General features: G+C 75.4%; 61 protein-coding genes and 3 pseudogenes (1 of these 64 cut by a window edge). 38 read left to right on the top strand and 26 right to left on the bottom strand.

Translation table 11 applies throughout. The annotated features are described in order from the left end of the window. On the top strand, positions 1-267 hold the 3' end of the coding sequence (locus tag QSK03_RS11680) for a zinc-binding dehydrogenase (protein WP_285651893.1). 789 nt of this gene lie to the left of the window's left edge; the window shows 267 of its 1,056 coding nt (coding positions 790-1,056); the start codon falls outside the window, past its left edge; it ends in the stop codon at positions 265-267. A 93-nt stretch (positions 268-360) separates the two neighbouring features. On the opposite strand, the gene QSK03_RS11675 is transcribed toward QSK03_RS11680, so the two are convergent. After that, positions 361-1,461, bottom strand: coding sequence for an epoxide hydrolase family protein (locus QSK03_RS11675; RefSeq protein WP_352231999.1), 1,101 nt, complete (start codon positions 1,459-1,461; stop codon positions 361-363). 210 nt (positions 1,462-1,671) lie between these two features. On the opposite strand from QSK03_RS11675, the gene QSK03_RS11670 reads away from it, so the two are divergent. The 6 genes from QSK03_RS11670 (at position 1,672) to QSK03_RS11645 (ending at position 6,963) form a co-directional block, all read left to right on the top strand. Beyond that, the gene (locus tag QSK03_RS11670; protein ID WP_285651890.1) at positions 1,672-1,923 is read left to right on the top strand and encodes a hypothetical protein; all 252 of its coding nucleotides are present in this window, start codon (positions 1,672-1,674) and stop codon (positions 1,921-1,923) included. A gap of 87 nt (positions 1,924-2,010) precedes the next feature. Next, complete coding sequence (gene mdlC, locus QSK03_RS11665) at positions 2,011-3,657, top strand: benzoylformate decarboxylase (RefSeq protein WP_285651888.1); 1,647 nt, start codon at positions 2,011-2,013, stop codon at positions 3,655-3,657. A gap of 142 nt (positions 3,658-3,799) precedes the next feature. Beyond that, the gene (locus tag QSK03_RS11660) at positions 3,800-4,822 is read left to right on the top strand and encodes an ABC transporter ATP-binding protein (RefSeq protein WP_285651886.1); all 1,023 of its coding nucleotides are present in this window, start codon (positions 3,800-3,802) and stop codon (positions 4,820-4,822) included. Beyond that, entirely contained in the window at positions 4,819-5,646 is an 828-nt protein-coding gene (locus tag QSK03_RS11655; protein ID WP_285651883.1) for an ABC transporter permease, read from the top strand. Before QSK03_RS11660 ends, QSK03_RS11655 begins: the two co-directional genes overlap by 4 nt. Before the next feature lie 10 nt (positions 5,647-5,656). Further along, positions 5,657-6,232, top strand: a complete 576-nt coding sequence (locus tag QSK03_RS11650; RefSeq protein WP_285651880.1) for a dimethylsulfonioproprionate lyase family protein — start codon at positions 5,657-5,659, stop codon at positions 6,230-6,232. Between the two features lie 26 nt (positions 6,233-6,258). Then, positions 6,259-6,963: a DUF2267 domain-containing protein gene (locus QSK03_RS11645; protein WP_285651878.1), complete on the top strand. Its 705-nt coding sequence runs from the start codon at positions 6,259-6,261 to the stop codon at positions 6,961-6,963. Here the strand turns inward: QSK03_RS11645 and QSK03_RS11640 are convergent. Both QSK03_RS11640 and wrbA read right to left on the bottom strand, forming a co-directional pair. Continuing rightward, entirely contained in the window at positions 6,960-7,565 is a 606-nt protein-coding gene (locus QSK03_RS11640; RefSeq protein ID WP_285651876.1) for a maleylpyruvate isomerase N-terminal domain-containing protein, read from the bottom strand. The two genes, QSK03_RS11645 and QSK03_RS11640, sit on opposite strands and share 4 nt — an antisense overlap. A 47-nt stretch (positions 7,566-7,612) precedes the next feature. Then, complete coding sequence (wrbA, locus tag QSK03_RS11635) at positions 7,613-8,230, bottom strand: NAD(P)H:quinone oxidoreductase (protein WP_285651874.1); 618 nt, start codon at positions 8,228-8,230, stop codon at positions 7,613-7,615. 126 nt (positions 8,231-8,356) lie between these two features. Here wrbA and QSK03_RS11630 point away from each other — a divergent pair, with 126 nt between their 5' ends. Next, entirely contained in the window at positions 8,357-9,685 is a 1,329-nt protein-coding gene (locus QSK03_RS11630) for a PucR family transcriptional regulator (protein WP_285651871.1), read from the top strand. Beyond that, positions 9,682-11,643, top strand: coding sequence for a homocysteine S-methyltransferase family protein (locus tag QSK03_RS11625; protein ID WP_285651870.1), 1,962 nt, complete (start codon positions 9,682-9,684; stop codon positions 11,641-11,643). Before QSK03_RS11630 ends, QSK03_RS11625 begins: the two co-directional genes overlap by 4 nt. 7 nt (positions 11,644-11,650) lie before the next feature. Here QSK03_RS11625 and QSK03_RS11620 read toward each other — a convergent pair whose 3' ends face one another. Continuing rightward, positions 11,651-11,848 (bottom strand): hypothetical protein, encoded by a 198-nt coding sequence (locus QSK03_RS11620; protein WP_285651868.1) that lies wholly within the window; start codon positions 11,846-11,848, stop codon positions 11,651-11,653. A gap of 172 nt (positions 11,849-12,020) precedes the next feature. Beyond that, positions 12,021-12,758, bottom strand: a complete 738-nt coding sequence (locus QSK03_RS11615) for a tyrosine-protein phosphatase (protein WP_285651865.1) — start codon at positions 12,756-12,758, stop codon at positions 12,021-12,023. A gap of 169 nt (positions 12,759-12,927) precedes the next feature. On the opposite strand from QSK03_RS11615, the gene QSK03_RS11610 reads away from it, so the two are divergent. The 3 genes from QSK03_RS11610 (at position 12,928) to QSK03_RS11600 (ending at position 15,149) form a co-directional block, all read left to right on the top strand. Continuing rightward, positions 12,928-13,455 (top strand): GNAT family N-acetyltransferase, encoded by a 528-nt coding sequence (locus QSK03_RS11610; RefSeq protein ID WP_285651862.1) that lies wholly within the window; start codon positions 12,928-12,930, stop codon positions 13,453-13,455. A gap of 107 nt (positions 13,456-13,562) precedes the next feature. After that, complete coding sequence (locus QSK03_RS11605; RefSeq protein WP_285651861.1) at positions 13,563-14,384, top strand: GNAT family N-acetyltransferase; 822 nt, start codon at positions 13,563-13,565, stop codon at positions 14,382-14,384. A 33-nt stretch (positions 14,385-14,417) separates the two neighbouring features. Next, positions 14,418-15,149, top strand: a complete 732-nt coding sequence (locus QSK03_RS11600) for a Clp protease N-terminal domain-containing protein (RefSeq protein ID WP_285651858.1) — start codon at positions 14,418-14,420, stop codon at positions 15,147-15,149. Here QSK03_RS11600 and QSK03_RS11595 read toward each other — a convergent pair. The 5 genes from QSK03_RS11595 to QSK03_RS11575 are packed head-to-tail and all read right to left on the bottom strand — an operon-like array spanning position 15,137 to position 18,127. Beyond that, a complete protein-coding gene (locus tag QSK03_RS11595; RefSeq protein ID WP_285651855.1) occupies positions 15,137-15,568 on the bottom strand; it encodes a TIGR03618 family F420-dependent PPOX class oxidoreductase in 432 nt (143 codons plus the stop codon). The two genes, QSK03_RS11600 and QSK03_RS11595, sit on opposite strands and share 13 nt — an antisense overlap. Before the next feature lie 21 nt (positions 15,569-15,589). Next, positions 15,590-16,324 (bottom strand): energy-coupling factor ABC transporter ATP-binding protein, encoded by a 735-nt coding sequence (locus QSK03_RS11590; RefSeq protein ID WP_285651852.1) that lies wholly within the window; start codon positions 16,322-16,324, stop codon positions 15,590-15,592. Continuing rightward, positions 16,321-17,085, bottom strand: coding sequence for a cobalt ECF transporter T component CbiQ (gene cbiQ, locus QSK03_RS11585; RefSeq protein WP_285651849.1), 765 nt, complete (start codon positions 17,083-17,085; stop codon positions 16,321-16,323). The genes QSK03_RS11590 and cbiQ overlap by 4 nt, the downstream gene beginning before the upstream one ends. Positions 17,086-17,087: 2 nt before the next feature. After that, positions 17,088-17,447, bottom strand: a complete 360-nt coding sequence (locus QSK03_RS11580; protein ID WP_285651847.1) for a PDGLE domain-containing protein — start codon at positions 17,445-17,447, stop codon at positions 17,088-17,090. Continuing rightward, complete coding sequence (locus tag QSK03_RS11575; RefSeq protein WP_285652432.1) at positions 17,444-18,127, bottom strand: energy-coupling factor ABC transporter permease; 684 nt, start codon at positions 18,125-18,127, stop codon at positions 17,444-17,446. The genes QSK03_RS11580 and QSK03_RS11575 overlap by 4 nt, the downstream gene beginning before the upstream one ends. Positions 18,128-18,358: 231 nt before the next feature. Between QSK03_RS11575 and QSK03_RS11570 the strand changes: the two genes are divergently transcribed. Beyond that, positions 18,359-19,714, top strand: coding sequence for an FAD-dependent oxidoreductase (locus tag QSK03_RS11570; protein WP_285651845.1), 1,356 nt, complete (start codon positions 18,359-18,361; stop codon positions 19,712-19,714). On the opposite strand, the gene QSK03_RS11565 is transcribed toward QSK03_RS11570, so the two are convergent. Further along, positions 19,645-20,040: a VOC family protein gene (locus tag QSK03_RS11565; RefSeq protein ID WP_285651843.1), complete on the bottom strand. Its 396-nt coding sequence runs from the start codon at positions 20,038-20,040 to the stop codon at positions 19,645-19,647. The genes QSK03_RS11570 and QSK03_RS11565 overlap by 70 nt on opposite strands. A gap of 94 nt (positions 20,041-20,134) precedes the next feature. Then, a complete protein-coding gene (locus QSK03_RS11560; RefSeq protein ID WP_285651839.1) occupies positions 20,135-21,511 on the bottom strand; it encodes a cytochrome P450 in 1,377 nt (458 codons plus the stop codon). Between the two features lie 205 nt (positions 21,512-21,716). Here QSK03_RS11560 and QSK03_RS11555 point away from each other — a divergent pair, with 205 nt between their 5' ends. After that, positions 21,717-22,895: an isochorismate synthase gene (locus tag QSK03_RS11555; RefSeq protein ID WP_285651836.1), complete on the top strand. Its 1,179-nt coding sequence runs from the start codon at positions 21,717-21,719 to the stop codon at positions 22,893-22,895. Beyond that, a complete protein-coding gene (locus QSK03_RS11550; RefSeq protein ID WP_285651834.1) occupies positions 22,892-23,599 on the top strand; it encodes an RluA family pseudouridine synthase in 708 nt (235 codons plus the stop codon). Before QSK03_RS11555 ends, QSK03_RS11550 begins: the two co-directional genes overlap by 4 nt. A gap of 52 nt (positions 23,600-23,651) precedes the next feature. On the opposite strand, the gene QSK03_RS11545 is transcribed toward QSK03_RS11550, so the two are convergent. Then, positions 23,652-24,101: an SRPBCC family protein gene (locus QSK03_RS11545; protein ID WP_285651831.1), complete on the bottom strand. Its 450-nt coding sequence runs from the start codon at positions 24,099-24,101 to the stop codon at positions 23,652-23,654. A gap of 56 nt (positions 24,102-24,157) precedes the next feature. Between QSK03_RS11545 and QSK03_RS11540 the strand changes: the two genes are divergently transcribed. Both QSK03_RS11540 and QSK03_RS11535 read left to right on the top strand, forming a co-directional pair. Beyond that, positions 24,158-24,682, top strand: a complete 525-nt coding sequence (locus tag QSK03_RS11540) for an O-acetyl-ADP-ribose deacetylase (RefSeq protein ID WP_285652430.1) — start codon at positions 24,158-24,160, stop codon at positions 24,680-24,682. A gap of 247 nt (positions 24,683-24,929) precedes the next feature. After that, on the top strand, positions 24,930-25,394 hold the full coding sequence (locus QSK03_RS11535) for a L,D-transpeptidase (RefSeq protein WP_285651828.1): 465 nt from the start codon (positions 24,930-24,932) through the stop codon (positions 25,392-25,394). A 109-nt stretch (positions 25,395-25,503) separates the two neighbouring features. Here the strand turns inward: QSK03_RS11535 and QSK03_RS11530 are convergent, their stop codons facing one another. From QSK03_RS11530 to QSK03_RS11515, 5 genes and pseudogenes are all read right to left on the bottom strand, one after another. Then, entirely contained in the window at positions 25,504-26,076 is a 573-nt protein-coding gene (locus tag QSK03_RS11530; RefSeq protein ID WP_285651826.1) for a copper resistance CopC family protein, read from the bottom strand. Next, entirely contained in the window at positions 26,058-26,717 is a 660-nt protein-coding gene (locus QSK03_RS11525) for a hypothetical protein (RefSeq protein ID WP_285651824.1), read from the bottom strand. The genes QSK03_RS11530 and QSK03_RS11525 overlap by 19 nt, the downstream gene beginning before the upstream one ends. A gap of 85 nt (positions 26,718-26,802) precedes the next feature. Next, positions 26,803-27,201 (bottom strand): annotated as a pseudogene (locus QSK03_RS11520) (alpha/beta hydrolase fold domain-containing protein); the annotation flags it as partial. 22 nt (positions 27,202-27,223) lie between these two features. Next, positions 27,224-27,553, bottom strand: a pseudogene (locus tag QSK03_RS33135) (alpha/beta hydrolase); the annotation flags it as partial. A gap of 223 nt (positions 27,554-27,776) precedes the next feature. After that, a complete protein-coding gene (locus tag QSK03_RS11515; RefSeq protein ID WP_285651821.1) occupies positions 27,777-28,193 on the bottom strand; it encodes an organic hydroperoxide resistance protein in 417 nt (138 codons plus the stop codon). Positions 28,194-28,257: 64 nt separating this feature from the next. Here QSK03_RS11515 and QSK03_RS11510 point away from each other — a divergent pair, with 64 nt between their 5' ends. Genes QSK03_RS11510 through QSK03_RS11495 form a run of 4 tightly spaced genes read left to right on the top strand, consistent with a single transcriptional unit; the run spans position 28,258 to position 30,860 of the window. Next, positions 28,258-28,971 carry a dienelactone hydrolase family protein gene (locus QSK03_RS11510; RefSeq protein ID WP_285651818.1) on the top strand — a complete coding sequence of 238 codons (714 nt, stop codon included), beginning with the start codon at positions 28,258-28,260 and terminating at the stop codon, positions 28,969-28,971. A gap of 29 nt (positions 28,972-29,000) precedes the next feature. Further along, complete coding sequence (locus QSK03_RS11505) at positions 29,001-29,747, top strand: HAD-IIA family hydrolase (protein WP_285652428.1); 747 nt, start codon at positions 29,001-29,003, stop codon at positions 29,745-29,747. 17 nt (positions 29,748-29,764) lie between these two features. Continuing rightward, on the top strand, positions 29,765-30,169 hold the full coding sequence (locus tag QSK03_RS11500; protein ID WP_285651815.1) for a ChaB family protein: 405 nt from the start codon (positions 29,765-29,767) through the stop codon (positions 30,167-30,169). Continuing rightward, positions 30,162-30,860, top strand: a complete 699-nt coding sequence (locus QSK03_RS11495; protein WP_285651813.1) for a CPBP family intramembrane glutamic endopeptidase — start codon at positions 30,162-30,164, stop codon at positions 30,858-30,860. Before QSK03_RS11500 ends, QSK03_RS11495 begins: the two co-directional genes overlap by 8 nt. On the opposite strand, the gene QSK03_RS11490 is transcribed toward QSK03_RS11495, so the two are convergent. Then, a complete protein-coding gene (locus tag QSK03_RS11490) occupies positions 30,861-31,604 on the bottom strand; it encodes an SDR family oxidoreductase (protein ID WP_285651809.1) in 744 nt (247 codons plus the stop codon). A gap of 14 nt (positions 31,605-31,618) precedes the next feature. Here QSK03_RS11490 and QSK03_RS11485 point away from each other — a divergent pair, with 14 nt between their 5' ends. The 5 genes from QSK03_RS11485 (at position 31,619) to QSK03_RS11465 (ending at position 37,009) form a co-directional block, all read left to right on the top strand. Next, on the top strand, positions 31,619-33,061 hold the full coding sequence (locus QSK03_RS11485) for an aldehyde dehydrogenase family protein (protein WP_502872159.1): 1,443 nt from the start codon (positions 31,619-31,621) through the stop codon (positions 33,059-33,061). A gap of 58 nt (positions 33,062-33,119) precedes the next feature. Next, entirely contained in the window at positions 33,120-33,770 is a 651-nt protein-coding gene (locus QSK03_RS11480) for a PadR family transcriptional regulator (protein WP_285651805.1), read from the top strand. A 109-nt stretch (positions 33,771-33,879) separates the two neighbouring features. Next, positions 33,880-35,247 (top strand): MFS transporter, encoded by a 1,368-nt coding sequence (locus QSK03_RS11475; RefSeq protein ID WP_285651803.1) that lies wholly within the window; start codon positions 33,880-33,882, stop codon positions 35,245-35,247. Next, positions 35,244-36,245, top strand: a complete 1,002-nt coding sequence (locus QSK03_RS11470; protein WP_285651800.1) for a substrate-binding domain-containing protein — start codon at positions 35,244-35,246, stop codon at positions 36,243-36,245. Before QSK03_RS11475 ends, QSK03_RS11470 begins: the two co-directional genes overlap by 4 nt. Positions 36,246-36,355: 110 nt before the next feature. Next, positions 36,356-37,009: a hypothetical protein gene (locus tag QSK03_RS11465; protein WP_285651799.1), complete on the top strand. Its 654-nt coding sequence runs from the start codon at positions 36,356-36,358 to the stop codon at positions 37,007-37,009. 78 nt (positions 37,010-37,087) lie between these two features. On the opposite strand, the gene QSK03_RS11460 is transcribed toward QSK03_RS11465, so the two are convergent. Genes QSK03_RS11460 through QSK03_RS11450 form a run of 3 tightly spaced genes read right to left on the bottom strand, consistent with a single transcriptional unit; the run spans position 37,088 to position 38,933 of the window. Further along, a complete protein-coding gene (locus QSK03_RS11460) occupies positions 37,088-37,534 on the bottom strand; it encodes a DUF2267 domain-containing protein (protein WP_285651796.1) in 447 nt (148 codons plus the stop codon). A gap of 17 nt (positions 37,535-37,551) precedes the next feature. Then, a complete protein-coding gene (locus QSK03_RS11455; RefSeq protein WP_285651793.1) occupies positions 37,552-37,863 on the bottom strand; it encodes a hypothetical protein in 312 nt (103 codons plus the stop codon). Then, complete coding sequence (locus QSK03_RS11450; RefSeq protein ID WP_285651790.1) at positions 37,863-38,933, bottom strand: glycosyltransferase family 9 protein; 1,071 nt, start codon at positions 38,931-38,933, stop codon at positions 37,863-37,865. Before QSK03_RS11450 ends, QSK03_RS11455 begins: the two co-directional genes overlap by 1 nt. A 39-nt stretch (positions 38,934-38,972) precedes the next feature. Between QSK03_RS11450 and QSK03_RS11445 the strand changes: the two genes are divergently transcribed. Genes QSK03_RS11445 through QSK03_RS11430 form a run of 4 tightly spaced genes read left to right on the top strand, consistent with a single transcriptional unit; the run spans position 38,973 to position 42,992 of the window. Further along, complete coding sequence (locus QSK03_RS11445; RefSeq protein WP_285651788.1) at positions 38,973-39,842, top strand: MBL fold metallo-hydrolase; 870 nt, start codon at positions 38,973-38,975, stop codon at positions 39,840-39,842. Positions 39,843-39,867: 25 nt separating this feature from the next. Next, on the top strand, positions 39,868-41,019 hold the full coding sequence (locus QSK03_RS11440) for a glycosyltransferase family 4 protein (protein WP_285651785.1): 1,152 nt from the start codon (positions 39,868-39,870) through the stop codon (positions 41,017-41,019). After that, positions 41,004-41,993: a glycosyltransferase family 9 protein gene (locus tag QSK03_RS11435; protein WP_285651783.1), complete on the top strand. Its 990-nt coding sequence runs from the start codon at positions 41,004-41,006 to the stop codon at positions 41,991-41,993. Before QSK03_RS11440 ends, QSK03_RS11435 begins: the two co-directional genes overlap by 16 nt. 9 nt (positions 41,994-42,002) lie before the next feature. Continuing rightward, positions 42,003-42,992 (top strand): aldo/keto reductase, encoded by a 990-nt coding sequence (locus QSK03_RS11430; protein ID WP_285651781.1) that lies wholly within the window; start codon positions 42,003-42,005, stop codon positions 42,990-42,992. A gap of 105 nt (positions 42,993-43,097) precedes the next feature. On the opposite strand, the gene QSK03_RS11425 is transcribed toward QSK03_RS11430, so the two are convergent. Continuing rightward, the gene (locus QSK03_RS11425) at positions 43,098-44,546 is read right to left on the bottom strand and encodes a LuxR C-terminal-related transcriptional regulator (protein WP_285651779.1); all 1,449 of its coding nucleotides are present in this window, start codon (positions 44,544-44,546) and stop codon (positions 43,098-43,100) included. 95 nt (positions 44,547-44,641) lie between these two features. Here QSK03_RS11425 and QSK03_RS11420 point away from each other — a divergent pair, with 95 nt between their 5' ends. The 8 genes from QSK03_RS11420 to QSK03_RS11385 all read left to right on the top strand — a co-directional run bounded on the left by QSK03_RS11420 (position 44,642) and on the right by QSK03_RS11385 (position 51,774). Beyond that, positions 44,642-45,301, top strand: coding sequence for a GntR family transcriptional regulator (locus tag QSK03_RS11420; RefSeq protein WP_285651777.1), 660 nt, complete (start codon positions 44,642-44,644; stop codon positions 45,299-45,301). A 194-nt stretch (positions 45,302-45,495) separates the two neighbouring features. After that, on the top strand, positions 45,496-45,900 hold the full coding sequence (locus QSK03_RS11415; RefSeq protein ID WP_285651775.1) for a GlcG/HbpS family heme-binding protein: 405 nt from the start codon (positions 45,496-45,498) through the stop codon (positions 45,898-45,900). Between the two features lie 7 nt (positions 45,901-45,907). Beyond that, positions 45,908-46,801, top strand: coding sequence for an MIP/aquaporin family protein (locus QSK03_RS11410; protein WP_285651771.1), 894 nt, complete (start codon positions 45,908-45,910; stop codon positions 46,799-46,801). Next, on the top strand, positions 46,798-47,226 hold the full coding sequence (locus QSK03_RS11405; protein ID WP_285651769.1) for a diol dehydratase small subunit: 429 nt from the start codon (positions 46,798-46,800) through the stop codon (positions 47,224-47,226). Before QSK03_RS11410 ends, QSK03_RS11405 begins: the two co-directional genes overlap by 4 nt. 1 nt (position 47,227) lies before the next feature. Beyond that, entirely contained in the window at positions 47,228-48,940 is a 1,713-nt protein-coding gene (locus QSK03_RS11400; RefSeq protein WP_285651768.1) for a propanediol/glycerol family dehydratase large subunit, read from the top strand. Next, complete coding sequence (locus tag QSK03_RS11395) at positions 48,937-49,518, top strand: propanediol/glycerol family dehydratase medium subunit (protein ID WP_285651767.1); 582 nt, start codon at positions 48,937-48,939, stop codon at positions 49,516-49,518. Before QSK03_RS11400 ends, QSK03_RS11395 begins: the two co-directional genes overlap by 4 nt. 4 nt (positions 49,519-49,522) lie before the next feature. Further along, a complete protein-coding gene (locus QSK03_RS11390; RefSeq protein WP_285651766.1) occupies positions 49,523-51,367 on the top strand; it encodes a diol dehydratase reactivase subunit alpha in 1,845 nt (614 codons plus the stop codon). Beyond that, positions 51,364-51,774, top strand: coding sequence for a glycerol dehydratase reactivase beta/small subunit family protein (locus tag QSK03_RS11385; protein WP_285651765.1), 411 nt, complete (start codon positions 51,364-51,366; stop codon positions 51,772-51,774). Before QSK03_RS11390 ends, QSK03_RS11385 begins: the two co-directional genes overlap by 4 nt. Positions 51,775-51,875: 101 nt before the next feature. Here the strand turns inward: QSK03_RS11385 and QSK03_RS11380 are convergent, their stop codons facing one another. The 3 genes and pseudogenes from QSK03_RS11380 to QSK03_RS11370 form a co-directional block, all read right to left on the bottom strand. Next, complete coding sequence (locus QSK03_RS11380; protein ID WP_285651761.1) at positions 51,876-52,862, bottom strand: patatin-like phospholipase family protein; 987 nt, start codon at positions 52,860-52,862, stop codon at positions 51,876-51,878. A gap of 83 nt (positions 52,863-52,945) precedes the next feature. Beyond that, positions 52,946-54,664 carry a metallophosphoesterase gene (locus QSK03_RS11375; RefSeq protein WP_285651759.1) on the bottom strand — a complete coding sequence of 573 codons (1,719 nt, stop codon included), beginning with the start codon at positions 54,662-54,664 and terminating at the stop codon, positions 52,946-52,948. Between the two features lie 187 nt (positions 54,665-54,851). Beyond that, positions 54,852-55,048 (bottom strand): annotated as a pseudogene (locus QSK03_RS11370) (hypothetical protein); the annotation flags it as partial.

Here is a 55,048-nt window from a genome sequence, read left to right as displayed (position 1 = left end):
CTCCGCGACGGCGGCCGCTGGGTGATCGCCGGTGCGATCGGCGGCCACACCGTGGACCTCGACCTGCGCAGGCTCTACCTGCACAACGTCAGCCTCGTCGGCTCGTCGATGCACACCCGGACGCACTTCGCCGAGCTCGTCGCCGACGCCGTCGCGGGGCGCATCCGCCCGCGGATCGCGGCGCGCTACGCCCTGGCGGACATCCACGCCGCGCAGGAGGAGTTCGCCGGCTCCGCGTACGTCGGGAAGATCGTCGTCACGCCGTGATCCCGCTGCCCCGGTCCGTGATCAACGTGGACTTCGTACGCACAGAAGCAGCGAGAATCCAGTTGAGCACGCCGATGGGCCGTTCGCTGCGACTCACGAGGCGAGCGCGAAGGCCGCCCGCAGCTCGTCGACGAAGTCGCCCGGCACCTCGAGGGACGCGAAGTGGCCGCCGCTGGGCAGGGCGTTCCAGTACCGGAGGTCGGTGTAGCGCGCCTCGACCCACGCGCGCGGCAGCTTGACCATCTCGGCGGGGAAGTACGACACCGCGCTCGGGACGGTGACCGGCGTCGTGACGTCGACGCCCGCGAAGCTCTCCCAGTACAGCCGCGCCGAGGACGCCCCGGAGGCGGTGAGCCAGTAGATTGTCGCGTTGTCCAGCACGCGGTCGCGGGGGACGCCGCCGAAGCCGTCGCCGTCGGTCCAGACGACGAACTTCTCGGCGATCCAGGCGAGCTGGCCGGCCGGGGAGTCGACGAGGCCGTAGCCGAGGGTCTGGGGACGGGTGCGCTGCTGGCCCGAGTAGCCCGACCCGACGCGCACGAACTCGCGGCCCTCGGCGAGCCAGCGCTGCTCGGTCTCGTCGAGGGTCGCGTCGTCGAACCCGTCCGGGCGCGCGGCGCGCGGCATCGTCGTGTGCATCATGACGACGCGGTCGGGGTGACGGGCCGCGAGCGCGGTGGTGACCATCGCGCCCCAGTCGCCGCCCTGGGCGAGGAAGCGGTCGTAGCCGAGGCGCGACATCAGCCCGGCCCAGGCGTCGGCGATGCGGTCGACGCCCCACCCCGGACCGGTCGGCTTGTCGCTGAACCCGTAGCCCGGCAGCGACGGCGCGACGACGTGGAAGGCGGGCAGTGCGGGGTCGCCGGGGTCGGTCAGGGCGTCGAGGACGTCGAGGACCTCCACCACCGAGCCGGGCCACCCGTGAGTGACGATCAGTGGCTGTGCGTCATCACGTGGTGACCGTACGTGGAGGAAGTGGAGACCGAGACCATCGATGGCGGTGCGGAACTGGCCCCGCCGGTTCAGTTCGTCCTCGACGCGACGCCAGTCGTGCTCCTCGAGCCACGCGCGGCAGAGCTCGGTGACCGCGTCGAGGCCGATGCCCTGCGCCGGGTCGGTCGCGGGCTCCGGCAATCGGACGCGGCGGAGGCGTTCCCGCAGGTCAACGAGCTGCTCCTCCGGGACGTCGAGCACGAACGGCACGACCTCGACGGACGGGTCCCCGGCGGGCACGGGTGCTTCGGCGGCCACGGATCGCACCGTATCCACCCGCGCCGGGTGCCGCCGTGTGGTCGCACGTCAACGCCTCCGTTCTGGTGGCGACGCGACACGCCGACGGCTGGTGTTCGTGACCCGAACGAGCCAACTTCGCGCCCAGGTGTCACACGGGGCCTCATGGTGGCGATGCACGAGGTGGAGGTGATCAGCGTGCTGAACGATCGGTCGGCGGCTCTGCTCGCCGCGGCTGCGGATCTGGACGAGTGTGACGGCTACGTCGTGCTCGTGTTCGACCCGGAGACCGGGGAGCTCGATGCCCACGGGCCCTACGAAGGGGTCGAAGCCACACTCCGCGCGGAGGAGATGCGGCGCGAGTTCGACGACGACGGACTGCGCGACGTGCTCATCCGCGTCTCGCGTCTCCACCGACCGCGCTGACACCGGCGGACCTCGGCGCGGAACCGGCGCCGTGTCCCGGCGTGGTCCGCTCCGGCCGGGGTACACCCCCACCGCGACGATGCGGCGGTGACGGGAGGCCCTGAGGTCATGGCGGAGGCGAGCGGGACGGGGCGCACGGTGCGGGAGGCCTCGCTGGAGGTCTTCCGGGCGCACGGCATGACGACCGTGTTCGGCAACCCCGGGTCGACGGAGCTGCCGATGCTCGCCGACCTGCCCGACGACTTCCGCTACGTGCTCGGCCTGCAGGAGGCCGCGGTGGTGGGCATGGCCGACGGCTACGCCCAGGCCACCGGGCGTCCCGCGCTGGTCAACCTGCACACCGCGCCGGGCGTCGGCAACGCGGTCGGCGCCCTGGTGAACGCGGCGGCCAACGGCGCGCCGCTCGTGGTCACCGCCGGGCAGCAGGTCCGCCCGATGATCAATCTCGAGGCGCTCCTGACGAACCCGGACGCCACGGTGCTGCCGCGTCCCGCGGTCAAGCTCTCCCTCGAGCCCGCCCGGCCCGCCGACGTGCCGGCGGTGCTCGCGCGGGCGGTCCACGCGGCGATGACCCCGCCGCGGGGCCCGGTGTTCGTGTCGATCCCGATGGACGACTGGGACGCCGAGCTCGACCCGGCCACCGAGCCGGCCGGGACCGTCGCGGCCCGCCGCGTGCACCGGCGCGCCGCCCCCGACCCGGCCGGGCTGGACGCCCTCGTCGAGGCCCTCGACGGCGCCCGGTCGCCCGCGCTCGTCATCGGGGGCGACGTCGACGCCACCGGCGGGTTCCACGACGCGGTCGCGCTCGCCGAGCGCACCGGCGCCGCGGTGTACTCCCCGCCCGTCGAGGGCCGCGTCGGCTTCCCGACCGGCCACCGGCTCTACCAGGGCTCGCTGCCCATGGCGATCGACCCGGTCGCGCAGGCGCTCGCGCCGTACGACGTCGTGCTCGTCGTCGGCTCCGCGGTGTTCCGCTACTACCCCTACGTGCCCGGCCCGTTCCTCGCCCCGGGCACACGGCTGCTCCACGTCACGGCCGACGCCGACCAGGCCGCCCGCGCTCCGGTGGGCGACGCGGTCGTCGCCGACCCGACCCTGACCCTGCGCGCCCTGCTCGAGCGCGTGGGCCCCGGTCCCGCCGACCGGGCGTCGCCGCCGGAACGCGCCGCCCTGGAGGCGCCCCGCGCGGGCGGGGAGGGACGGCTGTCGGCCGAGGAGCTGTTCGCCACGCTCGCGCAGGAGTGGCCCGAGGACGCCGTGCTCGTCAACGAGTCGCCCTCGCACCGCGGGGTGCAGCAGGCCCGGCTGCCGATCGACCGGCCCGGCAGCTCGTACTTCACGGCCTCGGGCGGGCTCGGCTTCGGGCTCGCCGCGGCGGTCGGGGTGGGCCTGGCCGAGCCCGCGCGGCCCGTCGTCGCGGCCGTCGGCGACGGCTCGCTGCAGTACGCGGTCCAGGCGCTGGCCACCGCGGCGTCGCTGCAGGTGCCGGTGACGGTGCTGGTGCTCGACAACCGGGAGTACGCGATCCTCAAGTGGTTCGCGGCGCGCGAGCAGACCCCGAAGGTCCCCGGGCTCGACCTGCCGGCGGTCGACCACCTCGCGCTCGCGCAGGCGTACGGCGTGCCGGCGGAGACCGTCGGCACCGTCGACGAGCTGCGCGCCGCGTTCCGCCGCGGTGTCGCCGGCCCGGGCCCGCGGCTGGTCCACGTCCCGGTGCCGCCCTCCGGGAGTTGACCTCGACCATTCTCGAGGTCCGAAGGTGGTGCGCATGACGACCACCACGGGGCACCGAAATCGACAAGAGGGCCGTCGGACCCCCGGCGTAGCGTCGCGACGGCGTCCGCTGCACGGGTCGGCGGCCGGGGGAGGACCACGGGTGAGCACGGACACGGCCGCGCGGCCGGCGAGCGAACGCACCGACGGCACGGCGCCCGCGGTCGAGGTCCGCGACCTCGTGAAGCGCTACGGGCGCAGCCGCACGGCCGCGGTCGACGGCCTGAGCTTCGCGGTGCGCCGCGGCGAGGTGTTCGGGCTGCTCGGCCCGAACGGCGCGGGCAAGACCACCACGGTCGGCGTGCTCACCACGCGCGTCACCAAGACCTCGGGGCTGGCCACGGTGGCGGGCATCGACGTCGCGGCCGACCCGGTCGGCGCGCGGGCGGTGCTCGGTGTCGTCCCGCAGCGGCCGAACCTCGACCGCTCGCTCGACGCGCGCGGCAACCTCGTCTGGCACGCCGCGTACCACGGGGTGCCGCGGGCCCGGCGCCGCGCGCTGGCCGACGAGCTGCTGGACCGGATGGGGCTCGCCGAGAAGGCGAGCACCAACCCCGACGAGCTCTCCGGGGGCCAGGCCCAGCGCCTGATCATCGCGCGCGGGCTGATGCACGACCCCCAGGTGCTCTTCCTCGACGAGCCCTCCACCGGGCTCGACCCGCAGGCGCGGCTCTTCGTGCACGACCGCGTCACCGAGCTCGCCGCGTCCGGCGTCACCGTCGTGCTCACGACGCACGACATGGACGAGGCGGCCAAGCTGGCCGACCGGGTCGGCATCGTCGACCACGGCAGGCTCCTGGCCCTCGACACCCCGTCGGAGCTGGTCGCGGCCCTGCCGGGCGAGGCGACCATCGACCTGACGCTCACCGGCGCCGACGTCGGGGCCCTGCGCGGGCGCCTCACGGAGGTCCGCGGGGTGGCCGGGGTCGAGGAGATCGCCGGCGAGGCCGGACTCGACGGTGGCGCCACCCACCTGCGGGTCAGCGTCGACGGCGAGGCCGGCGCCGCGCTGCCGCCGGTGCTCGGCACGGTGGCCGACGCCGGCGCCACGGTGTCGCAGGTCGAGCTGGGCGAGCCGACGCTCGAGGACGTGTTCATCGACCTGACGGGGAGGGGACTGCGATGAGTGCACCGGCGACGGGGGTCCCCGCGACGGGGGCCCCGGCGAGGTCCGCCGGTCCCGGTCAGGGCCGCGCGTTCCTCGGGGTCCTCGGCCGCGACCTCGCGGTCACCGGCAAGGAGTTCGGCACGTTCCTCAGCCAGGTGCTGATGCAGCCGTTCTTCCTGCTGTTCGTCTTCGGCGTGGTGCTGGGCCAGCTCGGCTACGTCACGCCGGGCTACGCCCAGCTGCTGCTGCCCGGGCTGCTGGCACTCAACGCGTTCTTCGTGGCGGTGCAGGCCACCGCGATCCCGCTGGTGATCGACTTCTCGTACACCAAGGAGATCGAGGACCGCCTGCTCGCGCCGCTGTCCACCCGCCTGGTGGCCGTCGAGAAGATCGTGTTCGGGGCCTCGCGGGGCCTGTTCGGCTCGCTGGTGATGATCCCCGTCGGCTACATCGTGCTCGACGAGGTCACCTGGGACCTCTCGGGGTTGCCGATCGCGGCCGTGCTGCTCGTGCTCGGCTCGCTCGCCGGCGGGGCGGCCGGGCTGTGCATCGGCACGCTGGTCTCGCCCCGGAAGATCAACGTCGTGTTCGCCCTGGTGATCACGCCGCTGCTGTTCACGGGCTCGACGCAGTTCCCGTTCCTGCAGCTCGGGAACCTGCGCTGGTTCCAGGTGATCTGCGCGCTCAACCCGATCACCTACGTCTCGGAGGGGCTGCGCGGCGCGCTGACCCCGTCCGTGCCGCACCTGGCCGGCTGGGTCTGCCTCCTGGCGCTGGTGGCGGCCTGCGCACTGTTCGGCGTGATCGGCATCCGTGGGTTCGTCCGTCGGGCCCTCGACTGAGGGGCGTCCGGTGACCGAGGCCGCGTTCGGGGCGCTGCGCGCACGCCTGGCCGCGGTCCTGGCCGACGGCGGGCACCCGGGTCCGGCCGCGCTCCTCGGGCGCCTGGCGCACCGGCCGGGCGACCGTCCGGCCGCGGCGCCACCGGTCGTCGCGCACCTCGACGACGCCCTCGTCCGGACCGGCGAGGAGGTCGACGCGGCGCTCGCCGAAACCCTCGCTCCGTTGGCCCGCGCCGCGGCCTGGCAGCAGACGGCGTCGTACGTGGAGAACCCGCCGGACGCGACGTTCCTCGACCTCTACGCGCACGCCACCCTCGCCGAGGCCGACGACGTCGCGCTCGGCCTCGTCCTGCTCGGTCCGGGCGTGCACTACCCGCCGCACCACCACCCGGCCGAGGAGTTCTACCTGCCGGCGGGGTCGATCCGGTGGCTGCACGCCGCCGGGGGCGAGCCGGCGCCGGAGCCCGCCGGGGTGCTCGTCCACCACACCCCCTGGCAGCCGCACGCGATGACCACCGGCGACCGTCCGGTGCTCCTCGTCTACGTCTGGACCGGTCCGGTGGGGACGCCGTCGGTGTTCGTCTGACGGGTCCGTCCGGGTAGGCCCCGATCATGCGACACCAGGAGTTCCTCGCGGGCGTCGCCACCCGAGGTGGCTTCGCCGAGACCGACGAAGCCCGCCGCGCGGCGGACGCCGTGCTGGCGACGGTGGCCGAGCACCTGCCCGCCGACGACCGTGACGCGCTCGCGGCCGCCCTGCCGTCCCTGCTCGAGCAGGAGTCCGGCGTCGACCGCGTGGGCGGCGGCGGCACCCCGACCGAGGCCGGCCTCGTCGACGACGTGGTCTCCCGCACCGGGTGGTCGGCGGAGCGCGCCCGCTACGCGCTCGTCGCCGTGACCGGCCAGCTCACGGCCGAGGACGCGGATCTCGGGGGGCGGATCGGGCGCGTCCTGCCGATCGAGCTGCACGGCGGCGGCCCGACGCTGCCGCCCGACGCCGCCTCCGAGGGCGCGCAGGGCCGCCCGCAGCCGGTCGACGCCGACGAGCTCGACCGCGCGCTCGGGCAGCGCCTGCCGGAGTGGTCCGGCGACCGCTCGGGCATCCAGCGCACCGTCTCGATGCCCGCCGAGCGCGTCGACCTGCTCCTCGAGCGCCTGCGCGCCGTGGAGCACGAGACCGGGCACCGGCTGCGCATCCTCGACCGCACGCCCACCTCGCTGACCGTGCGCGCCCGCAACGAACGCCAGGAGATCGTCACCGCCGCCGACCTCGACCTCGCCGCCCGTTTCGACGAGGCCACCGCGGCCGTGGGCTAGACGACCGTGAAGCCCGGCGGGGTCGGAGCGCGGCCGGTGAGGGCGCGCAGCAGCACCGCGCCGTGCCCGAGCCGCACGCCGGTGCGGGCGAGGACACCGACCGCCTCCCCGACCGTCTCCTCGGCGAAGGCCACGTCGAGCCCCGCCGCGGCGGCGATGTCGAGGCCGTGCACCACGAGCTCGACGGTGCGGGTCGGGACGTAGGAGCGGACCCGCAGGCCGCCGGCGATCGTCGTGATGAGCGCGTCGGGGTCGGCGGCGCGGGCGGCCGCGACGGCCCGGGCCCCCAGCTCGGCGAACGCCGCGGCCGGATCCGCGCCGAGTGCCTCGCCCGCGTCCCGGCCCCGCTGGGCGACCGCCGCCTGGTCGATGCCCTCGCCGGTCATCGACGGCAGCAGGGCGTAGTAGCCCTCGGGCGAGTCGATGTCCTCCTGCTCGGCGGGCCGCTCCAGGTAGGTCAGCACGGTGACGAACGCGCGGCTGGTGTGGCCGACCAGCGCCCGCAGGTCCCACTCGCCCAGCCCCGGGCCGTCCCACGCGTCGTCCGGGATCCGCCGCACCAGCTCGACGGCCGTCTGCGCGGCCTCCGCGTACGTCTCCATGTGAGCGATTTTCCGGGCTATAGCCCGGAAATCGCTCACATAGGGGGTCAGGCGATCAGTTTCGCGGCGATCTGGGCCAGGCGGGTGCCCTGGACGCGGGCGGCCTGGAGCGCGTCCTCGTCGGGGGCGGCCGACTTCCGTGACACCCACGACGCCCCGTACGGGTTGCCCGACGACATCAGCGACGGGTCGGCGGCGTAGCCGAGGGGCATGACCAATGCGCCCCAGTGGTAGAGCACGTTGTTCATCGACAGGATCGTCGCCTCGAGCCCGCCGTGGCCGGTGGAGGCGCTGGTGAACGCCGTGCCGACCTTGTCCGCCAGCTTGCCTTGCGCCCACAGCCCGCCGGTGGTGTCGAGGAACGCCTTGAGCTGCTCGGCGCTGTTGCCGAACCGGGTCGGGCTGCCGAGGGCGAGCCCGTCGGCCCACTCGAGGTCGTCGAGCGACGCGAGCGTGTCGTACGGGTTGTCCTCGACCCACGCCTTCCAGCGCCGGTTGTTCTCGATCGCCTCGGCGGGCGCGCGCTCGGCGACGGGCCGCACGCGCGTCTCGGCGCCGGCCGTGCGGGCGCCCTCGGCGAGGGCCTCCGCGAGGGCGGCGACGTTGCCGGTCGCGGAGTAGAAGACGACGGCGATGTGCGGCGCCCTGGCGGCAGCGTCGGTCACGGGGCCTCCCGGATCGGTGACATCGGTGGCGAGCGCCCCGATCATGTCCCGGAGCGGGCACCGACGCCGCCGCGGGGTCCGTTGCGTTCCGCGCATCGACGCCGCCGACAGGGGAGACTGGGCGACGTGACGGCGCGGGAGGCGGGGGCGACGGTGCCCCGACCGAGGGCCGGGTCGGCCGCGGGCACCGACCCGGCGGGCCCGCGCGGGCTCGTCGCGCTCTACCGGCGCCTGTCCGGCCTCGTCGCCGCCGCGTCGGCCGACACCCAGGCGGTCGCGTCGGTGGTGGCCGGCGAGCTCGGGGTGCTCGCCGCCGTCGTCGGGCCGCGCCGCGAGGTGCTCGCCGCCGCGGCACCCGGAGTCGGCGTCGCCGAGGCCTCCGCGCTCGTGCGTGCCGACGCCCGCAGCGGCGTGTGGCCGCGGGTGCTCGACACGGCCGCGGCGGCCGGCCGGGCGCTGCGGGTGCCCGGGCCGGGAACGCGCGTGCAGGTCGTCGCCCCGGTGCTGCTGGGCCGCGAGGTCCCGGCGTTCCTCGTGGCCGAGGAGGACACCGCGGCACGCGACCGACCCGAGGCCCTCGCCGGTGACGACGTCCTGCTGCTCGTGGCCGAGCACGCGGCGACGGTGGTCGGTGTGCTCGCCGGGCGCGACCGGGTGCTCGCCACGGCTGCCGGGCAGGTGCGCGGCGACCTCGTGTCGGGGCTGCTGCTCGACCGGGCGCGCGACGCCGACCAGGCCGCCCAGTGGGCCGAGCACGTCGGCTTCGACCACGGCGTCGCCCACCGCGTGGTCGTGGTGTCCCCGGACGACGACGACGCGTACGGCGCCGGGCCCGCGAGCCTGCTCGGGGAGGCGGAGGAGCACCTCGGCGCCGCGGCGCCCGCGGCCCTCACCGTCGTGCGCGACACCGAGACGGTGGCGGTCGTGCCGGAGCCCGCCGACCCGGTCGCGGTGGGTGCGGCGTGCGCCCGCCGCCTCGCGCGGGGCCGCGTGCCCGACCCGGACGCGTACTGGCCCGTGACGGTGGCGGTCGGCGGGACGCTCCAGGCGCCCGAGGAGATCGCCCGGTCCTACGACCAGGCGCGCCGCACCCTGCTCGCCGCCCGGCGCCTCGGTCGCGGCGGGCGCGTGGTGCGCTTCGACGACCTCGGCGTGCACCGGCTGCTGCTCCAGATCCCCGACCCCGAGGCCGCCCGCGCGTTCGCCCGCGAGGTGCTCGGCCGGCTCGCCACCGACCGCTCCGAGCGCACCACCGAGCTGCTGCGCACGCTCGCGCGCTACTTCCGCGAGGACGGCAGCCCGCAGCGCGTGGCCCGCGCGCTCAACGTCCACCCCAACACCGTCGGCTACCGGCTGCGCCGCGCCGAGGAGCTGTCCGGCCTGCACCTGGACTCCTACCGCGACCGCCTCGCCGCGCAGGTCGCGCTGGAGATACTCGGGGAGATCGAGGCGTGAGCGAGTCGTTCGCCGACGCGCTCGCCCGGCGGGTGCTGCTCGCCGACGGCGCGATGGGCACCCTGGCGCGCGCCAGCGGACGCCAGGTCGAGGGACCGGGCGTGGAGCTGTGCGTCGTCGCCCCCGAGCTGGTCACGGCCCTGCACGAGCGCTACCTCGCCGCCGGCGCCGACGTCCTGCAGACCCACACCTTCGGCGCGTCCCGGCCCCGGCTGGAGCGTCACGGACTCGCCCGCCGCACCCGGGAGATCAACTTGGAGGGCGCCCGCCTGGCGGCCGCCGCCCGCGACGGCGCCGGCCGGCCGGCCTGGGTCGCGGGCTCGGTCTCGCCGGCGACCCCGCCGGGCCAGGCGACGCCGGTGGACCCGTCGCGAGCGGCCGCGGCGATCCGCGAGCAGGTCGCCGCGCTCGTCGAGGGCGGGGTCGACCTCGTGCTGCTGGAGACGTTCAGCCGCGCCGACGAGCTGCTCGCGGCCGTGGGCACGGTCCGCGAGGTGACCGACCTGCCCGTCGTCGCGCAGGCGACCTTCGTCGACGAGGACGGCACGCCGCTGACGGCCACGGGCGAGTCGCCGGCGGACGTCGTCGCCCGCCTCGCGGACGCCGGCACGGTCGCCGTCGGCAGCAACTGCACGCTCGGCCCCCAGGGGCTGCTCGACGTCGTGCGCGGCATGGGCCCGACCGGGGGGCCCGCCCTCTCCGCCCAGCCCAACGCCGGCCTGCCGCACGTCGTCGCCGACCGCAGCGTGCGCTTCGCCGGCGACGCCGAGCACTTCGCGCGCTACGTGCTGCGCTACGTCGAGGCCGGCGCGCGGCTGGTCGGCGGCTGCTGCGGCACGACCCCCGAGCACACCGCCGCGGCGGCGAGCGCCCTGACCCTGCACGACGCCTGGTCCGGCCCGCCGAGCACCACCACGGGCGCGCCGACCGGGCCGGTGGAGGTCCTCCGGCGGGTCGCCACGCCGTCGGACGAGGACGCCGACGCCGAGGACGAGGCGGTCGCCGCCACCCGCCCGACCCGCGGGGTGCTGGAGCGCTGGCTGCGGGCACGCGGGTCGCGGGAGTTCCTCGTCGCCGCCGAGGTCGCGGGCGCCGGGACACCCGACGAGCACCTCACCCGCGCCCGGCGGGCGGTCGCGGGCGGGGCGGGTGTGCTGTGGGTCAGCCGCCCCCGCACGCGGCGCAGCACGACCACGCCGGCCGGCCTCGCCGTCCACCTGCACGACCGGATCGAGGTCGACACCGCGCTGACGGTCACCAGCTGGCAGACGAGCCTGCTCGCCCTGCAGGCGGACCTGCTGGGGCTGCACGCGCTCGGGCTGCGCCTGCTCGTGTGCGAGACGGGCAACCCGCCGGTGCACGCCGAGCAGGCCGTCCGCGACGGGCGGTGGGAGGTCGACGGGCCGGAGCTGCTGCAGCTGGCGGCCGGGCTCAACCGCGGGGTCGACGCCGACGGGGTCGAGCTGGCCGAGACCACGGCGTTCCGGCTCGGCGCCCGCGTCACGCCGGGCGCCGACGACCTCGACCACGAGATCGCCCGGGCGCTGGCCAAGGTCGAGGCCGGCGCGGAGTTCCTGGTCTCGCGGCCCGTGTTCGAGCTCGAGCGGCTCGGGGCGATCGTCGACGCGCTGCGCGCCGCGGGGCACCGCGTGCCCGTCCTCGCGTCGGTCGGGGCGCTCGCCGGCTACGCCCAGGCCGAGCACCTGCGCCACGAGGTGCCCGACGTCGTCGTCCCCGACGCCGTGGTCGAGGAGATGCGGCGCGCCGGTGACGGGCCCGAGGCCGCGCGGACGGGGCTCGCGCTGGCCGCCGAGCTGGTGGCCGGCGCCGCGGGCAGCGTCGACGGCGTGGTCGTGCGGTGGTCGGGTCCGCCCCTGCCGGGTCTGGATCCCGCCACGGCGGTCGCCCGGCTACGGGCGGCCGCGCGGGACGCGCCCGGCGCCCGCGCCGGGCGGTGAGGGAGCGTCAGGCGCTGACGGCCTCGACGACCGGCCGGGGCGCCGGCACGGGCGCGACGGGGGCACCGCGCAGGCGGGCGACGGTGGCCCGCAGGTAGGCGACCTCGCGGGTCAGCGACGCGACGGTCTCGCCGTCGAAGTCGTAGGACATCTCGCGGGGCATGACCACGACCCCGCAGCAGGGGCACGTCGTCGGGGCGTTCATGCTCGTCACCTCGGAGATCGGATCGGCACCGGGCGGGCCGGAGGATCGACCCGCCTGCCGTCCAGTGTTCGGGGTGGTCACCCCACCGGGCACTGTGTCGGCCCACAGAGATCGCCACGGGCCGATTGTGGTCGGACACAGCGTGCGCCGGCCCTGCGGCCGACCAGCCCCGTCAGCCTGCGTCGACCAGACGAGCGCGCCACGCGTCCAGGTCGTCGTCGGGGACGCCGGCCTCGCGGAACGGGGCGCGTGGGTCGTCGTCGACGAGGTCGAGCACCGGCTCGAGGTGGGCGGGGGTGACGCCGACACGGTCGGGCTCGACCGTCGGCTCGATCGCGCCCTGCACCGCGAGGCGGTCGCGCAGCGCCACCCGGTGCTCGTTGGTCGCGGCGAAGTCGGCGGCGACGACGTCCCGCGGGACGCCAGCCGCGCGCAGCAGCAGGGCGACGGCCACCCCGGTGCGGTCCTTGCCGGCCGCGCAGTGCACGAGCATCGGGCCGGGGCCGTACGCGGCGACGCCGACGAGCTGCGGGAGCCAGGCCTCGCCGATGCGCACCAGGAGCAGGTAGAGCTCGCCGGCGTCGAGCTCGCCGGCGCGGCCGCGGGCCTGCTCGGCGGGCGAGAGCGCCGCGATCAGGGGCAGGTGGGTCAGCTCGGAGCCCAGCGCCGGGAGCGGGTGCTCCGCGGGGAGCTCGCCCGGGTTGCGCAGGTCCACGACGCTGCCGGGTGGCCATCCGAGCCCGCCGGGTCCCGCGTCGGTCGCGTCGTCGGCCAGGGGCGCGTCGGCGCGCCAGAGCACGCCGGGCCGGGTGCGCCCGCCGTCGACCGTGGGCATGCCGCCCACGTCGCGGAGGTTCGCGAGGTGCCGGGCGACATCGGTGCTCGGGACGGTCGGGGGCGAGGCTGGCACCGGGTGGTCTCCTTCGTCGGGGCCTCCATCGTCCCGCCGCGAGGTGAACGTTCCGGGTCGTCGTAGCGGACGTCACCCACCGGCGGCGCTGCGCGGCGCGCGCGACATCACCGAAGCGTGTGCGGTGGGTCACAGGGATCGCGCGAGGACGGGGAGAGATCGTGGACGGGTGAGCGAGCCCGAGGTGGTCCTGCGCGCGGTACGCCCGTCGGACGAGTCGCTCGCCCGCGCCGCCCAGGCCGCCCTCGCGCCCGACGGGTTCGACTTCGGGCTCTGGGCGGACGGCGAGCCCTGGCTCTCCTACCTGGACCGCCTCGACCGTGAGCACCGCGGCGTCGACCTCCCGCCGGGCCGCGTGCCGATGACGTTCCTCTACGCCGAGGTCGAGGGCCGGATCGTGGGCCGCACCTCGATCCGGCACTCGCTCACCGCCACCCTCTGCGTGCAGGGGGGTCACGTCGGCTACGCCGTGCTTCCCGACGAGCGGCGGCGGGGCTACGCGACGGCGATCCTGCGGCAGAGCGTCGCGCACCTGCGGGAGCGCGGCGTCGGTCCGGTCCTCGTCACCTGCGCCGCCGACAACCCCGGCTCCCTGGCCGTCATCCGGAACAACGGCGGCCGCCCCGACACCTCCTGGCCGTCCTCCCGGCCGCACGGCGACCACGTCGCGGAGATCCTGCGGTTCTGGATCGACTGATGCCTTGACGAGGAATGCGGCTTTCCTGGCGTGAGAAGCCAGGATCGCCACACCCTCGCTCGCGCGACACGCCGGAACGCGGTCGACATCCCCGGGACCCTGGACCCGTGGGGTGGACGGTGACCGACGACGTCGACGAGTTCTGGCGCGCGACCCACGACCACCTGCGGGCGCACCGGGTGGCGTCGACCGTCGTGCTCTCGGCCGTCGACAGGTTGCGCGCCCGGGGTTCGCCCGACGGGATCCCGGAGCTGGCGTGGTGGACCGACGGCGCCGGCGTCGGCGCGACCGTCATCCGGACCCCGCCGCACCGTCCCGTCGTCTCCGCGATGCCGGACGACGCCGCCCGGGCATGGGCCGCGCACCGGCCCCCGCCGGCGTGGGTGATGGGGCCGCCGCAGACGGTCGACCGGCTGGCGTCGGCCTGGGGCGCGACGGTCGAGGTGGCGGTCCGCGAGCGGCTGCACCGGCTCGCCGCGCTCGTCCCGCCGCCGGACCCGACACCGACCCGCCCCGCCGCCGACGCCGAGCGCGAGTGCCTCTCGTCGTGGTGGTCGGCGTTCCACCGGGAGGCCACGCCCGACAGCCCGCCCCCGCCCCGCGAGGCGGTCGACGCGGCCGTCGACGACGGCCGAGTCCTGGTCGCCGTCGACGGCGACACGCCGGTGGCCTGGGCCGTGGTGGGACACCCGGTCCTGGGCGTCTCGCGGATCGGCCCGGTGTACACCCTCCCGGCCCACCGCGGCCGCGGCCACGGCGCGGCGGTGACGGCCGCCGTCGCCCGGCTGGCGGGCGCGCGCGGCGCCGACGAGGTCCTGCTGTTCACCGATCTCGCCAACCCGACGAGCAACGCGCTCTACGCACGGCTCGGGTTCGTCGGCGTGCAGGACGTCATCGACGCGCGCCTCAGATCGTCTACTCGAGGTTGACGACAGGGACCATCGTCAACCTAAAGTGGACGCATGCCACCGACACCGGCCCAGCCCGTCCGCCTCGACGACCTCATCCAGGCGATCACCTCGGTCCACACGGACACGCTCGAGCAGCTGCAGGACGCCGTGCTCGCCGCCGAGCACCTCGGGGAGGTCGCCGACCACCTCATCGGCCACTTCGTCGACCAGGCGCGCCGCTCCGGGGCGTCGTGGACCGACATCGGCAAGCGCATGGGCGTCACCAAGCAGGCCGCCCAGAAGCGGTTCGTGGCCAAGGGCGAGGAGATCGACTTCCAGGAGGGCTTCGGGCGGTTCACGCCGCGCGCCCGCAACGTGGTGGTCTCGGCGCAGGAGGAGGCCCGCACCGCGGGCAGCGCGGAGATCGGTCCGGTCCACGTCGCCCTCGGCCTGCTCCACGAGCCGGAGTCGCTCGCCGTGCTGACCATGAAGGCCCTCGACGTGGCGCCGGAGACCGTGCGCCGCACGCTCGTGGGCACGCTGCCGGCGCGGTCCGACGAGCTCGGCGCGCTCATCCCGTTCGACGCCGCGGCCAAGAAGGTGCTGGAGCTGACGTTCCGCCAGGCGCTGCGCCTCGGGCACAACTACGTCGGCACCGAGCACATCCTGCTGGCGCTGCTCGAGCACGAGGACGGCGCGGGCACGCTCACCGGCCTCGGGCTGGACCGCGACGCCGTCGAGGGGCACGTCGTGCGGACGCTCTCCATGCTGTCCGGGGCGCCCGAGGACCCTCAGACGCCGTAGACCCGCCGCGGTTGGATCAGCACGGCGGCCCGCCGCTCGCGCGCCATCGTCGCGTCGTACTCGGCCCAGTCGTCGTGCGTGCCGCCCGCCGCGCGGAAGACGTCACGCAGCAGGGCGGGGACGTCGAGGACGCCGGTCAGCGGGTCGTCCGGCCCGGCGATCTCGGTGCTGCCCTCGACGGTCGTCCAGCGCCACCCGGCGCGGACCGTGACCGTGATCCACGGCCGGGCGCGGAGGTTGGCGAGCTTCACCGAGCCGCCCGCGGCCACGAGCCCGACGATCGGCGTCCCGTGCACCGGGTGGTCCATCACCCCGGCGTTGACGACGCTCGACTGCACCGACCCGTCCGCGCGGGAGGTCGACACCACGACCAGGAAGTGCTCGCCGGACGCGCGCTCGCGGAAGTCGTCGAGGTCCATGGGGCCGAGCCTGGCACGCGGTCAGCCGAGGGCGAAGCCGAAGGGCAGCTCGAGGCGGTGGGCGGCGAGGAAGTCGGCGTCGGCGAGGATCTCCCGGGTCGGGGCGTCCGCCACGACGACGCCGCCGTCGATCACCACCGAGCGCGGGCAGAGCTGCAGGGCGTAGGGCAGGTCGTGCGTGACCATGAGCATGGTGCGGTCTAGCCCGAGCAGCACCTCGGCGAGCTCGCGGCGCGCGACCGGGTCGAGGTGGGTCGACGGCTCGTCCAGCACGAGGATCTCGGGGTCGCACGCCAGCACGGTCGCGAGCGCGGCCCGGCGGCGCTGACCGCCGGAGAGGTGCATGGGCGAGCGGTCGGCGAGGTCGGCCACGCCGACGGCGTCGAGGGCCTCCTTGACCCGCAGCGAGAGCTCGGGCTCGGTGACACCGAAGTTCGCCGGCCCGAAGGTCACGTCGTCGGCGACCGTGGGCATGAACAGCTGGTCGTCGGGGTCCTGGAAGACGATCCCGACCCGGCGGCGGATCTCCTGGACGTTCTCGCGCGTGACCTCCAGCCCGCCCACCTCGACGCGCCCGGCGCCCGCCCGGTGCACCCCGTTGAGGTGCAGCACGAGCGTGGTCTTGCCCGCGCCGTTCGGGCCGAGCAGCGCCACCCGCTCGCCGCGCTCGATGCGCAGGTCCACCCCGAAGAGCGCCTGGTGACCGTCGGGGTACGCGAACGCCAGCCCGTCGACCCGCAAGGAGGGGGGTGTCACGCCACCCAGTATCCGGAGATCGCGAGCGCCAGCCCGACGGCCGCCGGCAGCAGCGCGACCGACCACGTCACGCGCGACGCGGACGCGGTCGTGAAGGCCGGCATGCTGCCGGTGAAGCCCCGCGAGAGCATCGCCAGGTGCACGCGCTCGCCCCGCTCGTACGAGCGCAGGAACAGCGAGCCGACCGAGCGGACCGTCGCCCCGAGCTGCCAGACGAAGCGCGGGTCGTGGCCGCGGGACAGCCGGGCGAGGCGCATCCGCCGGGCCTCGGCCGCGATCACCTCGAGGTAGCGCAACATCAGCGTCGCGATCACGCAGACCATCGACGGCACGCGCAGCCGCGAGAGCCCCGACACGAGGTCGCGCAGGGGCGTGGTGGCGGCGAGCGTCACCGAGATCAGCACGCCGAGCGTCCCCTTGACGAGGATGTTCCAGCCCGCGAGCAGGCCGTCGAGCGACAGCGACATCCCCCACCACTCGACGCGTGGGCCGGCGGCGAAGAACGGCAGCAGGACGGCGAGCACGACGAACGGCGCCTCGATGAGCGACCGGGCGGCGAGCCACCCGGGCGGGATGCGCGCGGCGACCCAGATGCCGACGAGCAGCAGGAAATGCAGCCCGAAGATCGCGAACGCCTCGCGCGGCGTCGCCACCACGGCGAGCACCATGAGGAACGCGACGACGATCTTCACGTGCGCCGGGAGCCGGTGGACCACCGAGTCGCCGGGGCGGTGGAGGGCGTGCGTGTGACCCGCTCCCACCGTCACTCGACCCGGCTCGGGGTCTCGTCGCGGGTCGACGAGCGTCGCCGCAGGAGCCAGAAGAGACCGCCGGCGAGCACGAGCGTCACCAGGACACCGATGACGCCCGCGATCCCGGTCGTGCCCTCGCTGCCGCCGACGGTGTAGTCGGCGAGCGGGCTCCCGCCGGTCGCGTGCTCGCCGGCGTTCTGCGCGATGCACCGCCCGCCCACCGGCTCCCCGGACTCGTCGAGCTGGCAGCCGGACTGCGTCACCGCGTCCAGGCCGTCGGGGCTGCTGCTCGCGGCGTACGAGACGACGCCGGCCAGCAGCAGCGCGACGGCGAGGAAGCCCGCGTAGAAGGCGAGGGGGAGCTTCTTCACGAGGTGACTCCCTGGGACTTGATCTGCAGCGACGGCGCGGCCGACCGCGTGAGGTAGATGAGATCGGGGCGCACGGCGGCGACGGCGCCGACGGTGAGCGCGGTGATGATCCCCTCGCCGATGCCGATGAGGGCGTGGAAGCCGACCATCAGGCCGAAGACCGTGCCCAGCGCGAGGCCCTGGCCGCCGATCGCGTACTCGAGCACGAAGCCGAGCGACGCGACGACGGTGTTGACCCAGGCCGCGACGAAGGCCGTCACGACCAGGCCGGCGCGGCTGCGCAGGGCGAACCGCCGCAGGGCCACGGCGACGCCGTAGCCCACGAAGGTCCCGATCAGCGCCATGTTCGTGATGTTGGTGCCGAGCGCGGACAGCCCGCCGTCGGCGAAGAGCAGCGCCTGCAGGAGCAGCACGATCGACACGCAGATCGCGCCGACGTAGGGCCCGACGAGGATCGCGCAGAGGGCGCCGCCGAGCAGGTGGCCGCTGACGCCGGGCAGGATCGGGAAGTTCAGCATCTGGACGGCGAACACGAAGGCCGCGACGAGCCCGGCCATCGGCGCGGTGCGGTCGTCGAGGTCGCGCCGCGCCCGGGCGACGCACACGGCGAGGCCGAGCACCGCGACCACCCCGAAGATCAGCGAGGTCGGCGCGTTCACGATCCCGTCGCTCATGTGCATCGCGACGAGGTCGGTCTGCGGTTCCACGAGTTCACCCCCACGGCGGCAGCGGGCAGGCGCACCCCGGACGGGTGGCGAGCCGCCACAGTGTGTCGCAGGAAAGGCGCTGTCGCACTATTCCTGCGACAACCGAGGCCTGGCCGATGGGAGGGTGCGGCGACGCCCGGAACGTGCTCCGGAGGCCGAGCATCCGGGAGGATGCGCGGCGGGGACGCGGACGGGGAGGTCGACATGGCACAGGACCGGACGACGTGCGCGATCGCGGGCGGTGGGCCCGCGGGCATCGTCCTGGGGCTGATGCTGGCGCGGGCCGGGGTCGAGGTCACGGTGCTGGAGAAGCACGCCGACTTCCTGCGCGACTTCCGCGGCGACACCGTCCACGTCTCGACGATGACCCTGATCGACGAGCTCGGGCTGTGGGACCGCTTCGCGCAGCTGCCGTGGAAATCCATCGAGAAGGCGCAGGTCGTCATGGACGCCGGGCCCTCACCGGTCGCCGACATGACGCGGCTCCGCGCACCCCACCCGTTCGTCGCGATGGTCCCGCAGTGGCACCTGCTCGACATGCTCGCCGCCGCCGCGGCCGAGGAGCCGACGTTCACGCTGCTCCGCAACGCCGAGGTGACCGACCTGCGCCGCCGCGCCGGGCGCGTCACGGGCCTGCGCTGGCGGGAGACCGGGGCCGAGGGCGGCGCCGAGCACGACCTGGCCGCCGACCTCGTCGTCGCGTGCGACGGGCGCGACTCCCGGGTCCGCGCGCTGACCGGGCTGCCGCTGCGGAGCTACGACGTGCCGATGGACGTGTGGTGGTTCCGCCTCGCCCGCCGGACACGTAGCGAAGCGGAGCTGGACCATCGGGACAGCGACGCCGACGACCCGGCGGGCGGGCTGGGTCGGGTGTCCCCCGGGCGCTTCGTCGTCATGCTCGACCGCGGCGACTACTACCAGGCCGCCTACATGATCCGTCGCGGCACGGACGCCGAGTACCGACGCGGCCCGGTCCAGGTCCTGCGCGACGACCTGCTGCGGCTGCTGCCGTGGCTCGGCGACCGGGTCGACGGCCTCGCGTCGTGGGACGACGTCAAGCTGTTGCAGGTCACCCTCGACCGCCTCGAGCGGTGGTCAGCGCCCGGCGTCCTGTGCATCGGCGACGCCGCGCACGCGATGAGCCCCGTCGGCGGCGTCGGGATCAACCTCGCCGTGCAGGACGCCGTCGCCACCGCCCGCGACCTCGGGCCGGTGCTCGCGGCCGCGCCGCCCGATCCCGCCGCCGTCGACCGCGCCGCGGCGGGGGTGCAGCGGCGCCGGTGGCTGCCGACCTGGGTGACGCAGACCGGGCAGCGCCTGGCCCATCGGGCGGTCATCCGCGCCGCGCTCTCCGAGGACGCGCCCGGTCGCGACCGGCTCCCGCCGCCGCTGCGGGTGCTCCAGCGGGTGCCGGCGCTCCAGGTCGTGCCGGCTCGACTGGTCGGCGTCGGGGTGCTCCCGGAGCACGCCCCGGAGTGGGCCCGGCCTGCTCAGGACGCGAGCGCGAAGAACTCCAGCGCGTTCCCGTCGGGATCGGTGAACGACAGCGCCCAGCCGTAGTCGGCCTCGACGATGCCGCTGTGCGGGACGCCGATCTGGTCGAGGTGGGTCTGCCAGGCGGCGACCGCGGCCCGGTCGGCGCACGCGAACCCGACGTGGTCGAGCCCGGGCGCGACGACGTCGAACCGGTCGCCGGAGCGCGCGCTGTCGTGTGCGGTGAGCCCGAAGAGCTGGCCGCCGGCGAGGGCGAAGACCTTCCGCTCGAACGGGCCGTCGGTCAGCGTCATCGCCGGCTCGACGCCGAAGAGCTGCCGGTACCAGGGCTCGCTCGCGGCGAGGTCGGTCACCGACAGCGCGACGTGGGAGATCGAGGGGAGCTCGGGCACGGGGTCCTCCAGGTGTCGATGGACGCAGCGAACGTGGCGTCCGCCAGCTTCTATCGCAGCGAACGCAACGTTCGCTGCATCCGGGGCGCTCGGTTCAGTCCGCGCGGACCGGGAAGCGCGTGGGGCCGCGCAGGACGGTGGCGACGCGCGGCTCGATGCGCCCGGCGGGCCGAAGCCGCGGCATCCGGTCCGCGAGCATCTCCAGCGCCACCTCGCCCTCGAGGCGCGCGAGGGCGGCGCCGAGGCAGTAGTGCGCGCCGCCGGAGAACGCGAGGTGGGCGGTGGTCTGCTCGCGGCGCGGGTCGAAGCGGTCGGGGTCGGGGTGCGCGGCCGGGTCGCGTCCGGCGGAGGCGAGCAGCACGAGCACGCCAGAGTCCTTCCGCAGCGCCCGTCCGCCGATCTCCACGTCCTCGTGCGCGAACCGGGCCGTCAGCTGGACCGGCGGGTCGAAGCGCAGCGTCTCCTCGATCGCGCCCGCGGCGAGCCCGGGGTCGGCGACGAGGTCGTCCCACGTCCCGGTGGCGTGCAGGGCGCGCACGGCGTTGCCGACGAGGTTCGTCGTCGTCTCGAAGCCGGCGACCAGCAGCAGCTGGGCGAGGGACACGAGCTCGTCGAGCGTCAGCGTGCCCGCGTCCAGCGCGTGCACGAGCTGGGAGATGACGTCCTCGCCCGGCTCGGCGCGGCGGCGTTCGACGAGGTCGGCGAACAGCGCCCGCAGGTCGGCCGTGGCCCGGGAGAGCGCGTGGGCGTGGCGCACCGACCGGACCCCGTCGAGGGCGGCGCCGAGCGCGCGGCCCCAGCGGGCGAAGCGCGGGGTGTCGACGTCGGGGATCGCGAGCAGCTCGGCGATCACGCTGATCGGCAGCGGGGCGGCGAGGTCGGCGGTGAGGTCGAACGTGCCGCGCGCAGCGGCGTCGTCGAGCAGGCGGGCGGTGACCGTGCGCGCGGTCTCCCGGTACTGCGCGAGGCGCTTGGGCGCGAACGTCGGCTGGGCGAGGCGGCGCAGGCGGGCGTGGTCGGGCGGGTCGAGGGCGAGCAGCGACAGGTCGATGGGCTCGATGAGCGCGGTGCCGGGGTCGGTGGGGTCGTGCCCGTCCGAGCCCGAGGCGCTGCCGGCGTCGTCCGTCGGGTCGAAGGGCATCTGTCCGTCGGCCAGCCGCACCCCGAAGCGCCGGTCGCGCAGCACCGCGGTGCAGGCCTCGTGCGTGGCGACCGCGCGGATCCCCGTGCGGCTGCGCGTCACCCCGCCGGCCGCGGCGGCCTCGGCCCGCAGCCGCGCGTAGGTCGGGTACGGGTCGAGACGCCAGGGTCGGTGCATGAGCCGGGCGACCGGGTCGCCGCGCAGCGCCAGCGCGAGGCCGCCGGCGCGCATCACGGCGATCCGCGTCCCCAGGCGCAGGTCGGCGCGCCAGCGGGGCATCCGGCGCGGCGCGGTGCGGGAGTCCGCCTGGTCCGTCCGGCCCGCTGTCACGTCGTCGGCTCCTGCCTCGTCCTCGTGGTCGATGACCCGGTGCGCTGTGTCACGTCCGCTCGGCTGGACCGGACGGCACCCGGCGCGGAGGGTGGAAACTGCCCGTCCGGGTCGATCCCGGCGGGCACGATCCGGTCGCCCGGACCACGATGCCATCGCGGACGGCACGCGTCCGCCGGACGAGACAGGCGCTGAGGAGCGGGATGTGACGAGCACCAGCCCGGCGCCGCGCGTCCCGTCCGCGCACGCCGCCGACCCGGTGCGGCTGCTGCGCGCGTGGAGCCCGGGTCGCGGCTCGTGGTTCTCCGGTCCCCGGGGCTCGCTGCTCACCCGCGGCGTCCGCGCCCGCCCGGCCTCGGGCGACGCCGACGCCGTGCTGCGCTGCCTGCGCGGGATCGGCGGGGACGCGGTGGCGGTCGGGGCGCTGCCGTTCGACACCGCCGCGCCGGCCCACCTCGTCGTCCCCGAGCACGTCGAGCGCGCCGGTCCCCTCGGTGCGGTGCTGGTGGCCGACCCCGTCGGTGCCCCGGTGGCCGGGGAGGCCCGCCCGGACCCGGCGCCGGCGGCGTACGAGGCGATGGTGGCCGAGGCGCTCGCGCGCATGGCGGCCGGTGGGCTCGACAAGGTCGTCCTGTCGCGGGCGCTCGACGTCGTCGCCGACGGCCCGGTCGACCCCGTGCCGATGCTGCGCGAGCTGGCCCGCCGCGACCCCCGCAGCTACCTGTTCGCCGTCGACCTGCCCGCCGAGCGGCCCGGCGCGCCGCGCACGCTGCTCGGCGCGAGCCCCGAGCTGCTGCTCGCCCGGCACGGCGCCGACGTCACCGCCAACCCGCTGGCCGGGTCGGCGGCGCGGTCGGCCGACGCCGACGAGGACCGCCGTCGCGGCGAGGCCCTGCTCGCCTCGGCCAAGGACCGCCACGAGCACGCGCTCGTCGTCGCCGACGTCGCGGCCCGGCTGGGCCCGCTCGTCGACGACCTCGAGGTGCCCGAGGCCCCCTCGCTGGTCGCGACGCCGACGCTGTGGCACCTGTCGACGACCCTGCGCGGGCGGGCGACCGAAGCCGGCGCCTCCGCGCTGCACCTGGCGCAGGCGCTGCACCCGACGCCCGCGGTCTGCGGCGTCCCGCGCGCGGCCGCGCACACGGCGATCCGCGAGATCGAGCCGTTCGACCGCGGCTTCTACACCGGCGCCGTGGGCTGGACCGACGCCCGCGGCGACGGCGAGTGGGTCATGGCGCTGCGCTGCGGCGAGGTGCAGGGTGAGCGGGTGCGACTGTGGGCGGGCGCCGGGATCGTCCCCGCGTCGTGCCCGGCCGACGAGCTCGCCGAGACCGCGGTGAAGCTGCGCACGCTGCTCGACGCGCTCGGGCTCGACGAGGCGTGAGCCGCTGGGACGAGGTGCGCGCGGGCCGCGAGCTGCTGCGCGACGACGATCTCCTCGTGCTCGACAAGCCGGCCGGCTGGTCGGTGATGGGCGAGCGCCACGACACCGACATCGTCCGGATCGCCGCGGACGCCGGCGAGGAGCTCTGGCCCGCGCACCGCATCGACAAGGTCACGTCCGGGCTCGTGCTCTTCGCCCGGCGCCTCGAGGTCCACGGTGACCTGACCCGGCAGTTCGCCGACCGCAGCGTCGCCAAGACCTACCTCGCCGTCGCGACCGGGACCGGGCTGCCCGAGCGCGGCACCGTCGAGCTGCCCCTGTCGGTGGGCCGCAAGAACCGCGTGCGGATCGCCGCGCCGCGCGAGGCGATCACGTGCGCCGACGGCGTCTGGACCGTCCCCGACGACGCCGTCCTGGCCGGCGACACCTATCCCTCGACGACGACGTTCGAGCGGCTCGGGGTCGGCGAGGACCGCACGCTGCTCGCGGTCACGCCCACCACCGGACGGCGGCACCAGATTCGCGTGCACCTCGCCTGGATCGGCCACGCGCTCGTCGGCGACCCGCTGTTCACGAAGAACCCGCCGACGCGCACCGGCCTGCACGCCTGGCGGCTGGGGTTCACGGGTCCCGACGGCGTCCGCCACGCCCTCGAGGCCCCGCCCGGGGACGACTTTCGCGCGCTGGGCCCTCCGGGCACGTGAGCGATATGGGTCGTCATGGCGACCCATATCACTCACGTGCGGCGGAGCCGCCTCACGCCAGCGCCGCCCCGAGGTTCGCGATCGTCTCGCGCATGGCGTCGGGCGTGACCTCCTGGACGCGGCCGAGGATCTCGGGGTCCGTGAGGTCGGCCCAGTCGTGGTAATGCGTCACGAGGGTCTGGTCGTCGTCGGTGGGCGCCAGCTCCCAGCCCCAGACGTGCCCCGAGGGCTGCGCGCCGGGCTTCGCCGGCGCCCAGGCGAGCGCGCGGTCGGGCTCGTAGCGCACGACGTGGTTCTCCACGCGGTAGTGCCCACGCGCCGGGTGCTCCATCTCCATGACGAAGACGTCGCCGACCTCGGTGATCGCCAGGTGGGTGTGCGAGGCGCGGACGGTGCCGCTGCCGTCGAGGTCGGGATGGCGGTCCGGGTCGGCGAGCAGGGCGAAGACCCGCTCGACGGGGGCGTCGAGGGTGTCGCTGACCGAGATGCGCGTGTCGCTCACCGCGCGATCGTCCCAGCACGCTCGTGACCGGACCGTGCGGCGGGTACTCGCCGGCCATGGGGACGCCGGAGATCACGCTGCACCGGGGCGACATCACGCGGGCCGAGGTCGACGCGGTCGTCAACGCCGCGAACTCCGGGCTGCTCGGCGGCGGCGGCGTCGACGGCGCGATCCACCGCGCGGGCGGGCCGGCGATCCTCGAGGCCTGCCGGGAGCTGCGGCGCACGACGTTGCCGGACGGTCTGCCCACCGGGCAGGCCGTCGCGACCACGGCCGGGAACCTGCCGGCGCAGTGGGTGATCCACACCGTGGGGCCGGTGTACGCGCAGGGCGAGGACCGCTCCCACCGGCTCGCCTCGGCGTACCGCGAGTCGTTGCGGGTCGCCGACGAGGTGGGCGCCCGGACGGTGGCGTTCCCGGCGGTATCGGCCGGCGTGTACGGGTGGCCGCTCGACGACGCGGCCCGGATCGCGGTCACGACGGTCCGGACCACGAGCAGTGCGCTGACCGAGGCCAGGTTCATCCTCTTCAGCGACGATGTGTATGAGGCCTTCGCCCGAGCGGCCGAACCGACTGGGTGAAACGTCCGGCTCGCGAGCACGTTCTGTCGGCGATGTCCGGAACCCACACCGGTTGTGCTCCGAACCGGTCCCGGTGACGTGTGGGTGGCCACGTTTGCGATCCGTGACCTGCTCGTCACTGGGTCGTTGACGTCGACGGATCGCGGTGTGGGAACCGCCGGTCTCCGTCTCGTCGGGGGGACGGCCGACGCGAACGAGGGGCAGGACGCCGATGGCGGGCAGGCATCGCAGGGGGACGCCGCGCGGTGTGCCGACCGGACGACTCGCGGTCTCGGTGGCCGCGCTCGGTCTGGGGGCGCTCCAGCTGGGCGGGGTCGCGAACGCGGCGCCGGCCGGTGATGCGGGTGTCGGCGGGACGTCCTGCACCGACGCGCGGATCAAGGTGTGCGTGGACCTCTCCGAGAACCGCGCGTGGCTGCTCGACGGCAACGGCAACGTCGTGGGCGACCCCTACCAGGTCAGCCACGGTGCCGAGGGCCACGAGACGCCCACCGGTGACTTCGTGATCCAGTGGAAGGACCAGTACCACAAGAGCAAGGAGTACAACGGCGCCTCGATGCCGTACTCCGTGTTCTTCGACGGCGAGGGCCGCGCCTTCCACGGCGGCGGCACCGACCGCGAGTCGGCGGGCTGCGTGCGCCTGGCCACCGAGGACGCGAAGACGTTCTTCAACTACCTGAACCCGAACGACCGGGCGCAGATCGTCTCGTAGGTCGTTTCCTCCGGACCGGGCCCGTCGGGGTCAGCTGCGGCGTGTCGGGGCGAGGGGCAGCCGAGGGGGATGCCCCTCGCCCCGACACCGCCGGGTCCCGTCGCGGGGGTCAGGCCCGGCGGCGCAGCACCAGCGCGATCGCGCCGCCGACCACGACGATCGCGATGACGACGAACACCCAGGCCGGCACGCCGCCGCCCGAGGTGTCCTGACCGGCCGCGGCGGCCGGGGACGGGGTGGCGGCGCTGGGCTGGGCGGGCTGGGCCTGCGGGCCGGCGTTCCCGCCGGTCGTCCCGGCGGCCGTCCCGGCGGCGGGCGACGGCGTCGTCAGCGAGAACGCGACCGAGCCGCTGACGGGGTGGCCGTCGTCGGAGACGACGCGGTAGCCGATCTCGTAGCGGCCGGCCTGCGGCAGCGCGCCGACCGGTGCCGTGAGGACGTTGCCCTGGAGCGTCGGCGTGCCCTGCTCGTGGTGGGCGCCGTCCGGGCCGACGATCGTGACCGCCGCCCCCTCGGGCTTCGGGGCCTCGTCGAAGGTCAGCGAGACCTGGGTCGGGGCGGACGCGACGGTCGCGCCGTCGGCGGGGTCGCTGCCGGTGAGCACGTCGTGCGCGCTCGCGGGTCCGGCGGACAGGAGCAGGGCGCCGACGGCGAGCAGCCCCGTCAGCAGGACGGCGAGCACGCTCCTCGGGCGTGAGCGGGCGGACGGGGTCCGCGGATCGGGCACGGGATCGCGCACAGCGGGGTCCTTCCGGGTCGGGGTGTGGTCGCGGCGGTGACCGGGCGCGGCCCGGTCCGGTGCGGCGACGGGGGACCCCGGCGCGGGTGGTGGCCGACGGCGGCCCGGCGGGGCCGACCGAGGGTGGTCCGGTGGTGCGGGGCGCGGCGCCCCGCGGCGGGAGCGGGCGGCGGACCGGTGAGGTGCCGGGTCCAGGCGACGACGTGACGGCGGGCGGTCCGCAGCAGCGCCCGGTCGGCCTGCGCGAGCCCGGCGGCGACGACGACCGCGACCGCGAGGTGCGCGGCGAGCATCCCGGGACCGGGACCGGCGGCGTGCCCGTGGTGGTCGTGCATCGCCGGCGCGGCCGGCATCGCGAGGTGCAGGGCGAGCTGCCCGCCGGCGAGCGCCACGACGAGCACGGGCGCGGACCGCGGGCGGGCGCCGACGAGGGCCGTGGCGACGACGACGGCGAGGGCCACCGCGGCGGTGACCGGCGAGAGCGCCACGACGCCGCCGGCCTCCCCGTGCGCCGCCGCCCCGAAGACGGCGGCGACGCCACCGAGCAGCACGGCACGCGCCGGAGAAGCTCGGTCGGGGGTCACGGCGCCCCACGGTAGCCGCGCGCCGCGGGGCCTCAGGGTGTTCTCAGATGTGAGCGCTTTCGTGCGCCATACCGCAGGAAACCGCTCACATGGCGCGGAGGAACCCGGCGATCTCGGCGACGGCCTGCAGCGAGGTGCGCGGGGTCAGGCCGCCGGTGGCGACGTAGCCGTGCGCGGCGCCGAGGTAGCGGGTGAAGCGCACCGGCACCCCCGCGGCGTCGAGGGCGGCCGCGTAGCGCTCGCCGTGGTCGCGCAGGGGGTCGTGGTCGGCGGTCTGCACCAGCGCCGGCGGCAGCCCGGTGAGGTCGGCGCGCAGCGGCGAGGCGTAGGGGTGCGTGCCGTCCGCGCCGCCGAGGTAGAGCGCGTGGAACCCGCGGATGTCGGCCGCCGACAGGATCGGCGCGACCGGGATCTCCCGCTCCGAGGGCAGCACGTCGACCATCTCGACGCCCGGATAGACGAGCGCCTGCGCCGCGATCGCCGGGGCCTCGGCCGCCGTCGAGCGCCCGGTCCCGGGCCATCAGGCAGACGACGGTGGCGAGGTTGCCGCCGGCGCTGTCGCCCATGACGGCGAGGCGGGCGGGGTCGATGCCGAAGCGCCCCGGGTCGGCGGCGAGCGCCGCGACGGCGTCGTAGCAGTCCTGCGCGGGCACCGGGAAGGTGTGCTCGGGCGCGAGGCGGTAGTCGACCGACAGGACGACCAGCGCGCCCTGCCGCGCGACGTGCGCGCAGAGCCACTCGGACTGGTCGAGGTCGCCCTGGACGAACCCGCCGCCGTGGAAGTTGACCACCACGGGAGCGGGCGCGTCGGTCGACGGCGGCCGGTAGACCCGCACCGGCAGCCCCTCGGGCACCGCCGCCGTGGGCAGCCGGGCGTCCTCGACGACGACGTCGCGCGGCGGCGTGCCGATCACCGCGCGGCCGAGCGGTCCGTGCTGCAGGCGCAGGACGGCCGCCCGCGCGGCGGGCACGTCGGCGGGGTCGAGGTGGGCCACCGAGCCGCCGAGCCACCGGCGGGCGGTGCCCACGACACGCAGACCGAGAGGGAGGCGCACGGGGTCACACCTTGGCGGTGACGTCCACCTCGATGTTGCCGCGGGTCGCCTTCGAGTACGGGCAGAGCTCGTGGGCGCGGGCGACGAGCCGGTCGGTGGTCTCCTGGTCGGCGCCGGGCACGGTCGCGGTGATCCAAACCTGGAGCCCGAAGCTCCCGGCGTCCGGGCCGATGCCGACCTTCGCCTCGACGTTCGTCGAGTCCATGTCGACGTCCGACTGCCCGCCGGCGAGCTTGAGCGCCTGGTGGAAGCAGGCCGCGTAGCCGGCCGCGAAGAGCTGCTCGGGGTTGGTGCCGCCACCGGGACCGCCGAGCTCCTTCGGCATCGTCATGTCCTGGTCGACGACGCCGTCCGAGCTGCGGACGTGGCCGTTGCGCGCGTCACCGGACGACACGGCCTCCGCGGTGTACTTGATGTCCATGCCCCGGGCGTACCCGCCCGCCTGCCCGCTGCCCCATGACGTGCGACATGCCAGGGTTCTCCGCATGCCCGACCTGCACATCCCCGCGTCCGCGGGCAGCCACCAGTCCGCGTACCTGGCCGTCCCGGCGGTCGGCGACGGCCCGTTCCCCGGCGTGGTCGTCCTGCAGGACGCGTTCGGCGTCGGCGAGAACATCAAGGACCACACCGACCGGCTCGCCGCGGCCGGCTACCTCGCCGTCGCCCCGGCGATCTACACCGCCCGCGGCGGCGGCCCGCGCTGCGTCGCGGCGACGCTGAAGGCGATGAACTCCGGCGAGGGCCCGGTGTTCGACGACATCGAGGCCGCCCGCGGCTGGCTCGCGGACCGCGACGACTGCACCGGACGGGTCGGGGTCATCGGCTTCTGCCAGGGCGGCACGTTCGCGCTGCTCTCGGCGGCCCGTCACGACTTCGCCGCCGCGGCCCCGAACTACGGGATGGTCCCCGAGGACGCCGAGGCCGACCTCGCCGGCATCTGCCCGGTGGTGGCCAGCTTCGGCGGGCGCGACGCGATGCTGCGCGGGCATCCGGAGCGGCTCGAGGCGGCGCTGACCGCCTTCGGGGTCGACCACGACGTGCGGACCTACCCCGAGGCGGGCCACAGCTTCTTCGAGCACCTCCCGGCCAACGGCCTGCTGGTGCGCTTCACGGGCACCGGGTTCCACCGCCCCAGCGCCGACGACGCCTGGGGCCGCATCCTGCGGTTCTTCGCGACGCACCTGAAGGACGCCGCGTGACCGAACCGCTCGAGAGCTACCTCATCGACATGGACGGGGTGCTCGTCCACGAGGAGAACGCCCTGCCCGGGGCCGACGAGTTCATCCGCCGGCTCGACCAGGCCGGCAAGCACTTCCTCGTGCTGACCAACAACTCGATCTACACCCCGCGCGACCTGCAGGCCCGCCTGCACGCGAGCGGCATCGACATCCCGGCCGGGAACCTCTGGACCTCGGCCCTGGCCACGGCGCAGTTCCTCGACAGCCAGCGGCCGGGCGGCAGCGCATTCGTCGTCGGCGAGGCCGGGCTGACCACCGCCCTGCACGACGTCGGCTACATCCTCACCGACCGCGACCCCGACTACGTCGTCATCGGCGAGACCCGCACCTACTCGTTCGAGGCGATCACCCGCGCGATCCGGCTCATCGAGGCCGGCGCGCGCTACATCGTCACCAACCCCGACGCCACCGGGCCGTCCCCCGAGGGCACGCTGCCCGCGGCCGGGTCCGTCGCCGCGCTGATCACGCACGCGACGCGGCGCGACCCGTACTTCGTCGGCAAGCCCAACCCGCTGATGATCCGGGCGGGTCTCAACACCATCGGCGCGCACTCCGAGACGACCGCGATGATCGGCGACCGGATGGACACCGACATGGTCGCGGGCATGGAGGCCGGGCTGCACACGATCCTCGTGCTCTCGGGCGTCACCGACCCAGGCGAGATGGACCGCTACCCCTACCGCCCGCAGCAGGTCGTGCAGAGCGTGGCGCACCTCGAGGTAGGGGTCCGCGGCTGACCGGGTATCTCGCCGGCATGCCCGACGATTTCGAGGACCTGCCGTCCACGCTGCAGCGCTCGCCGCAGAGCGCGCGGAAGACCTACGCCGACGCGAAGGAGTCCGCCGAGGAGACCTACGGGTCCGGCGAGCGGGCCAACCGGACGGCGTACGCGGCGCTCAAGCACACCCACGAGAAGGTCGGCGACCACTGGGAGCCCAAGGAGGAGAAGGGCCCGTCGGACTCGCAGGCGCGCAGCGGAGGGCCGAACCCGAGCGGGGAGTCGGCCGGCGGGGTCGACGCCAACGCAAGTAAAGAGCACCTCTACGAGCGCGCCCAGCAGCTCGGCGTCGAGGGGCGCTCGCAGATGGACAAGGACGAACTCGTCGACGCCCTGCAGAAGGCCAGCGAGCGGGAGACCCGCAAGGCCCGGGGTGAGTGAGTCGACGGTCGATCCCGCCCCGGTCCCCGCCCCGCAGCGCGAGCTCGGATGGCTCGAGCTCGCGACCGGCGCGGTCTCGTACGTCGTCCTGCAGGTGGCCCTGTTCGTCGCGGTCGGCGTGGTCACCGAGGGCACCCCGCCCGCGCCGGTGCTCGTCGCCGTCTCGGGGGCCTCGGCGTTCGGGGCGGTGGGGCTCGCCCTGCTGCTGCGCGTGCGGCGGCTGTCCGCGGTCGGCGTGGTCCGGACACCGTGGCGGACCGTGGCGCTCGGTGCCGGGCTCGGCGCGGCCGTCTGGCTGCTCTCGCGCGTCCTCATCGTCGTCTACGTCGCGATCACGGGGGACACGTCCGACCCGCAGGAGGCGCTGACGCTGTTCAGCGGCCCGGTCGCCGCGACGCTGGTGATCCTCATCGGCGGCCTGGTGGTCCCGCTCGGCGAGGAACTGCTGTTCCGCGGCCTCGGCTACGGGGTGCTGCGCCGCGTGGGCCGCGTCGTCGCGACGCTGCTCACCGCGGCGATCTTCGCCCTCGCCCACGGGCTCAACGTCGTGTTCGCCGCCGCGTTCGTGCTCGGCGTCGTCAACGCCGTGCTCTACGAGCGCACGCGGTCGATCTGGCCGTCGGCCGCGGCGCACGCGACGTTCAACCTCATCTCGTTCGTGCTGGTGCTGGTGGTCGGCAGCCAGCCGTGATCAGCGCGCCTGCTCGGTGGGGCGCACGAGCATCTCGTTGACCGCCGCGCGCCGGGGCCGGGTGACCATGTGCACGACGGCGTCGGCGATGTCCTCGGGCTCCATGAGACCCAGTTCCTGGGACTGCTCGGCGTCCTGCGCGGCCCCGTTGCCCTCGGTCAGCTCGCTGCGCACCAGGCCCGGCTCGACCAGCCCGACGCGCACATGGCGCGCCCCGAGCTCCTGGCGCAGGGCCTCGGAGAACGCGCCGACGGCGTGCTTGGTGGCGGCGTAGACGTTCGCGCCCGGGAAGGCGACCTTGCGCCCGGCCACCGACGAGATCGTCACCACGTCGGCGACGCCGCGCGGGCCCTTCGCGGCCGCGGCCAGGTGCTCGAGCGCCGCGTGGGTCGTGCCGAGCACGCCGTTGACGTTGACCTCGACCATGCGCCGCCACTCGGCGAGGTCGGACTCGGCGGCGGGGTTCATGGAGCCGTAGCCCGCGTTGTTGACCAGGATGTCGATGCCGCCGAGGTCGCGGGCGACGCCGGCGATCACGGTCGCGACGGCGTCGTCGTCGGTGACGTCGACCTCGTAGACCGCGGCCCGCTCGCCGAGCTCGCCGGCGAGGGCCTCGAGCCGGTCGCGGCGCCGGGCCAGCAGCGCCACCCGGGCGCCCTGACCGGCCAGGGCCCGCGCGGTGGCCTCGCCGATCCCGCTGGACGCGCCGGTGACGACGGCGGTGGTGCCTTCGAGCGTGCTCACGTGGTCCTCCCGCGATGGACGTCGATCACGGCAGGCGTACCCGGGACGCCGAGGTGGAACCCGGCCCCGTGACTACTGCGACCGACACCGACATCGAGGTCCACGACCCTGCGACCGGCGAGCTCGTGGGCCGGGTCCGGCCCGCGGGCCCCGACGAGGTCGACGCCGCGGTCGCCCGGGCGCGCGCCGCCCGCGACGGGTGGGCGCGCACCCCGGCCGCCGACCGCGCGGGCCTGGTCCGCGACGCCGCCGGCGCGCTGCGCGCGGTCGCCGAGGAGCTCGCGCGGCGGGGCGAGACCGAGACCGGCCGGCCCTACGACGACGGGCTGGGCGGGGTGCTCGCCGCGGCCGGGACGCTCGAGCAGTACGCCGAGCTCGGCCCGCTGCACCGCGGGCGCTCGCTGCAGGGCTCGTGGTCGGCGACCGACCTGATGGTCCCCGGGCCGCGCGGTGTCGCCGCCGTCATCACGCCGTGGAACGACCCGGTCGCCGTCGCCGGCGGGCTGATCGGTGCCGCGCTCGTCGCGGGCAACACCGTCGTCCACAAGCCCAGCGAGCGGTGCCCGCACCTCGGCCGGCGCTTCGCCGAGCTCGTGGCGTCGTTCCTGCCCGAGGGCGTCCTGGAGATCGTCGACGGCGCGGGCCCCACGGGGGCCGCGCTGTCGGGGCACGCCGGGATCGACCTCGTGGCCCACGTGGGCTCGATCGCCGCGGGCCGCGCGATCCGGCAGGCCGCGGCGGGCACCGGGGCGCACGTCCTGCTCGAGAACGGCGGCAACGACGCGCTGGTGATCGACGACGACGTCGACCCCCGCTGGGCCGCGGAGCAGGCGGCGCTCGGGTCGTACGCGAACGGCGGGCAGGTCTGCGTGTCGGTCGAGCGCATCTACTGCGCCGCCGCCGTGGCCGAGCCGTTCCTCGACGCGCTCGCCGCGGAGGCCGCGCGCTGGGTGTACCGCCCGTCCGCGGCCGGCGAGAAGGCGCTGGGGCCGCTGGTCGACCGCCGGCACCGCGAGCACGTGCACAGCCACGTCGCGGCGGCGGTCGACGACGGGGCGACGGTGCACGCGGGCGGGTTCGTGCCCGACGGGGACGGGGCCTTCTACCCGGCGACCGTGCTGTCCGGGCTGACGCCGGCGATGACGATCCTGCGCGAGGAGACCTTCGGGCCGGTCGCCGCGGTGCGCGTCGTCGAGGACTTCGCGCAGGGCCTCGCCGAGGCGATCGACGACCCGCACGGCCTCGCCGCCTCGGTGCTCACCGGGAGCATGGCGAACGCCCAGCGGGCGTGGCGGGAGCTGCCGGTCGGTACCGTGAAGATCAACGCGGTGTTCGGCGGCGCTCCGGGCGGCGCCGCTGAGCCCCGGGGCACGTCGGGATCCGGCTTCGGCTACGGCCCGGAGCTGCTCGACGAGATGACGACCACCAAGGTCGTGCACTGGTCGCCGCTGCCGTGACGTCGCGCCTCCCGGTGGGACGATGGGCGCTCCTCGTCCCGACCGGGAGGTCACGCCGGTGTCCCTGCGACACGCCCTGCTCGCGCTGCTCGAGGCGGGCCCGATGACGGGCTACGAGCTGGCCAAGCAGTTCGACGCCTCCGCGGGGTACGTGTGGCACGCCCACCACCCGCAGATCTACACGGAGCTGCGGCGGCTGGAGGCCGAGGGCCTCGTGGAGGCCGAGGAGGCGCCGCGCGGCGCGGCGGCCACCAAGCGGCTCTACGTCGTCACGGACGCGGGCTGCGACGCCCTGCTCGCCTGGGTCGCCGAGTCCGACGAGCCCGCCCGCGAGCGCGACCCGGTCCTGCTCAAGGCGACCTACCTCGAGTACGGCTCGTTCGACGTCGCCCGGGGGCACCTGCGCCGGCACCGGGACCACCACCGGCGGATGGCCGCGGGCTGGGAGGCCCACGCCGACGACCTCGAACGGCGCGACACCACGCTGCTGCGCCGTCGGCTGGCCCACTCGCCCCGGCACGCCCACGAGGCGATCGTGGCCTACAAGGTCCACGTCTACCGGGGTCTCTCGGAACGCTCACGCGGCGAGGTGCGCTGGGCCGAGCAGGGGCTCGAGCTGGTCGACCGCCTCGAGGCCGACGCCGGCCCGGTCGGCGACTCGCCCGTGAACCCGCCGACACCGCCGGAACGGCGCTCGCCCGCGTCCTGACCCCCGTCGCACCGATCGGTCCCCGCGGTGCTTCGGCCTTCATTTATGTATGTCTGTACGTATAACGTGACACACCATCACGCGGCGGACGACGACAGGGAGGTCGACGATGACCACGGGCGCGACGGTGGACGTCCGGGAGGTGCTCGAGCGCACGCGGGTCGGACCGCTCCGGATCGGTGTGGTGGCCGTGTGCGCCCTGGTGGCCCTCCTCGACGGGTTCGACCTCCAGATCATCGGGCTGGCGGCGCCCTCGCTGGCGAAGGCGCTGGCGATCCCCACGGCGAGTCTCGGCACGGTGTTCTCCGCGGCGCTCCTGGGTCTCGCCGTCGGCGGGCTGGCGGTCGCCCCGCTCGCCGACCGGGTCGGGCGCCGGACGGTCCTGCTCGCCGCGGTCCTCTGCTTCGCGGTGTTCACGCTGGCGACCGCGGTCGCGACCGGCCTGCCGTCGTTGCTGACCTACCGGTTCCTCACCGGCCTCGGGCTCGGCTCGGCGCTGCCGTGCGCGGTGAGCCTCGCCTCCGAGTACGTCCCGGCCCGGCGCCGCGCCGCCACCGCCGGGCTCCTGTTCGCCGGGCTCCCGGTCGGCGGGGTGCTCGCCGGCGCGCTGGGGAGCCTGGTGCTGCCCGCCACGGGGTGGCAGGGGCTCTTCGTCATCGGCGGTATCGTCCCGGTGGTCGTCGCCGTGGTCATGGCGGTGTGGCTGCCGGAGTCGCTGACCTCCCTCGTGGCCCGCGGTGCGCCCGCGGCCCGCATCGCCCGGGTGGTCGCGCGCGTCGCGCCGGGCGAGGACGTGGCCCCCGGGACCCGGTTCGTCGGTGTCGAGGCAGGGGCCCGCGGGGTGCCGGTCGGGCGCCTCGTCGAACGCGGCCGGCGGACCCCGACCGTCCTGCTCTGGGCGTCGTCCTTCGCGGTGTTCCTCGTGCTGGTCGTGAACTCGTCGTGGACCCCGACCCTGCTCGCCCCCCTGGGGCTGCCCGTCCCGCGCACGGCGGTCGCGCTGGCCCTGTTCAACGCCGGCAGCGTCGTCGCGACGGCCGCCGGCGGGTGGCTGATCCAGCGCTACGGGGCCCGTGCGGTCATCCCGCCGGCCTTCGTCCTCGCCGCTGTCGGCGTCCTCGGCGTCGGGCTGCTCGCGCCGTCCCTCGCCGGCGTGGCCGCCATGGAGGTCCTCGTCGGGCTCGGTCTCGGCGCCGCGAGCTCGGGCGTCGTCGCCCTGGCGGCCGTCGCGTACCCGACGGCGTTCCGCTCGACCGGCGTGGGGTGGGCGATGGGGGTCGGCCGCATCGGTTCCTTCGTCGGCCCGCTGGTCGTGGCGGCACTGGTGGCCGCCTCGTGGGCGGTGCCCGGGGTGTTCGGGGTGCTGGCGGCGATCTGTCTCGTCGGCGGCCTCACCGCCCTCGCGCTGCGCGCCCGCCGGGACGACGGGGCGTCGGCGTCGTCGACGGACGCTCCGGTCGCGGGCGGTGTCGCATGAGCCGCGACGTGCCGATCACGCTGGCCTGCTGGGACTACGACCGGACCCGCGCGCTCGAGGACGGCTCGGTGCCCGTGGCGGGCGTCGACCTGACCTACCTGCGCCTGCCGGTCGAGGAGACCTTCTTCCGGATGCTGCGGTACCGGGAGTTCGACGCGGCGGAGATGTCGCTGTCGTCGTACGTCACCGCGCTCGCTGCGGCGCCCGACGACCCGCCGTTCGTCGCGATCCCGGTCTTCCCCTCGCGGGCCTTCCGCCACTCCGGGATCTACGTGAACGCCGACAGCGGGATCACCGAGCCGGGCGACCTCGCCGGCCGTGTCGTCGGCGTCCCCGAGTACCAGCTCACCGCCTGCGTGTGGATCCGCGGGATCCTCGCCGACCACCACGGCGTGCCGGTCTCCTCGGTGCACTACCGCACCGGCGGCATGCACACGCCGGGCCGGACCGAGAAGCAGGCGCTCGACCTGCCGCCCGAGATCGACGTCCAGGCGATCGCCGCCGACCGCACCCTGGCCGACATGCTCGTCACCGGCGAGATCGACGCGCTGTACGCGCCGCGCACCCCACGACCGCTGCTCGAGGGGCGGCCCGAGGTGCGCCGGCTGTTCCGCGACCCCCGGGCGGCCGAGGAGCGCTACGCCGCCGACACCGGCCTCTTCCCGATCATGCACGTCGTCGTCCTGCGGCCCGACGTCCACGCCCGGTGGCCCTGGCTCGCCCGCTCGCTGTACGACGCCTTCGTCCGTGCCAAGGCGGTCGTCGAGGCGCGTCTCGAGGAGACCGCGGCCAACCCGACGCTGCTGCCGTGGGCCCAGGACGACCTCGCCCGCGTCCGCCGCCTGCTCGGCCCGGACCACTGGTCCTACGGGCTCGAGCCCAACCGCGCCGTGCTCGACGTGTTCCTGCGCTACGCCCACGAGCAGGGCCTGACCGCCGCGCGCCTCGTCGCCGACGACCTCTTCGTCTCGTCGACCCGGGAGGGCGGGGTGATCTGACCGCGCCACCTGAACGGGCGGCCGGTGTCTGACGGTGCGTGGCGATCATCCGTGCGTGACCCCCGGACGGGTGGTCTCGTTACCCCGACGTGACCAACGAGGACGAGGCCATGACGGTTGCCGGCCCGACCACGGCGCTGCGACCTCCGCAGCCGGCGGCGCCGTCCCGGCGTCTCGCGTGGCCCGGCGTCCTCCTGCGCTCGACCCTGGGCGTCTCGACGGCCGTCGCGGGTGTCCTCGGGGTCGGCGTCGCCACCGGCGCGGCGCCGATGCTGTCGATGGTGGCCGCGCCGCCCGCCACGCTCGCGGTCCCGCCCCCGCCGGTCGCCGAGCCCGTGGTGGGCCCGCCGCCGGTGGCGAGCTCGACGTCCGACACGACGGAGTCGACGACCCGCAGCACCGCCCGCTCGACCCGGCGGACGGCCGACGAGACCACGACGGCCCGGCGCCCCACCCGCGTCGTCACCCCGCCGCCGGTCCTGCCGCAGCCCCAGCCGCAACCCCAGCCGCCCGCCGACCCGCCGGGCGGCGGCGGCGCCGGTGGGGGCAACGGTGGCGGCAACGGCGGTGGCGGTGGTGCCGGAGGTGGCGGCGGAGGCCAGGGCGGCGGCAACGGTGGCGGCCAAGGCGGCGGCGGCGGCACCGGCGGCGGTCAAGGTGGCGGCGGCACCGGGGGTGGCGGCCAGGGCGGCGGCGGTGGTCAGGGCGGCGGCGGCAACGGGGGCGGCACCGCGCAGCCGCAGCTCAACACCAGCGCCGGCTGACGCCGTACCCACCGCCGTACGACCGGGGTACGTGAGAGGAATTCCGGGCTATAGCCCGGAATTCCGCTCACATACGGATCAGCGCATGAGGGCCACGAGGTCGCCGGGGAGCTGCTCGAGGGTGCGGTCGACCTGGTCCTCGGGCAGCCACTCGCGCAGCTGACGCAGGACCTGCTCGACCTGGTGCTCGACCTTCTCGGCGTCGACCGAGGTGACCGCCCCGCTCACGGCGTCCACGAAGGCGTCCTTCGTGACCGGGCGGGCCTGGTCGTCCTTGGGGCGCTGGGCGCGCAGCTCCGCGGAGAGCTCCGGGGGCAGGCTGACCGTGAGGTCCTGCGCCAGCCCGGAGCTGATCGCCTTGCCCAGCTCGTTGAGGGTGGAGCGCGTGAGGATCTCCGCCTCGGACGGCGTCTCCAGCCCGAGGCGACGCTGTACCTGGCCGCTGAACGCGGCGAGCGTCGGGCTGGAACGCGCGGGGTTCGGGTCGTTCGGGTTCTCGTCGTTCTGGACGGGCGGCGTGGTCATGGGTGACGGGCACCCACTCACGGGGAGGTGTCAAACCCCTCCTGCTCGGCGCGCCGGAGACCCTCCCGCCAGCGCGCACGGCGCTCGTCCTCGCTCTGCTCCCACCAGGCCGGTCCCCGCTCGCCGAGCGCGGTCTTGGCGGCGTGGACCCGCGAGCGCGCCGCCCGTTCCCCTTCGCCGGTCTTCTTCGCCGTCCCCACGTCCCGGCGCGCCGCCATGAGCCAGCGCCGCAGCACCGCCGCGTCGTCCTCCGGGATCAGCGGGTCCGTGGCCCGCCAGCACCGCCCGTCGACGACGATGTAGCGCCCGTCGTCGGTGTGCTCGACCATCAGCGCACCGCCACCGCGCGCAGGCGCCGGGCCGCGGCCACGACCTCGTCGGGGGAGATCGCCAGGCACTCCTGGCCGAACGGGCACACGAGCTGGCGGCAGGGCGCGCAGGACACCGGGCGGGTGAGGACCTCCGCGGTCGTGGAGCGGGGCCGGTACTGGTCGACGGTCTCGGTGCCCGCGAACAGCTCGACGACGGGCGCGCCGACGGCGTCGGCGAGGTGCACGCTCCCGGAGTTGTTGGCCACGACGACCTCGGCGCCGGCGAGCAGCGCGGCGAGGTCGCCGAGCCCGAGCCCGCCGGCGAGGGGCACGCCGACGTCGCCCGCGACCGTCGCGACCAGGTCGGCCTCGCGGTCGGTGCCGGTGACCGCGACCGTCAGCCCGTCGTCGGCCAGCCCGCGCACCACCGCGGCGAACCGCTCGGCGGGCCAGCGCCGCGACGGGCAGCTCGCGCCGGGGGCGACGACGGCGTACCGGGCGCCGACCACGGCGAGCGGGGTCGCGGCGTCGTCGGGGATCCGCGCGGACAGCGTGTGTCCCTGCGAGGGCACCCCGACCGCCGCGAGGAGCCCGAGCATGCGGTCGACCTGGTGCTCCCCGTCGTCGGGCTCTGGCACCCAGTGGGTGAGCAGGCCCCCGCCGAACTCCTTCGACATCCCGATCCGCGTCGGGATGCCCGCGCGCCGCGCCACCTCGGCGGCGGGCCAGGGCGACTGCGAGAACGAGGTCAGCACGACCGCGGCGTCGTAGCCCCGGCCGGCGAGCTCGGCGACCAGCGCGGCGTCGGGGTCGGCGCCCGGCACGAGGTCGAGCTGCTGCCACGACACCGAGGCCGTGACGACGCCGTCGACGTCGGGCAGCAACGCCGCCGCGGCGGCACCGGCGGGGGAGGCGAGCAGGTCGAGCGCCGCGCGTGGGGCGGCGGCGCGCAGCGCGCGGAGGACCGGTCCGGTCATGAGGACGTCGCCGACGTTGTCCGGGCGCACGACGAGCACGCGGCGCATCGCGGACCAGTCGGGGTCGCCGTGCCCGGGACGGTGGGCGGCAGGGTGCTGCAGATCGGGCACGGCGGCGTGTACCCGACCGCGCTGGCAGGCTCACCCGACGTGAGCTGGTTCTTCACGCGGCCGGTGGCGCGCGGCGTCTGGCTGGTCGCCGAGCCGGGCCACGTCAACTCCTGGCTCGTCGCGGGGCGCGACCGCGCCGTGCTCGTCGACTCCGGGCTCGGCATCGCCCCGATCCGCCCGGTCGTGGCGGCGCTGACCGGCCGGCCCGTCGACGTCGTCCACACCCACGCGCACTTCGACCACGTCGGTGGCGACACCGAGTTCGACCGCGTCGCGATCCATCCCGACGGTGCCGCCGAGCTGCGGGCCGGGGCCGACCCCGCCGAGCGTCGCCGCTACCTCGCGTACGCGCGGCGCCTGCTCGCCGCGGCGCCGGCGTACCGGGCGCTCGACGGGGAGTTCTTCCACCTGCTCTCCGCCGACGCCGACCCGCGCCCGCTGCCGCCCGATGTCGACACGACCTGGTCGCCGGGGCCGGCGCCGGAGCCCGACCCGCTCGTCGAAGGCGACGTCGTCGATCTCGGCGGACGGTCGCTGCGCGTGCTGCACACGCCCGGGCACTCGCCGGACTCCGTGTGCTTCCTCGACGAGCACGCCGGGCTGCTGATCGCGGGCGACACGGTCAACACCGGGCCGATCTACGCGCAGGCGCCCGAGTCGGACCTCGCGGCGTTCGCGGCCTCGACCGCGCGGCTCGCGGCGCTGGCCGACGACGTGCACCTCGTGCTCATGGGCCACTTCGGCCGCGGCGTCGCCGAGGGCTCCTACCTGCGCGCCGTGGCGGACGCCTTCGCCCGCCTGCGGGCCGGCGACGTGACCCTGCGCCCGGCGCGGGACTGCGACGACGACCCGGTGCGCGAGGCGGTGTTCGACGCCTGCTCGATCTACGTGCCGGCAGGGTTCTCCTGACCGCGCCACCGGGTAACGGCGCCGGGTGACCCACCTCCGCGTCGCCCTGGTGCACGGGCGGGCCGACCCCGCCCACGACGGCGTCGCCGACTACACGTGCCACCTCGCCGACGCGCTCGACCGCCACGGCGTGGACGTCGTCGACGTCCCCGTCGACCCGGGGCTGCGCGGTCTGCTGCGGGCCGCCCGCTACCTGCGGTCGAGCCGCGCCGACGTCGCGCACGTGCAGTTCGCGCCGTCGGGGTTCGGGTTCTCCGGCGCGCCGGGGCTGCTCGGCGACCTCGTCGACATGCCGCTGGTGACGACGCTGCACGAGTACGGCTGGTGGACCTGTGGGCGGGGAGTGCCCGACTGGGTGTGGTCCTACCTGGAGCGCCGGCGCCTCGCCGACCGGGAGACCGGGCGGCTGGTCCCGCGCAGCGCCGCCGTGCTCACCACCAACGGCGAGCACGCCGCAGCCCTGCGGGCCCGCACGGGGGTCGACGCCGGCCGTGCCCCGCTGCTGCCGAACGTCGCGGTCGACCGTGACGCGCCCGACCGCGCCGTGACCCGCCGCGCCCTCGGGGTGCCCGCCGACGCGGAGCTGGTCGTGTTCTTCGGCTTCGTGCACCCGGTGAAGGGCCTGCGCCACCTCGTCGACGCCGTGGCGCGCCTGGCCGCCGAGCGTCCGGCGCTGCACCTGCTCGTGCTCGGCGGGTTCACCTCGCTCGCCCTGCCCGCCGACGAGGCCGCGGCGTTCCGGGACGAGCTGACCGCGCACATCGCCGCCGCGGGCGCCGAGGACCGCGTAACGGTCACCGGCCACCGTCCGGCCGGCGAGGTGTCGGCGGCGCTGCAGGCCGCCGACGTCGCGGCGTTCCCGTTCACCGCGGGCGCGACGCTGAAAAGCGGGGCGCTGCTCGCCGCGCTCGACCACGGGCTGCCGACGCTGGTCACCCGGCGCCCCGACGCCCCGGACGACCCGGAGCTCGTCGACGGCGAGACCGTCGTCGTCGCCCGGCAGGTCCGTGACGCCGACGTGCTCGTCGACGGCCTGCGCCGGCTGCTCGCCGACGACGACCTGCGCGCCCGCGTCGCCGCCGGCGGCCATGCCCTGGTGCACGGCCGCGACTGGGACGGGCTCGCCGCCGATCACGTCGCCACCTACGAGGAGATCGTGCGATGCGCATCCTCGTGATCGACCTGCTCGGCGGGCTCGGCGACCTGATCATGGTGCTGCCGAGCGTCCACGCCCTCGCCGAGGCCCACCCCGCCGCCGAGCTGACGGTCCTCACCCACGCCGCGGGCGCCCCGCTGCTCGCGCGCGACCCGGCCGTCGCCGCGGTCCGCACGGCCGAGAAGCACGACGAGCGGGCGGCGGTCGAGCAGGCCCTCGCCGACCTCGTGCCCGACCTGACGGTGACCACCACCCGCTTCGACGGCATCGGCGACCTCGTCGACGCCGACGCCGCAGCGCGCGGGACCCGGGCCGTCGCGAACCTGTGGCGCCGCCCGCCGGCCGACGAGAAGGTGGGCGAGCGCTACCAGCGCCTCCTGGCCGCCGACGGTGTCATCGCCGACCGCGTCCGCCCCCCGCGCCTCGTCCTCGGCGACGACGAGCGCGCGTGGGGTCGGAACGCGCTGGTTCGAGCAATGCGGCTTTGCTGGCGTGTGACACCAGGATCGCCACATCCTCGCTCGCGCGACACGCCGACGGTCCTCGTCCCCGACGCCGGCATGGCCGTCAAGCGCTGGCCCGCGCACCGGTGGGCGGCGCTCGCGGGGACCCTGCCCGGTCCGGTGCTCTCGGTCGGTCCGGTCGACGGCGCCGCGACGCTCCCGCCGACCGATCTGCGGGGACTGGCCGCGCTCTTCGCCGCCGTCGGCGAGGCGGGCGGCGTCGTCGTCGGCCCCGACACCGGCCCGGTGCGGCTGGCCGCCGCGGTCGGCGTACGCACCGTCGCCCTCTTCGGCCCCACGGCGGCGTCGCGGTACGGCCTCGAGGAGGGCACGAACCTGCAGGGCCTGCCCGACTGCCCGCACCGGATGCCGACGGCGATCACCGAGCAGGTGTGCTGGTGGGACGCGCGCTGCCCGCTCGCGTCCGAGCCCGCGTGTCTGCTCGATCTCTCCGTCGACGGGGTGCGGGAGCGGGTCGTCGCCGGCGGGTAGAACGGGGTCATGCGCTACCTCGACCTCCCGACGGCGAAGCAGTGGTCGGCCATCGGCCTGGGCACCTGGCAGTTCGGCTCGCGTGAGTGGGGCTACGGCCAGGACTACGCGCAGGGGCCGGACAGCGAGGCCGCGAAGATCGTGCAGCGCGCCCTCGACCTCGGGGTCACCGTGTTCGACACCGCCGAGGCCTACGGCTTCGGGCGCAGCGAGCGCATCCTCGGCGAGGCGCTCGACCGCGCGGACGCCGACCCCGCGACCACCGTCGTCGCCACCAAGATCTTCCCGGTGCTGCCGGTCGACCAGGTCGTCGTGCAGCGCGGCACGTCCAGCGCCGCGCGCCTGCGCCGCAAGATCGATCTCTACCAGGTGCACCAGCCGAACCCGGTGATCGGCGACCGCACGACCATGGCCGGGATGCGCACCCTGCAGGCTGCGGGCGTCGTCGACGAGGTCGGCGTCAGCAACTACGGCCTCGACCGCTGGCAGGGCGCGGAGACGGCGCTCGGCACGCAGGTGCTCGCCAACCAGGTGCAGTACAGCCTCGTCGCCCGCGAGCCCGACGACGACCTGCTGCCCTACGCACGCACCGCCGGCCGCGCGATCCTGGCCTACAGCCCGCTGGCCCAGGGGCTGCTGTCGGGCAAGTTCGACGCCGAGCACCGCCCGGCCAACCGTGTCCGCTCGCTCAACCCGCTCTTCCTGCCCGAGAGCCTGCGCCGCGTCACGCCACTGATCGAGACGCTGCGGGCCGTCGCGGACGCCCACGACGCGACGCCGTCGCAGGTCGCGCTCGCCTGGACGATCCACCACCCGGTCGTCGTCGCCATCCCCGGCGCGTCGAGCGTGGCCCAGCTCGAGAGCAACTGCGCCGCCGCGGAGATCCGGCTCGGCGACGACGAGTACACCGCCCTCACCGCGGCGGCGGCGTCGTTCCGGCCGGTGGGTGGTCTCGCCGCGCTGACGGGTGTCGCGCGGGCGCAGCTCGGGGTGGGCTGAGGCCCGCGCCGAGGCCGGTGATCAACGGGGAATTCCGGCGCACAGAAGCAGCGAACGTCCCATTGAGCACGCCGATAGGACGTTCGCTGCGTCAACCGGGCGCGCTCAGCCCAGGCGCGCCAGCATCGTCCGGTTGCGGGTGCCGGTCTTGCGCAGCAGCGACCCGACGTGTTTCTCGACGGTCTTCGCCGAGATGGCCAGGGCCCGGGCGATCTGGCGGTCGGTGAGGCCGCGGGCGACGAGACCGCGGACCTCGTGCTCGCGGGGGGTGATCGCCTGGGCGCCCGAGGCCCGGGGCGGGGCGGCGAGGCGGCCGAGCTGGTCGTCGGCGAGCAGGGTCTCGCCGCGCCCGGCGGCCGCGACGACGGCGACGAGGCGGGCGGGGTCGTCGTCCGGGTCGACGCAGCCCTTCACGCCCGCGGCGACGGCGGCGCGCAGGCGCTCGTCGGGGCAGTCCTGCGCGAGCAGGACGACGGCGGGCGGGGCCGGCAGGGCGGCGAGGCGGTCGAGCACGGCGAGGTCCTCGCCGAGCAGGCCGTGCTCCACGACGAGGACGTCGGGCCCGAGCAGCCGGCACGCGCCGGGCAGGTCGTCGGCGAGGTCCGCGACCTCGGAGACCATGCCCAGCCCCGGCTCGCCGAGCTGGAGCAGCCGGACGACGCCGGCCCGCACGACCGGGCGGGCGGTGGCGACGAGCACGCCGGTGCGGGCGCGGCCCGGGGCGACCGGCGGGGCGGCGGAGCACGGGATGGTCAGGCGCAGGCGGGTGCCGGCGGCGGGCGTGCTGTCGATCTCGAGCTCGCCGTCGAGGCGCCGGGCGCGCGCGGCCATGGCCCGCAGGCCCAGGCGCGCGCCGGCCGTGGCGACGTGCAGGCGGGTGCCGCCGGTGGCGTCGAAGCCGCACCCGTCGTCCTCGACGAGCACGGTCAGCGTCCCGGGCCCGTGCACGACCCCGACGCGGACGGTCGCCGCGCGCGCGTGCACCGCGACGTTCAGCAGCGCCTCCTGGGTCATGCGGAAGACCTCGTCGGCGACGTCGCCGGGCACCGCGCCGGCGCCGACCGTCACCAGGTCGGCGCGGACCGAGCCCCGCGCCTCCACCCAAGACAGCTCCTGGCGCACGGCCTGCTCGAGGGTCCGTCCGGCCAGGACGCCGCTGTCGGCGAGGGCCAGCGCGGCGTAGCCGGCGAGCAGCTCCGCGAGGTGGGTGTCCGCGTCGGAGAAGCCGTCGGCGCTGACGACGCACGCGCCGACGATCCGGGGACCGCGCCGGACCGGGACGGCGAGCACGGGCGATCGGCCGGGGCCGTCGTCGAGCACCGGGCCACGCGTCGCCAGCAGCAGGGCCACGACGTCGCCGGGCAGCGTGCCGTCACCGACCAGCACCGCCCAGGAGCCGCCGGCCTCGTCGACGCGTACGACCCACGCGGTGCCGCCCGTGAGCGTGCCGAGGTGGTCGGCGATGCGGCGCAGCAGCGGGTCGGGCTCGACCGCCGCGGCCGTCGCGGCGTCGGGGACGGCGCGGAGGGCGCGAGACGGTGCCGCGGCGATCACCAGGCGTCCTCCTCGACGAACGGTCCGTGATGCATACAAGATGCATCGATGGCGTGAGAGTAGGGTCACGCCGACTCGACGGCAAGGGCGGTGCGGTGACGGGAAGCGTGTCGGCGGGGTTGTCCGCGAAGGAGCGCGCGTACCGGGACACCAAGGCCCGGATTCTCGACGGCTCGCTGCCCGGCGGTGACCTCATCACCGAGGGCCAGGTCGCGGAGACGCTCGCGATGAGCCGCACCCCGGTGCGGGAGGCGTTCCTGCGCCTCGAGGCCGAAGGTCTGCTGCGGCTGTTCCCCAAGCGTGGCGCCCTCGTCGTGGCGGTGTCGCCGAGCGAGGTCGAGGCCGTGCTGGAGGCGCGTGAGCTGGTCGAGGGCCACGCGCTGGCGAAGCTCTGTGCGGCGTCGGCGGAGGAGCGGGCGGTGGTCTCCCGGGCGCTGGTCGAGGTGCTCGACGAGCAGCGCGGCGCGCTCGCGACGTCCGACGAGCAGTCCTTCGCCGAGGGCGACCGGCGCTTCCACACGGTCCTCGTCGAGAGCGCCCGCAACCCGATCCTGCTCGAGCTCTACGCCTCGCTGCGCGACCGCCAGCTGCGGATGAACCTCGGCTCGCTCGAGCGCGGCCCGGACCGGCCGCAGGCGATCCTCGCCCAGCACCAGGCGATCGTCGACGCGCTCGACACCGGCGACGCGGACGACGCCCGCGTCCGCCTGCGCATCCACCTCGACGCCACCCGCGCGTCGGTCGTCGGCCGGTAGGCCTCCCGCCGGAAGTCGTAGGGGAGATCCCCCAGAGGTCGGGGTGGGGACAGTCCCCGTGGCCTTCGCGGCCTGCTCGCTCCTAGCGTCCTGCGTCGCCGGGCGGTGCTCCGGCCGCCCCCCGACCGACCCCACACCCCCGGGTCGGCCGGGCGGGGGCGTCCACTCCTCACCCCACTCGCGGAGGTACCCGCATGCCGGGACTGACCCTCGCCGAGGCCCGCCGGATGCTCGACGCCGGGCTGGCCGAGGCGGACGCCATCGGACAGCCGATGAACGTCGCCGTCGTCGACTCGGGCGGCCACCTGCTGGCGTTCGCCCGCCAGGACGGCGCCATCCGGGCCAGCATCGACATCTCCCAGCGCAAGGCGCTGACGTCGATCCTCATGGAGGCCCCGACCGGCGCCCTGATGCCGCTGGTCCAGCCGGGCGCCGAGCTCTACGGCCTCGAGCAGACCGCGGGCGGGATGGTCATCTTCGGTGGCGGGATCCCCGTGCACCGCGACGGCGAGGTGGTGGGCGCCGTCGGCGTCAGCGCCGGCTCCGTCGAGCAGGACACCCGGGTCGCCGAAGCGGCCGTCGCTGCGATCAAGGACTGAGGACCCCGTGACCCGACCCGCGGCCGTCTCGCCGCTGACCCGCGAGCTCGTCGGCGAGTTCGCCGGCACCTTCATCCTCATCATCTTCGGCACCGCGTCGGTGGCGCAGATGGTCGTCTCCGGCGGCGACGCCGGCGACTGGGCGACCCTGACCTGGGGCTGGGTCGCCGGCCTGATCATGGGCATCTACGTCGCCGGCCGCCTCGGCGCGGGCCACCTCAACCCCGCGGTCACGATCGCCATGGCGGTCTACCGCAACCTGCCCTGGCGCAGCGTCCTGCCCTACATCGCCGCCCAGTTCCTCGGGGCCTTCCTGGCCGCGCTGGTCACCCGCGGCGTGTACGCGTCGGGCATCGCCGAGGTCGACCCCGGCCTCACCTCGCAGTCCCAGACGATCTTCTCGACGCTGCCGACCCACGGCATCGGCACCGCGTTCTTCGACCAGATCGTGGGCACCGCGCTGCTGGTGTTCGTGCTCTTCGCGCTGATCGCGACCCTGCAGGGCGCGGCCGGGCAGCTCCTGCCGCTCATGGTCGGCTTCCTGCTGCTGGGCATCGGCTTCGCCTGGGGCACCAACGCCGGCTACGCGATCAACCCGGCCCGCGACTTCGGCCCGCGTCTCGCGCAGTGGCTCACGGGCTACGACGGCGCCTGGGGCACCGCCGACGGCACGCCGTACTGGTGGCTGCCGATCGTCGCCCCGATCATCGGCGCCGTCATCGGCGGCGGCCTCTACGTCCTGCTCATCGAGCGTCTCGAGGTGCCCGCCGCCCTCGACACCCCGGCGCCCGCGCCGACCCCCGAGTCCGCCGAGGCCGGGGCGAACGCCGACCCGCGCCACCCCGTCACGGCCGCCGACGTCGCCGTGCCGTCAGTCACCACGGAGAAGGAGGCGCGATGACCGCCGCACCGGAACTGACCCCCGCGGACTACCCGCTCTCGATCAACCGCCCGGAGCTGCTCCGGACGCCGACCGGCAAGACGCTCGGCGACATCACGATGGACGCCGTGGTCTCCGGCGAGATCACCGCCGAGGACCTGCGCGTCACCCCCGACACGCTCGTCCTGCAGGGCCGCATCGCCGAGTCGATGGGGCGCCGCCAGCTCGGCGAGAACTGCCGCCGGGCCGCGGAGATGACCGCGATCCCCGACGCCGAGGTGCTCGCGATGTACAACGCGCTGCGCCCCAACGCCTCGACCGCGGCCCAGCTCGAGGAGATGGCCTCGCGGCTGGAGGACACCTACGCCGCCGCCACGTGCGCCGCCCTCGTCCGCGAGGCCGCGCAGGTCTACGCGGCCCGCAACCTGCTCGCGGAGGAGGACTGACATGACCGCGGTAGCCCCCCGCTCCGAGTCCACGGTGCGGACGTCCAAGCGCACCGAGATCCTCGAGGCCCGCCCGGTGAACCTCGACGGCTTCGTCGAGGAGTGGCCCGAGAAGGGCCTCGTCGCGATGGAGTCCGACTTCGACCCGGCGCCGTCCGTGCGCGTCGAGGGCGGCCGGATCGTCGAACTGGACGGCCGCACGCGCGAGCAGTTCGACTTCATGGACACGTTCATCGCCGACCACGCGATCGACGTCGACACCTGCGAGGCCGCCATGGCGACCGAGTCGGTGGAGATCGCGCGGATGCTCGTCGACCCGCGGACCTCCCGCGCCGACGTCGTGGCCCTCGGCCGCGGCCTGACGCCGGCGAAGATCCTCGAGGTCGTCAAGCTGATGAACGTCGTCGAGATCATGATGGGCATCCAGAAGACCCGCTCGCGGCGCACCCCGGCCAACCAGGCGCACTCGACCAGCGCGAAGGACAACCCGATCCAGGTCGCCGCCGACGCGGCCGAGGGCGCGGTGCGCGGCTTCGCCGAGCTGGAGACCACCCTCGGCGTCGTCCGGTACGCGCCGCTGGTGGCGATCGGCCTGCAGGTCGGCGGCCAGGTCGGGCGCGGCGGCACGCTCACCCAGTGCGCGCTCGAGGAGGCCACCGAGCTCGACCTCGGCATGCGCGGGATCACCGCCTACGCCGAGACGATCTCGATCTACGGCACCGAGTCGGTGTTCGTCGACGGCGACGACACCCCGTGGTCGAAGGCCTTCCTGGCGTCGGCCTACGCGAGCCGTGGCATCAAGATGCGTTTCACCTCGGGCACCGGCTCCGAGGTGCAGATGGGCAACGCCGAGGGCCGCTCCATGCTGTACCTGGAGATCCGCTGCATCCTCATGGCCAAGGGCGCAGGCGTCCAGGGCCTGCAGAACGGCTCGATCTCGTGCATCGGCGTGCCCGGCGCGGTCCCCGGCGGCATCCGGGCGGTGGCGGCGGAGAACCTCGTCGCGAGCTGGATGGACCTCGAGTGCGCCTCGGGCAACGACCAGTCGTTCTCGCACTCGCCGATGCGCCGCACCAGCCGGCTGCTGCCGCAGATGCTGCCCGGCACCGACTTCGTGTGCTCCGGCTACTCCGCGGTGCCCAACAAGGACAACATGTTCGCCGGCTCGAACCTCGAGACCGACGACTACGACGACTGGAACGTCATCCAGCGCGACATGCAGGTCGACGGCGGCCTGCGCCACGTGCGCGAGGACGTGATCCTGCAGGTCCGCAACAAGGCCGCGCGCGCCATGCAGGCGCTGTTCGCCGAGCTCGACCTCCCGGCGATCACCGACGAGGAGGTGGAGGCGGCGACGTACGCCGACTCCAGCGACGACTACCCCGACCGCGACGTGCTCGCCGACCTCGAGGGCGCCCGCAGCGTCATGGAGCGCGGCATCACCGGGCTGGACCTCGTCAAGTCCCTCGAGCGCACCGGGTTCGGCGACGTCGCCGAGAACTACCTCAAGGTCCTGCGCCAGCGCGTCTCGGGCGACCTGCTGCAGACCGCGGCCGTGCTGGACGCCGACTTCGTCCCGCAGGCCGCGATCAACGACGCCAACGACTACGCCGGCCCGGGCACCGGCTACCGCCTGTCCGGCGAGCGGTGGGAGGAGCTCAAGAAGCTCCGTCACGTCACCTCCGCCGAGAACCCCGAGGAGGAGGTCGTATGACCGCCGCAGTCGACTCCGTCCGGACCCTGCAGCTCCGCGAGATCGGGCCCGCCGAGCGCGGCACCCGGCCCGAGGAGGTCGTCATCGCGCTGTCCCCGGCGTTCGGGGACCCGTTCACGAAGACGATCGTCGACGTGCCGCACGCCGAGGTGGTCCGCCAGCTGCTGGCGGGCATCGAGGAGCGGGGCGGTTCGGCGCGCGTCATCAAGGTCTACCGGACCGCGGACCTCGCGGCGATCGCGCACTTCGGGGCCAAGCTGTCGGGCTCGGGGATCGCGGTGGGCGTGCTGTCGCGGGGCACCACGGTGCTCCACCAGCGCGACCTCGCGCGGCTGTCGAACCTGGAGCTCTTCCCCCAGGCGCCGCTGCTCGACGCCGAGGTCTTCCGCATGATCGGCGCGAACGCCGCGCAGTACGCGCAGGGCCAGTCGCCGAAGCCGGTGCCGACGCGCAACGACCAGATGGCCCGTCCGCGCTGGCAGGCCAAGGCCGCGCTGCTGCACCTCAAGGAGTTCGACTGCATCGACAAGAACCGCAACGCGGTGGAGGTCGAGCCGGTCATCACCAGGGTTGACTGAGTCCGTGGCCCTCGTCATCGGCGTCGACATCGGCAACTCCACCACGGAGGCGTGCATCGCAGAGGTGGGGGAGGACGGCGTCGATCGGCTGGCGTCGTCGCTCACGGCGACGACCGGGGTGAAGGGCACCCCGGCGAACACGAAGGGCGCCGTCACGGCCGTCCGGCGGGCCCTCTCCGCCGCCGGGCGGCCGGCCGACGCGCTGGCGACGGTGCTGCTCAACGAGGCCACCCCGGTGATCAGCGGTCTCGCGATGGAGACGATCACCGAGACGATCATCACCGAGTCCACGATGATCGGGCACAACCCGGACACCCCGGGCGGCGAGGGCCTCGGCGTCGGGATGACGGTGGCGCTGGAGGATCTCGCCACGGTCGAGGAGGACGTCCCGGTCGTCGTCGTGGTCGGCGCCGGCGCGGACTTCGACGACGTCGCGCACCTGCTGAACCGCGCCCTGGAGCGCGGCGTCGACGTCGTGGCCGCGGTGATGCACGGCGACGACGCGGTGCTCGTCGTCAACCGCCTCGCCCGCCGCATCCCGGTCGTCGACGAGGTGTCGGCCGTCGACCGGGTCCCGCTCGGGATGCTCGCGGCGGTCGAGGTGGCCCCGCCCGGGCGGACGATCCGGACGCTGTCGGACTCCTACGGGCTCGCGTCGACCTTCGACCTGGACGCCGAGCAGACCCGCCAGGTCTCGCCGGTCGCGCGGGCGCTGTCGGGCAACCGGTCGGCGGTCGTGGTGCGGACGCCCGCGGGCGACGTCACCGACCGCCGCATCCCGGTCGGGACGCTGACGCTGTCCGGCTCCGGGCGCTCGCTGGAGGTCGGGGTGGACGGCGGCGCCGACGCGATCATGGAGGCGATCGGGCGGGTCGCGCCGCTGGCGGACGTGCACGGCCAGTCCGGCACGCACGTCGGCGGCATGCTCGCGACCGTCCGCGACACGATGACCGACGTGACGGGCCAGCCGGCCTCGGAGATCCAGATCCGGGACGTGCTCGCCGTCGACACGGTGGTCCCGTCGACGGTGCGTGGCGGCCTCGCCGGCGAGGTCTCGCGGGAGAACGCCGTCGCGCTCGCGGCGATGGTGCGCACCAGCCGCAGCCGCATGCAGGCGGTGGCCGACGCGCTGTCCTCCGAGCTGGGGTGCGAGACGCTGATCGGCGGTGTCGAGGGTGAGGTCGCGGTGCGCGGAGCGCTCACGACACCGGGCTCCTCGGTGCCGATCGCGATCATCGACATGGGCGGCGGGTCCACCGACGCGGCCCTGCTCGACCGCGACGGCGCCGTGTCCGCGGTGCACGTGGCCGGGGCGGGCGAGCTCGTCACCAAGCTGATCGACTCGGAGCTGGGGCTCGAGGACCGCGAGGCCGCCGAGTCGGTGAAGCGTCATCCGCTGGCGAAGGTGGAGAGCTTCTTCCACGTGGGCCACGAGGACGGCACGGTCCAGTTCTTCACCGACCCGCTGCCGCCGAACGTCTTCGCCAAGGTCGTCACCGTGACGCCGGAGGGGCTCGCGCCGGTGCCGGTGCGCGGCTCGCTGGAGTCCGTGCGCACCGTCCGCCGCGAGGCCAAGCGACGGGTGTTCGTCGTCAACGCGCTGCGGGCGCTCGCGCAGGTGGCGCCCCAGGGGTCGCTGCGCCTGCTCGGCTCGGTGGTGCTGCTGGGCGGGTCGGCGCTGGACTTCGAGATCCCGGGCATGGTCGCCGACGCGCTCGCGCCCTACGGGGTCGTGTGCGGGATCGGCAACGTCCACGGCACCGAGGGCCCGCGCAACGCCGTGGCCGCCGGGCTGGTCGACGTCCACGCGGGCACCGCGGCGGGGCCGGTCACCGCCGCGGCATCGTGACGAGCCCGCTCTCCGGGGTGTCGGCGTCCGGCGGCCCCGGCTGCCACGGCCGCATCGACCGCGCCGACGATCCCGCGCTGCCGCCGGCGGTGCTCGTCGCGGTCCACGACGACGCCCCGCCGGGGGTCGTGCGGGAGGTGTGCGCCGGCGCCGAGGAGCAGGGCGTCCCGACGGCGATCCTCGACGCGGGGCCCGGCGCCGACGACGCCGGCCGGCACGCGGCGTCGGAGTCGCGGCTCGAGGTCGGGGTGGGCGTCGGGGTCGACGGCGCGGTGGTCGTCCGGCACGCGCTGGTGCCGGACGCGATCCTCGGCCTGGACGCGGGCGCGTCCGCGGCGGACCTGCGGCTCCTCGGGGCCGACGCCGCCCGGATCGTCGCGGGGCTCCCCCTGCGGACGGTCGGCTGACGTTCTGCGCCTACTGGCTGGTATCCCTCGCCAGGCGAGGGATACCAGCCTGTAGGCGCTCGGACGGGGGTTCGGAGCGACGGCTCCGGTGGGGGCGCGGCTCAGGCCGGGGTGGGCTCGGCGCGCTCCGCGTCGAGTCCCTCGTCCAGCTCGAGGGCGTCGCGCAGCGCCCGCTGCCCGGTCTCGATCCCCCGGCGCAGGACGTCCGGGTCGGTCTCGAGCGGGTTGATCGTGTCGGCCCCCTGGGGCGGGCGGACCTCGAGCAGGTACGGCGGCTCGTCGCCCGGCGACGCCGTGGCGTGGGCGAGGCGGCGGTCGTCGGCGCGGCGGTTCTCCAGGCGGGTGCCCAGCACGTGCACGAGACCCGGGACGTTGACCGCGCCGAGCCGGGACACCAGCGCCTTCTCAAGGCGCGTCGCGTCGATGGCGGTCTGGTCGGCCCGGCGGGTGCGCAGGACCAGCACGTGCGTCGCGCCCTGGTCGACCGCCGTGCGGAACGGGATGGGCTCGGCGACCGCGGCGTCGACGTAGCGGCGCCCCGCGATCTCGATCGGCAGCCCCGCGAGCACCGGCACCGCGGCGCTGGCGCGCAGGGCGAGCTGGAGCGAGGCCTTGTCGACGATGGTGTCGTGGAGGTCGACGGCCTCGCCGGTCTCGACGTCCGTGGCCACCGGGTGCAGCGGGACCTCGGCCTCGAGCACCCGCTGCCAGTCGACCGGGATGACCTTCTCGCCGACGGTGTTGATGAGGTACTCGACGTCGACCACCGGCTGGCCGCGCAGGCCGCGCCCGGGCTTCGTGACGCGCTCCATGAGCCCCGGGCGGTACCAGCCCGCGCAGCAGTGGGCGGCCTGGGCGCCGACCAGCCAGCTGCCCGCGAGCGCGCCGGCCGAGGCGCCGTAGACGGCGTCGAAGCACGGGGCGAGCCCGAGCTCCTCGAGGGCGAGCACCATGCCGCTGGAGTAGGTGGCCCGGCTGCCGCCGCCCTCGACGGCGAGCGCGACGCGGTGGCCGTCGGTGCGGTTGCTCGGGCACGATCCCTCGGCCCGGCGGGCGGCGAGGACGCTCAGGAGCGGGTGGACGCGCACGCCCGGCATCATGCCCGGCTCACTCCGGGCTCCTCCGAACGGGCTATGTGAGCAGTTGGCGCCCCGATAGGGGCGCCAACTGCTCACGTACGGGACCGGCGCTCCAGCACGACACGGTCGATCTCCTGGCCGGTGTCGGCGGTGGCGCGGACGGTGAGCCGGGTGGGCTGGCCGGGGCCGGGCGGCGGGGCGACGTCGACCGTCACGTACGCGTAGTCGAGATAGCGCGCCTGCGACCAGTCGACCTGCTCGGGCTGGTGGTTCTCCTCGCCGAGGGCCAGGTAGCTCGCGACGGTCACGCCGCTGTCCGGGCCCGGGTTGCCGCGGTAGCGGTCGGTCTCGCCGTCCTGCCAGGTGTAGCGCGGCCGCCCGCCCGAGCCCACGCAGACGTAGGTGGTGCCGTCGGTCTCCGGGCGCACCGTCGCGCCGTCGGGGGCCTGCACGACCGAGCGCCCGCGCCGGAGGGGGTTGGTGCGCTCGTACTGGTGGTTGTGGCCCTGCAGCACCAGGTCGACGCCGAACTCGTCGAACACCGGCGCCACCGCGGCCCGCACGCCGGCGTCCGAGGCGTGCGACTTCGACGTCGCGAAGGCGCAGTGGTGGAAGAACGCGACGACCCAGTCGACGGTCGGGTCGGCGCGCAGCGCGGTCAGCGTCTGCCGCAGCCAGGCGATCTGGGCGCCGCCGGAGTAGCCCGCGTTGGTGGGGATCTCGGTCGAGAGGTCGTTGGCGTCGAGGCTGATCACCCCGACGTTGCCGTGGCGGAAGGTGTACACCGACGGGCACGCCGACGGGCCGTTGACCGGCAGGTCGAGCCGCGCGGCGTGCCCGCCGTACCCGTGGCGCGCGCCGCCGGGGCTGCGGTTGTCGTCGTAGAGCGCCTCCATGTCGTGGTTGCCCGTCGCGAACATCCACGGCGTCGACGCGGCGCTGCGCTCGATCATGCCGAAGTACGTCGTCCACACCGTCGGGTCGAAGCTGTCGAACCCGGTCGGGGCGTCGCGGGTGCCGTTGCTGCGCACGACGTGGCCCTCGCCGGAGGGGTCGGCGTAGCAGATGTCGCCCGCGAGCAGGTGGAACGCCGGCCGCTGGGACGCGACACGGTCGACCATCGTCGTCGACGGCGTGGGCGTGCGGCGGGTGTCGTCGGGCTTGTAGTAGCCGTTGGTGAACCCGCCCAGCCCGCTCGGCGGGACGGTGTCGACGCCCTGGTCAGCGAACGCGGTGAAGCTCCACGGCGCCGTCGATCCCGGCCCGGGCGCAGTGACGAAGTCGGCCTCGGCGGTGGTCGTGCCGTCCGGGAGCCGGAAGCGGTAGCGGTAGTGCTCGCCGGGCGCGAGGCCGTCGGCGCGCGCATGCACGAAGAACTGCTCGCTGCCGCGGATCGACCCGTCGGCCTGCGGTACCTGCGAGACCAGCCGGCGGACCTCCACCGGCAGCGTCGTCCCGAACGACGAGTCACGGCCCAGGTCGACGACGAGCGGGCCGGCCGGCGGCGCCGCGGTCAGCTCGCCGGCGAAGGCCATCTGCCGCTGCGGGTCCGCGCCGTAGGCGAGGTGCCGCCCGACCACCGACACCGGCGCCGACGCGGCCTGCGCGCACGCCGAGAGCGTCCACGGCGCCGCGGCCAGGCCCATCGCGGCGACGACCCCGGTCCCGCCGCGCAGCGCGGTGCGCCGGCTGATCGGGTGCCGGCGCAGGTAGGAGGTCAGCCACTCGTGCTGCTCGGCCACGCTCATCGACACGGCGAGGTCCGCGGGGACGCCGACGTCGGGCGCGCCGCCGCGCGGGGTGTAGGTCACGACCGTGGAGGCTCGCCGCCCGCGGCGCGGGGCGCCAGGCCGGGCGGTGGACGGTCGGTGAACAGGCGCTGACGGTCGGGTGCCTGCGGCACGTGAGCAGTTCGGACGGCGATAGCTGGTGTCCTGTCTCGGGTGATCTGTCAAGGCCGAGTCTCGGTGGTTGTGTCGCGGGTTCGGATCTTGGTGGTCAGGCCGCGGGGGTGAGGCGGCCTTGGTAGCGCTTGGTGGGGTCGAGGTGTTGGTGGCCCAGGACGTCACCGTCGGGGGTGTAGACGGTGATGTGGTCGCCGTCGCGCAGCACGGTGATGGTGTGGCCGGCGAGGTGGCGTCCGAGCAGCATCGAGGCGGGTCGCCCGCCGTGGGGTGCGGCGAGGGTGACCACCC

Origin of the sequence: Actinomycetospora sp. NBRC 106375 (assembly GCF_030269665.1) — a bacterium.
Classification (GTDB): domain Bacteria; phylum Actinomycetota; class Actinomycetes; order Mycobacteriales; family Pseudonocardiaceae; genus Actinomycetospora.
This window is presented reverse-complemented; position numbering and strand designations above follow the sequence as displayed.

Bases quoted from the DNA above. Each gene is read 5' to 3' on its own strand.
- QSK03_RS11670 (WP_285651890.1), top strand. From the start codon at position 1,672: ATGCACGAGGTGGAGGTGATCAGCGTGCTGAACGATCGGTCGGCGGCT.
- QSK03_RS11655 (WP_285651883.1), top strand. From the start codon at position 4,819: ATGAGTGCACCGGCGACGGGGGTCCCCGCGACGGGGGCCCCGGCGAGG.
- QSK03_RS11645 (WP_285651878.1), top strand. From the start codon at position 6,259: ATGCGACACCAGGAGTTCCTCGCGGGCGTCGCCACCCGAGGTGGCTTC.
- QSK03_RS11640 (WP_285651876.1), bottom strand. From the start codon at position 7,565: ATGGAGACGTACGCGGAGGCCGCGCAGACGGCCGTCGAGCTGGTGCGG.
- QSK03_RS11620 (WP_285651868.1), bottom strand. From the start codon at position 11,848: ATGAACGCCCCGACGACGTGCCCCTGCTGCGGGGTCGTGGTCATGCCC.
- QSK03_RS11600 (WP_285651858.1), top strand. From the start codon at position 14,418: ATGCCACCGACACCGGCCCAGCCCGTCCGCCTCGACGACCTCATCCAG.
- QSK03_RS11595 (WP_285651855.1), bottom strand. From the start codon at position 15,568: ATGGACCTCGACGACTTCCGCGAGCGCGCGTCCGGCGAGCACTTCCTG.
- QSK03_RS11575 (WP_285652432.1), bottom strand. From the start codon at position 18,127: ATGCACATGAGCGACGGGATCGTGAACGCGCCGACCTCGCTGATCTTC.
- QSK03_RS11570 (WP_285651845.1), top strand. From the start codon at position 18,359: ATGGCACAGGACCGGACGACGTGCGCGATCGCGGGCGGTGGGCCCGCG.
- QSK03_RS11540 (WP_285652430.1), top strand. From the start codon at position 24,158: ATGGGGACGCCGGAGATCACGCTGCACCGGGGCGACATCACGCGGGCC.
- QSK03_RS11515 (WP_285651821.1), bottom strand. From the start codon at position 28,193: ATGGACATCAAGTACACCGCGGAGGCCGTGTCGTCCGGTGACGCGCGC.
- QSK03_RS11510 (WP_285651818.1), top strand. From the start codon at position 28,258: ATGCCCGACCTGCACATCCCCGCGTCCGCGGGCAGCCACCAGTCCGCG.
- QSK03_RS11505 (WP_285652428.1), top strand. From the start codon at position 29,001: ATGGACGGGGTGCTCGTCCACGAGGAGAACGCCCTGCCCGGGGCCGAC.
- QSK03_RS11500 (WP_285651815.1), top strand. From the start codon at position 29,765: ATGCCCGACGATTTCGAGGACCTGCCGTCCACGCTGCAGCGCTCGCCG.
- QSK03_RS11485 (WP_502872159.1), top strand. From the start codon at position 31,619: ATGGACGTCGATCACGGCAGGCGTACCCGGGACGCCGAGGTGGAACCC.
- QSK03_RS11475 (WP_285651803.1), top strand. From the start codon at position 33,880: ATGACCACGGGCGCGACGGTGGACGTCCGGGAGGTGCTCGAGCGCACG.
- QSK03_RS11470 (WP_285651800.1), top strand. From the start codon at position 35,244: ATGAGCCGCGACGTGCCGATCACGCTGGCCTGCTGGGACTACGACCGG.
- QSK03_RS11465 (WP_285651799.1), top strand. From the start codon at position 36,356: ATGACGGTTGCCGGCCCGACCACGGCGCTGCGACCTCCGCAGCCGGCG.
- QSK03_RS11460 (WP_285651796.1), bottom strand. From the start codon at position 37,534: ATGACCACGCCGCCCGTCCAGAACGACGAGAACCCGAACGACCCGAAC.
- QSK03_RS11455 (WP_285651793.1), bottom strand. From the start codon at position 37,863: ATGGTCGAGCACACCGACGACGGGCGCTACATCGTCGTCGACGGGCGG.
- QSK03_RS11435 (WP_285651783.1), top strand. From the start codon at position 41,004: ATGCGCATCCTCGTGATCGACCTGCTCGGCGGGCTCGGCGACCTGATC.
- QSK03_RS11430 (WP_285651781.1), top strand. From the start codon at position 42,003: ATGCGCTACCTCGACCTCCCGACGGCGAAGCAGTGGTCGGCCATCGGC.
- QSK03_RS11415 (WP_285651775.1), top strand. From the start codon at position 45,496: ATGCCGGGACTGACCCTCGCCGAGGCCCGCCGGATGCTCGACGCCGGG.
- QSK03_RS11405 (WP_285651769.1), top strand. From the start codon at position 46,798: ATGACCGCCGCACCGGAACTGACCCCCGCGGACTACCCGCTCTCGATC.
- QSK03_RS11400 (WP_285651768.1), top strand. From the start codon at position 47,228: ATGACCGCGGTAGCCCCCCGCTCCGAGTCCACGGTGCGGACGTCCAAG.
- QSK03_RS11395 (WP_285651767.1), top strand. From the start codon at position 48,937: ATGACCGCCGCAGTCGACTCCGTCCGGACCCTGCAGCTCCGCGAGATC.